The organism is Streptomyces sp. NPDC051243 (genome assembly GCF_044455405.1).
Taxonomy (GTDB): Bacteria; Actinomycetota; Actinomycetes; order Streptomycetales; family Streptomycetaceae; genus Streptomyces.
On record NZ_JBITES010000012.1, the window covers coordinates 1 to 55,567 of the forward strand.

Annotated in this window: 55 protein-coding genes and 1 riboswitch (1 of these 56 cut by a window edge); of the genes, 33 read left to right on the forward strand and 22 right to left on the reverse strand. The window is 70.2% G+C overall.

Features of this window, described 5'->3' with window-relative positions; all coding sequences use genetic code 11:
• From ACIBAG_RS29025 to ACIBAG_RS29070, 10 genes are all read right to left on the reverse strand, one after another.
• The coding region (locus tag ACIBAG_RS29025; RefSeq protein ID WP_399108956.1) for a condensation domain-containing protein at positions 1–1,631 on the reverse strand (1,631 nt) is incomplete at its 3' end.
• 96 nt (positions 1,632–1,727) lie between these two features.
• Positions 1,728–1,946, reverse strand: coding sequence for an MbtH family protein (locus tag ACIBAG_RS29030; RefSeq protein ID WP_399108958.1), 219 nt, complete (start codon positions 1,944–1,946; stop codon positions 1,728–1,730).
• A gap of 189 nt (positions 1,947–2,135) precedes the next feature.
• Positions 2,136–4,475 carry an MMPL family transporter gene (locus tag ACIBAG_RS29035; protein ID WP_399108960.1) on the reverse strand — a complete coding sequence of 780 codons (2,340 nt, stop codon included), beginning with the start codon at positions 4,473–4,475 and terminating at the stop codon, positions 2,136–2,138.
• Between the two features lie 117 nt (positions 4,476–4,592).
• Positions 4,593–4,862, reverse strand: a complete 270-nt coding sequence (locus ACIBAG_RS29040) for a hypothetical protein (protein WP_399108961.1) — start codon at positions 4,860–4,862, stop codon at positions 4,593–4,595.
• Entirely contained in the window at positions 4,859–5,182 is a 324-nt protein-coding gene (locus ACIBAG_RS29045) for an ArsR/SmtB family transcription factor (RefSeq protein ID WP_399108962.1), read from the reverse strand. The genes ACIBAG_RS29040 and ACIBAG_RS29045 overlap by 4 nt, the downstream gene beginning before the upstream one ends.
• 119 nt (positions 5,183–5,301) lie before the next feature.
• Entirely contained in the window at positions 5,302–5,868 is a 567-nt protein-coding gene (locus ACIBAG_RS29050) for a DedA family protein (protein WP_399108964.1), read from the reverse strand.
• Positions 5,869–6,067: 199 nt separating this feature from the next.
• Positions 6,068–6,811: a thioesterase II family protein gene (locus tag ACIBAG_RS29055; RefSeq protein WP_399108966.1), complete on the reverse strand. Its 744-nt coding sequence runs from the start codon at positions 6,809–6,811 to the stop codon at positions 6,068–6,070.
• Entirely contained in the window at positions 6,811–6,951 is a 141-nt protein-coding gene (locus tag ACIBAG_RS29060) for a hypothetical protein (protein WP_399108968.1), read from the reverse strand. Before ACIBAG_RS29060 ends, ACIBAG_RS29055 begins: the two co-directional genes overlap by 1 nt.
• 219 nt (positions 6,952–7,170) lie before the next feature.
• Positions 7,171–7,821, reverse strand: a complete 651-nt coding sequence (locus tag ACIBAG_RS29065) for a hypothetical protein (protein WP_399108969.1) — start codon at positions 7,819–7,821, stop codon at positions 7,171–7,173.
• Entirely contained in the window at positions 7,818–8,579 is a 762-nt protein-coding gene (locus tag ACIBAG_RS29070; RefSeq protein WP_399108971.1) for a 4'-phosphopantetheinyl transferase family protein, read from the reverse strand. Before ACIBAG_RS29070 ends, ACIBAG_RS29065 begins: the two co-directional genes overlap by 4 nt.
• A gap of 306 nt (positions 8,580–8,885) precedes the next feature.
• On the opposite strand from ACIBAG_RS29070, the gene ACIBAG_RS29075 reads away from it, so the two are divergent.
• Entirely contained in the window at positions 8,886–10,094 is a 1,209-nt protein-coding gene (locus ACIBAG_RS29075) for a GNAT family N-acetyltransferase (RefSeq protein WP_399108973.1), read from the forward strand.
• 160 nt (positions 10,095–10,254) lie between these two features.
• On the opposite strand, the gene ACIBAG_RS29080 is transcribed toward ACIBAG_RS29075, so the two are convergent.
• From ACIBAG_RS29080 to gcvT, 4 genes are all read right to left on the reverse strand, one after another.
• Positions 10,255–11,622, reverse strand: a complete 1,368-nt coding sequence (locus ACIBAG_RS29080; protein ID WP_399108974.1) for an L-serine ammonia-lyase — start codon at positions 11,620–11,622, stop codon at positions 10,255–10,257.
• A 91-nt stretch (positions 11,623–11,713) separates the two neighbouring features.
• Positions 11,714–12,994 (reverse strand): serine hydroxymethyltransferase, encoded by a 1,281-nt coding sequence (gene glyA / locus ACIBAG_RS29085; protein ID WP_399108976.1) that lies wholly within the window; start codon positions 12,992–12,994, stop codon positions 11,714–11,716.
• Between the two features lie 15 nt (positions 12,995–13,009).
• On the reverse strand, positions 13,010–13,387 hold the full coding sequence (gene gcvH / locus ACIBAG_RS29090) for a glycine cleavage system protein GcvH (protein ID WP_031485417.1): 378 nt from the start codon (positions 13,385–13,387) through the stop codon (positions 13,010–13,012).
• A gap of 142 nt (positions 13,388–13,529) precedes the next feature.
• Complete coding sequence (gene gcvT, locus ACIBAG_RS29095; RefSeq protein ID WP_399108978.1) at positions 13,530–14,651, reverse strand: glycine cleavage system aminomethyltransferase GcvT; 1,122 nt, start codon at positions 14,649–14,651, stop codon at positions 13,530–13,532.
• A 179-nt stretch (positions 14,652–14,830) separates the two neighbouring features.
• Positions 14,831–14,929: riboswitch (glycine riboswitch) on the reverse strand.
• Positions 14,930–15,098: 169 nt separating this feature from the next.
• Between gcvT and ACIBAG_RS29100 the strand changes: the two genes are divergently transcribed.
• The 9 genes from ACIBAG_RS29100 (at position 15,099) to ACIBAG_RS29140 (ending at position 25,033) form a co-directional block, all read left to right on the forward strand.
• On the forward strand, positions 15,099–15,773 hold the full coding sequence (locus ACIBAG_RS29100; RefSeq protein ID WP_399108979.1) for an AAA family ATPase: 675 nt from the start codon (positions 15,099–15,101) through the stop codon (positions 15,771–15,773).
• A 170-nt stretch (positions 15,774–15,943) separates the two neighbouring features.
• Positions 15,944–16,735 carry an enhanced serine sensitivity protein SseB gene (locus ACIBAG_RS29105; protein WP_399108981.1) on the forward strand — a complete coding sequence of 264 codons (792 nt, stop codon included), beginning with the start codon at positions 15,944–15,946 and terminating at the stop codon, positions 16,733–16,735.
• Positions 16,736–16,920: 185 nt separating this feature from the next.
• Positions 16,921–17,721 carry an enhanced serine sensitivity protein SseB C-terminal domain-containing protein gene (locus tag ACIBAG_RS29110; protein ID WP_399108983.1) on the forward strand — a complete coding sequence of 267 codons (801 nt, stop codon included), beginning with the start codon at positions 16,921–16,923 and terminating at the stop codon, positions 17,719–17,721.
• Positions 17,722–18,083: 362 nt separating this feature from the next.
• Positions 18,084–19,082 carry an ABC transporter permease gene (locus tag ACIBAG_RS29115; protein WP_399108985.1) on the forward strand — a complete coding sequence of 333 codons (999 nt, stop codon included), beginning with the start codon at positions 18,084–18,086 and terminating at the stop codon, positions 19,080–19,082.
• 76 nt (positions 19,083–19,158) lie between these two features.
• Positions 19,159–20,910 carry an ABC transporter substrate-binding protein gene (locus ACIBAG_RS29120; protein WP_399108986.1) on the forward strand — a complete coding sequence of 584 codons (1,752 nt, stop codon included), beginning with the start codon at positions 19,159–19,161 and terminating at the stop codon, positions 20,908–20,910.
• A 69-nt stretch (positions 20,911–20,979) separates the two neighbouring features.
• A complete protein-coding gene (locus ACIBAG_RS29125; RefSeq protein ID WP_399108987.1) occupies positions 20,980–21,987 on the forward strand; it encodes an ABC transporter permease in 1,008 nt (335 codons plus the stop codon).
• Complete coding sequence (locus tag ACIBAG_RS29130) at positions 21,984–23,078, forward strand: ABC transporter ATP-binding protein (protein ID WP_399108989.1); 1,095 nt, start codon at positions 21,984–21,986, stop codon at positions 23,076–23,078. Before ACIBAG_RS29125 ends, ACIBAG_RS29130 begins: the two co-directional genes overlap by 4 nt.
• Entirely contained in the window at positions 23,075–24,313 is a 1,239-nt protein-coding gene (locus ACIBAG_RS29135) for an ABC transporter ATP-binding protein (RefSeq protein ID WP_399108991.1), read from the forward strand. The genes ACIBAG_RS29130 and ACIBAG_RS29135 overlap by 4 nt, the downstream gene beginning before the upstream one ends.
• Positions 24,314–24,376: 63 nt before the next feature.
• The gene (locus ACIBAG_RS29140; RefSeq protein ID WP_399108993.1) at positions 24,377–25,033 is read left to right on the forward strand and encodes a trimeric intracellular cation channel family protein; all 657 of its coding nucleotides are present in this window, start codon (positions 24,377–24,379) and stop codon (positions 25,031–25,033) included.
• Here ACIBAG_RS29140 and ACIBAG_RS29145 read toward each other — a convergent pair.
• Entirely contained in the window at positions 24,942–26,201 is a 1,260-nt protein-coding gene (locus tag ACIBAG_RS29145; RefSeq protein WP_399108995.1) for an alpha/beta hydrolase, read from the reverse strand. The two genes, ACIBAG_RS29140 and ACIBAG_RS29145, sit on opposite strands and share 92 nt — an antisense overlap.
• A gap of 143 nt (positions 26,202–26,344) precedes the next feature.
• On the opposite strand from ACIBAG_RS29145, the gene ACIBAG_RS29150 reads away from it, so the two are divergent.
• Both ACIBAG_RS29150 and ACIBAG_RS29155 read left to right on the forward strand, forming a co-directional pair.
• Positions 26,345–27,208 (forward strand): thioesterase family protein, encoded by an 864-nt coding sequence (locus tag ACIBAG_RS29150; RefSeq protein WP_399108997.1) that lies wholly within the window; start codon positions 26,345–26,347, stop codon positions 27,206–27,208.
• A gap of 193 nt (positions 27,209–27,401) precedes the next feature.
• Positions 27,402–27,806: a hypothetical protein gene (locus tag ACIBAG_RS29155; protein WP_399108998.1), complete on the forward strand. Its 405-nt coding sequence runs from the start codon at positions 27,402–27,404 to the stop codon at positions 27,804–27,806.
• Positions 27,807–28,168: 362 nt separating this feature from the next.
• Here the strand turns inward: ACIBAG_RS29155 and ACIBAG_RS29160 are convergent, their stop codons facing one another.
• On the reverse strand, positions 28,169–28,795 hold the full coding sequence (locus ACIBAG_RS29160; RefSeq protein ID WP_399109000.1) for a TetR family transcriptional regulator: 627 nt from the start codon (positions 28,793–28,795) through the stop codon (positions 28,169–28,171).
• 147 nt (positions 28,796–28,942) lie between these two features.
• On the opposite strand from ACIBAG_RS29160, the gene ACIBAG_RS29165 reads away from it, so the two are divergent.
• From ACIBAG_RS29165 to ACIBAG_RS29175, 3 genes are all read left to right on the forward strand, one after another.
• Entirely contained in the window at positions 28,943–29,095 is a 153-nt protein-coding gene (locus ACIBAG_RS29165) for a hypothetical protein (protein WP_399109002.1), read from the forward strand.
• 38 nt (positions 29,096–29,133) lie between these two features.
• The gene (locus ACIBAG_RS29170; RefSeq protein WP_399109004.1) at positions 29,134–29,412 is read left to right on the forward strand and encodes a DUF4190 domain-containing protein; all 279 of its coding nucleotides are present in this window, start codon (positions 29,134–29,136) and stop codon (positions 29,410–29,412) included.
• A gap of 248 nt (positions 29,413–29,660) precedes the next feature.
• Positions 29,661–30,836, forward strand: a complete 1,176-nt coding sequence (locus ACIBAG_RS29175) for a cysteine desulfurase family protein (protein ID WP_399109006.1) — start codon at positions 29,661–29,663, stop codon at positions 30,834–30,836.
• A 53-nt stretch (positions 30,837–30,889) separates the two neighbouring features.
• Here ACIBAG_RS29175 and ACIBAG_RS29180 read toward each other — a convergent pair whose 3' ends face one another.
• Positions 30,890–31,555 carry an N-acetylmuramoyl-L-alanine amidase gene (locus ACIBAG_RS29180; protein WP_399109008.1) on the reverse strand — a complete coding sequence of 222 codons (666 nt, stop codon included), beginning with the start codon at positions 31,553–31,555 and terminating at the stop codon, positions 30,890–30,892.
• Positions 31,556–31,614: 59 nt separating this feature from the next.
• Here ACIBAG_RS29180 and mnmA point away from each other — a divergent pair, with 59 nt between their 5' ends.
• Complete coding sequence (mnmA, locus tag ACIBAG_RS29185) at positions 31,615–32,745, forward strand: tRNA 2-thiouridine(34) synthase MnmA (protein WP_399109010.1); 1,131 nt, start codon at positions 31,615–31,617, stop codon at positions 32,743–32,745.
• A 73-nt stretch (positions 32,746–32,818) separates the two neighbouring features.
• On the opposite strand, the gene ACIBAG_RS29190 is transcribed toward mnmA, so the two are convergent.
• Both ACIBAG_RS29190 and ACIBAG_RS29195 read right to left on the reverse strand, forming a co-directional pair.
• The gene (locus ACIBAG_RS29190; RefSeq protein WP_399109011.1) at positions 32,819–33,598 is read right to left on the reverse strand and encodes an alpha/beta fold hydrolase; all 780 of its coding nucleotides are present in this window, start codon (positions 33,596–33,598) and stop codon (positions 32,819–32,821) included.
• 38 nt (positions 33,599–33,636) lie between these two features.
• Entirely contained in the window at positions 33,637–33,960 is a 324-nt protein-coding gene (locus tag ACIBAG_RS29195) for a DUF427 domain-containing protein (protein ID WP_399109012.1), read from the reverse strand.
• Between the two features lie 51 nt (positions 33,961–34,011).
• Between ACIBAG_RS29195 and ACIBAG_RS29200 the strand changes: the two genes are divergently transcribed.
• The 5 genes from ACIBAG_RS29200 to ACIBAG_RS29220 all read left to right on the forward strand — a co-directional run bounded on the left by ACIBAG_RS29200 (position 34,012) and on the right by ACIBAG_RS29220 (position 41,041).
• Positions 34,012–34,551: a TIGR00730 family Rossman fold protein gene (locus tag ACIBAG_RS29200; RefSeq protein ID WP_399109013.1), complete on the forward strand. Its 540-nt coding sequence runs from the start codon at positions 34,012–34,014 to the stop codon at positions 34,549–34,551.
• An 18-nt stretch (positions 34,552–34,569) separates the two neighbouring features.
• The gene (locus tag ACIBAG_RS29205; RefSeq protein ID WP_399109015.1) at positions 34,570–35,268 is read left to right on the forward strand and encodes an SDR family oxidoreductase; all 699 of its coding nucleotides are present in this window, start codon (positions 34,570–34,572) and stop codon (positions 35,266–35,268) included.
• Between the two features lie 50 nt (positions 35,269–35,318).
• Positions 35,319–36,326 carry a methionine synthase gene (locus ACIBAG_RS29210; protein ID WP_399109016.1) on the forward strand — a complete coding sequence of 336 codons (1,008 nt, stop codon included), beginning with the start codon at positions 35,319–35,321 and terminating at the stop codon, positions 36,324–36,326.
• A gap of 15 nt (positions 36,327–36,341) precedes the next feature.
• Complete coding sequence (gene ligA / locus ACIBAG_RS29215; protein ID WP_399109018.1) at positions 36,342–38,534, forward strand: NAD-dependent DNA ligase LigA; 2,193 nt, start codon at positions 36,342–36,344, stop codon at positions 38,532–38,534.
• A 272-nt stretch (positions 38,535–38,806) separates the two neighbouring features.
• A complete protein-coding gene (locus ACIBAG_RS29220) occupies positions 38,807–41,041 on the forward strand; it encodes a putative bifunctional diguanylate cyclase/phosphodiesterase (RefSeq protein WP_399109019.1) in 2,235 nt (744 codons plus the stop codon).
• A gap of 126 nt (positions 41,042–41,167) precedes the next feature.
• Here ACIBAG_RS29220 and ACIBAG_RS29225 read toward each other — a convergent pair whose 3' ends face one another.
• Positions 41,168–41,752, reverse strand: coding sequence for a TetR/AcrR family transcriptional regulator (locus ACIBAG_RS29225; RefSeq protein WP_399109021.1), 585 nt, complete (start codon positions 41,750–41,752; stop codon positions 41,168–41,170).
• An 87-nt stretch (positions 41,753–41,839) separates the two neighbouring features.
• Between ACIBAG_RS29225 and ACIBAG_RS29230 the strand changes: the two genes are divergently transcribed.
• The 5 genes from ACIBAG_RS29230 (at position 41,840) to gatB (ending at position 46,041) form a co-directional block, all read left to right on the forward strand.
• Positions 41,840–42,211, forward strand: coding sequence for a DUF4267 domain-containing protein (locus ACIBAG_RS29230; RefSeq protein WP_399109023.1), 372 nt, complete (start codon positions 41,840–41,842; stop codon positions 42,209–42,211).
• Positions 42,212–42,479: 268 nt separating this feature from the next.
• Positions 42,480–42,776: an Asp-tRNA(Asn)/Glu-tRNA(Gln) amidotransferase subunit GatC gene (gene gatC / locus ACIBAG_RS29235; protein ID WP_031485327.1), complete on the forward strand. Its 297-nt coding sequence runs from the start codon at positions 42,480–42,482 to the stop codon at positions 42,774–42,776.
• 2 nt (positions 42,777–42,778) lie between these two features.
• Complete coding sequence (gene gatA, locus ACIBAG_RS29240) at positions 42,779–44,275, forward strand: Asp-tRNA(Asn)/Glu-tRNA(Gln) amidotransferase subunit GatA (protein ID WP_399109024.1); 1,497 nt, start codon at positions 42,779–42,781, stop codon at positions 44,273–44,275.
• Positions 44,272–44,511 carry a hypothetical protein gene (locus ACIBAG_RS29245; RefSeq protein WP_399109026.1) on the forward strand — a complete coding sequence of 80 codons (240 nt, stop codon included), beginning with the start codon at positions 44,272–44,274 and terminating at the stop codon, positions 44,509–44,511. The genes gatA and ACIBAG_RS29245 overlap by 4 nt, the downstream gene beginning before the upstream one ends.
• 15 nt (positions 44,512–44,526) lie before the next feature.
• A complete protein-coding gene (gene gatB, locus ACIBAG_RS29250; RefSeq protein ID WP_399109028.1) occupies positions 44,527–46,041 on the forward strand; it encodes an Asp-tRNA(Asn)/Glu-tRNA(Gln) amidotransferase subunit GatB in 1,515 nt (504 codons plus the stop codon).
• Positions 46,042–46,116: 75 nt separating this feature from the next.
• Here gatB and ACIBAG_RS29255 read toward each other — a convergent pair whose 3' ends face one another.
• Positions 46,117–46,926 (reverse strand): SAM-dependent methyltransferase, encoded by an 810-nt coding sequence (locus ACIBAG_RS29255; protein ID WP_399109030.1) that lies wholly within the window; start codon positions 46,924–46,926, stop codon positions 46,117–46,119.
• A 188-nt stretch (positions 46,927–47,114) separates the two neighbouring features.
• On the opposite strand from ACIBAG_RS29255, the gene ACIBAG_RS29260 reads away from it, so the two are divergent.
• The 7 genes from ACIBAG_RS29260 (at position 47,115) to ACIBAG_RS29290 (ending at position 54,993) form a co-directional block, all read left to right on the forward strand.
• On the forward strand, positions 47,115–47,558 hold the full coding sequence (locus tag ACIBAG_RS29260) for a hypothetical protein (RefSeq protein WP_399109032.1): 444 nt from the start codon (positions 47,115–47,117) through the stop codon (positions 47,556–47,558).
• Positions 47,559–47,768: 210 nt separating this feature from the next.
• Positions 47,769–49,997: an MMPL family transporter gene (locus ACIBAG_RS29265; protein ID WP_399109034.1), complete on the forward strand. Its 2,229-nt coding sequence runs from the start codon at positions 47,769–47,771 to the stop codon at positions 49,995–49,997.
• Complete coding sequence (locus ACIBAG_RS29270; protein WP_399109036.1) at positions 49,975–50,550, forward strand: GNAT family N-acetyltransferase; 576 nt, start codon at positions 49,975–49,977, stop codon at positions 50,548–50,550. Before ACIBAG_RS29265 ends, ACIBAG_RS29270 begins: the two co-directional genes overlap by 23 nt.
• A gap of 35 nt (positions 50,551–50,585) precedes the next feature.
• Positions 50,586–51,131, forward strand: a complete 546-nt coding sequence (locus ACIBAG_RS29275) for a hypothetical protein (protein WP_399109038.1) — start codon at positions 50,586–50,588, stop codon at positions 51,129–51,131.
• 207 nt (positions 51,132–51,338) lie between these two features.
• Positions 51,339–51,536, forward strand: coding sequence for a hypothetical protein (locus tag ACIBAG_RS29280; protein WP_399109040.1), 198 nt, complete (start codon positions 51,339–51,341; stop codon positions 51,534–51,536).
• An 89-nt stretch (positions 51,537–51,625) separates the two neighbouring features.
• Positions 51,626–54,706, forward strand: a complete 3,081-nt coding sequence (locus tag ACIBAG_RS29285; protein WP_399109041.1) for an AAA family ATPase — start codon at positions 51,626–51,628, stop codon at positions 54,704–54,706.
• A 38-nt stretch (positions 54,707–54,744) separates the two neighbouring features.
• Complete coding sequence (locus ACIBAG_RS29290) at positions 54,745–54,993, forward strand: DUF6191 domain-containing protein (RefSeq protein WP_399109042.1); 249 nt, start codon at positions 54,745–54,747, stop codon at positions 54,991–54,993.
• Between the two features lie 10 nt (positions 54,994–55,003).
• Here ACIBAG_RS29290 and ACIBAG_RS29295 read toward each other — a convergent pair whose 3' ends face one another.
• A protein-coding gene (locus ACIBAG_RS29295) for a PQQ-dependent sugar dehydrogenase (protein WP_399109043.1) crosses the window boundary here: on the reverse strand, positions 55,004–55,567 show its 3' end. 585 nt of this gene lie beyond the right edge of the window; the window shows 564 of its 1,149 coding nt (coding positions 586–1,149); its start codon lies off the right edge, out of view; its stop codon occupies positions 55,004–55,006.

Consider the following 55,567-nt stretch of genomic DNA (forward strand, 5'->3'; position numbering starts at 1 on the left):
AGTTCGCGCAGCCGGTGGGCGAGTTGGTTGGCGCGGGTGTCGAGCTGGGCGTAGGTCATGGACTGGCCGTCCGCGATGACCGCGACCGCGTCCGGAGTCCTTGCCGCCTGCTCCTCGAACAGCTCGTGCACCGTCCGCGTCACCGGTTCCACGACATGGGGTGCCCCGGCGGCCAGGGCGTACTCGGCCTCGTCGAGGATGTGGACCCGGGACAGCCGAAGGGTCTCGTCCTCGGCGACCTGCTTTAGGAAGCGGACGAAGTGGCCGATCATCCGCTGCACGGTGTCCCGCTCGAAGAGCGAGGTCGCGTACACCAGCTGGCCATGGAACGTGCCGTCGGCCGCGGCGTTGATCTGCAACTCCAGATCGCACTTGGCCACGCCGCCGGTCGCCGTGACCGGCTCGATGTCGAGCCCGGGCAGGTGCGCGCCCTCGCTGCCACGCTCATGGAGGGTGAACGCCACGTCGTACAGGGGGGTGCGGGACATGTCCCGTTCCGGCTGGAGCTCGTCGACCAGGCGGGCGAAGGGGACGGCCTGGTGCTCGTAGGCCTCGATCAGGGTCTCACGGGCCTGATCGACCAGTTCGGCGAAAGAGGGATCGCCCTCCCAACGGGCGCGCATGACCAGGTTGTTGATGCCGTAGCCGATGAGGCCCTGGAGCTCGGGACGAGTGCGGCCGGAGGCGACCGTGCCCACCGGGATGTCACGCCGGCCGGTGTAGCGGGCGAGGAGGGCCTGGAACGCGGGGAGCAGCACGGCGAACGGGGCCGCGTTGTGCTTCCGCGCCAGTTCGTGGACTCTCTCGGAGAGCCCGCCGGGCAGCGCGAAGGGCAGGTGCGCGCCCTCGTGGCGGCGGTGGCTGGGACGGGGCAGGTCGGTGGGCAGATCGAGCGGGGTGATCCCGGCCAGCCGCTCCCGCCAGTGGTCCAGGTGCCGGGCGTAGGCCCCGGAGCTCTCCTCCGCGCGCTGCCATGCGGCGTAGTCCGCGTACTGCACGGGAAGGGCCGGCAGGGACGGCTCCCGCCCGTCGATGAACGCCTCGTACAGAGCGCCCAGTTCGGTCATGAGGACGTGGGTGGACCACGCGTCGAACGCGATGTGGTGGATGACGACGCTCAGTACGTGGTCGTCGTCCGCGAACCGCAACAGGCGCGCCCGTACCGGCCACTCGTGTTCCAGATCGAAGGGGATCACCGACATCCGCGTGACGAACTCGGCGGCCTGCCGCTCCCGTTCGTCGGGGGATCCTTCGCGCGCCAGGTCCAGGGGCAGCTCCACGGGCGCGGGCGGGTCGATGATCTGGGCCGGCTCCCCGTCGGCCAACGCGTACCGGGTGCGCAGCACTTCGTGCCGTGCGATCAGCGCGCTCCACGCTTGCTCCAGCGCGGCGGTGTCGAGTCCGCCCCGCACCCGGAAGGCGAGCGGGACCAGATACTCGGCGCTGTCCGGCTCCAGCCGGTCGAGGAACCACATCTGCTGCTGTCCGAACGACAGCCGCAGTGTCCCGGCCCGGTCGACGGGGGTGATGGCCGAGCGGCGGCCGCGGGGACGTCCACCGCCGAGTCGCCTGCGGAGGAGCTTCTCCTGAAGGGCGTCGACGTCTGTCGGCTTCTTCTTCCCGACGCTCATCTGTTCCAGTCCTTCCGCTGCCGCCGCTATTGAGTGGCCGATGGGTTTTCCGATAGCCCGTCGGGCTTTTCTAGATGTTCCGGAACAGTGAGAGCGTCATTTCTGCGCTGCCTGCTCCATGCGACGACGCAGACTCAGCGGACGCATGTCCGTCCATACCTCGCCGATATGCGCGAGGCATTCCGAGCGCTTTCCCTCGGTTCCCTCCGCGCGCCAACCGGCGGGCAGGTCGCGGTCCGCCCACCAGATGGAATACTGCTCCTCATCGTTGATCACGACGCGGTAGATCTGGCCGTCATCCTGCTCGTCAGCCATGTCAGACCCTTTCAAGAAGCCGTCGATCCAACGGCATTCGGGCATTCCATATCTGATCGATCAGTTTTCTCGGCGACCCGATACTCCGTCTATATCGGAGCTATCCGGCCAAGAAGCCCTCCGGCCCGGGACCCGAGTGAAGTCGGGTGCCGGGCCGGAGGGCTTCGGGCGGGTGTGCGGAGCCGGGGTCTAGTCGGCGCGTGCGCCGGTGGCGGCGGCCACGGGTGCCGGCCGCGACTGCTCGCGCGTGCCGGGCAGCCGGTTCAGTCGGCCCGGCAAGGTCCAGGCCCGTTCGCCGAGCATGGCCACGGCGGCCGGGAGCAGGACACCGCGCACGATGGTCGCGTCGATCAGGATGGCCACGGCCATGCCCACACCCATCATCTTGTTCTCGATGGCGGACAGGGTGATGAAGACGGTGAACACCGCCGTCATGATGACGGCTGCGCTGGTGACGACGCCCGCACTGGCGGCGATACCGCCGACGACGGCCTCCCGTGTGGTGGCCCCGGCCAGCCGGCGCTCGCGGATCCGGCTGAGGATGAAGATGTGGTAGTCCATGCTCAGGCCGAACAGCACGACGAACATGAACAGCGGCAGCCAGCCGGCCACGCCCCCGTACGGGGTGAAGCCGAGTACCGAGCTGAAGGCGCCGTCCTGGAACACCCAGGTCAGCACGCCGTACGCGGCCCCCATGGACAGCAGGTTCAGCGCGATCGAGACCACCGGGATGGCCAGAGAGCGAAACACGATCAGCAGCAGCGCGAAGGCCAGGACGAGGACGAACCCGACGACGAGCGCCGCCCGCGAGGTGAGCTGGTCCTTGAAGTCCTCGGCGAACGCGGTCCGGCCGGCGACCGCGTAGTCGATGCCCTCGACCTTGCCGAGGGTCGCCGGGAGCGCGACGTCGCGCAGGGTCGCCAGCGCTTCGTTGGAGACCTCGTCGGTGCCGCTGCCCGCCAGCGGAACGCGCACCATGAGCACGTCGTCGACCCGCACCGTCGAGATCGGGCCCGCCAGCCGGCCGTCACTGTCGGCGATCTGCTGATGGAGTCGGTCGACGGCCGCCTTCACCTGGGGGGTGTCCGAACTCCCGCCGTCGACACCCCAGACCGCGACCTTCGCGGGCGTCGGGGAGCCGGGGAAGGCCTCCTGCATGCGGATCGCGGCGTCGACCGTGGGGGCGCTGCGCGGCAGGCTGTTGACGACGGCGGCGTCCTGGAGGCGCATGTCGAGCGCCGGTGCCGCCATCACGAGCAGCGCGAGCACGGCGGCGCCGCCCCACACCTTGGGGCGGTTGACGACGGCACGCGCCAGCTTCTGCCAGCCGCGGGACTCGGCCACGGTCGTCCGGCGCTTGCCGAGCCACGGGACACGGCCCTTGTCGACGCGGTGGCCGAGGGCGGCGAGCAGGGCCGGCAGCACGGTCACGGAGGCGATCATCGCCAGGCCCACCACGAGGGCGGTGCCGAGCGTCAGGCCGCGGAACACGTCGAGGCCGCTGAGAAGCAGTCCGCTCAGGCACAGGATCACTGTCACGCCGGAGACGATGACGACATGGCCCGAGGTGCGGGAGGCGATGTGCAAAGACTCGGCCACACTGCGTCCGGCGGCCCGTTCCTCGCGCTCGCGCCGCAGATAGAACAGGGAGTAGTCGACGCTGACCGCGATGCCGATGAGCAGGATCATCGAGGTGACGGCGCTGTTGACCGCGACCCACCGCTCCACCACGGCGATGAGGCTGAAGGTGGCCACGACGGTGGTCGCCGCCAGCAGCAGCGGGATCGCCGCCGCGACCAGGGCACCGAAGACGACGAGCAGGATCACCAGGGTGATCGGCAGCGAGGTGCGCTCCGCGCTGGCGAAGTCCTTCTTGACGGCGTCGTCGACGGCACGGGACAGACTCACGTCGCCCGCCTGGACGACCCGTACGTCCTTGTTCCGGTCGGCGACCTTGTCCACCGCTGCGACAACCGAGTCGAAGTGCGCGGTCATCTTGTCGTTCGGTCCCGCGACGAAGAAGGTGACCAGACCGGAGCGGCCGTCCTTGGAGATCTGCTGTTCCGAGCCCGGCTCGAGCGGGGTGCGCAGGTCGGCGACGGCTCCCGGCAGCTTGTCGAACTCGGCCACCAGGTCCTCGGTGGCCTTGACGAGCGCCGGGTTGTCCATGAACTTCCCGCCGCCGGCCTCGCGGGGCTGGATGAGGACGTTCTCCAGGATCGGCTCATAGTTCTTCTGCTCGCGCAGCACCCGCTTGACGGCACCGGACTCACCCGGATCGTCCGTGCTGGCACTGGACCCGGAGAGTACGGCGCTGGCGAGGAGCGCCACGACGACCAGGGCCAGCCAACCGCCGATCGCCAGCGCGCGATGCCGTATCGACCAGCCGGCGATCCGCTCGATGAACGCGCCCTGACCTGCATCGGCAGATAAGTCACCGCTTGCACGGATCTGCGATGCTTCGCGGTCCGGTGACCCGGTGACCGTCCGGTCACTCTGCGTACTCGATGGTTTGCGCGTGGGCGACATGAACTAAGGTCCTTCCCGAAAGGGGTGTTGCGCTGAAGACTCGCCATCGGCGAGGTGTCACTTCTTTCTCTGCCGGGTCGTCAAGTTGCCGCTTGACGACCCGGTTCCGTCATCCCGTCACTCGATCTCCTTGAGTACGCGTTCGACCGAATGCACACGGGCACGAAGATCGGCGAGATGCTCGTTGATGTCGGTCAGCTTCTGCTCGATGGCGTCCTGGTTCTGGTTCGCCTTCTCGGCGAGGGTCCGGTATTCGTAGTCCCGGGCCAGGATGGCTCTGGCGCGCCAGGTGGCGGCCATGTTCCAGACGACGATCGTGACGATCACGATGACCATGCCGAAAATGCCGACTGCTCCGATGACTTCCTGCCAGCCTCGGGAGTTCATGACGGGGATCCTTTCTCACTGTCCGGCTGGACGGCGTCTTGTGGGCTGAGCGTCAGCACTGCGGCCGCGATGGATTCCGGTGTGAGGTCGAAGGTGAAAGGAGTCACCTCGTAGAACTTCATGGCCTTTCCGTCGCTCGATATCTCAAGATGGGCCGAGACGAGGCCGGCGGCTTCGAGCTTCCTCAGGTGGGCCTGGAGCAGGGCGCGGCTGATCCCCAACTCGCGGGCCAGCTGGCTCACGTAGTTGCGTCGACGCGACAGGGCGGCCACGACCCGAAGGCGGTGCGGATTGGCCAGGGTGGCCAACACGTGCACCATGTCGTCTCCGTCGCGGAAGGAGGTTCTCACAGTGACACACCGAACATGCCAAGAGACGTTAGCAGGTGCATGAGGGGGTTTCCAGTCATGCCGATCAATCGGATCCACCGCCAACTCGCTCATGAGACAGGGCTGTTGGAGCGCATGCCGAACCCTCGCTGCGCGGCTACGACGCTGCCCGCGACGAGTAACGAGATCGCGGGTCCGATGAGAAACGGAGGGACGTCGTCCGGAAGTGCCCGGCCGCCCAGGTAGCCGAGCCCGATGGTGTAGGAGAGGAACACGGCCTCGGCGATGCCCGCACCGATCAGGTACTTGCGGACCGGGTAATCCACGATCCCGGCGGCCAGCCCGCCCATGCCCCGCCCGGTGGGCACGAAGCGCATCGCGATCACCGAGGGAACGCCGTATCGCTGGATCCGGCGCGACGCCCAGTCCAGGGTCGAGCGACGCCGGGCGTCCCGCGTCAGCCAGGACAGTGTGCGACCGCGTGACCTGCGGCCCAGCCAGAAGACCCCGAGGTCCCCGAGGACCGCGCTGGTCAGCAGGATGATCGCCAGGGGTGCGAGGCTGAGGTCGCCCGTCGCGGCCAGGGCGCCCGCACCCGTCAGTAACGCGGAGTTCGGCACCATGGGCGGCATGGTGACGAGGACGAGGAGCGCATACATCCAATGCGCGCCGGCCATGGCCACCAACTCCCTTCGTCTGTCGGGTGCCTGCTGGCACCTGCAGAGAAACTTTGGCAGGTGCCAAGCCGCGTATCAACCGCCGTCGGGTGGGACCAGGGGAATCTGAGAGTCAACCCTTAGGGGTTGCGGGCGGATGGCCTCAGGGCTGTCCAGGGGGAGCCGTCCGGAACCCGCCATCCCTGCCCAACTCGACGGATCACACGGGAAGTTGGCCCATCCTCGCGGCAAGGATCTCAGCGAGCCGGGGCAGCGAATCATCGAAGTAGAAGTGCCCGCCGTCGACCACGTGCAGCTCGGCGCCGCCGATGGCGTAGTCCCGCCACAGCTCAAGGTCGGCGGGCGTGACCGACGGGTCCTTGTCACCTCCCAGGGCGATCAGCGGGCAGGTCAGCGGAGCGCCGGCGGCGTACTCGTACTTGTCGATCATGCGTAGATCTCCGGAGAGCACCGGATAGGCGAGCTGCCACAGCTCTTTGTCCGCCTCCAGCGCACGCGCGCCCTCTCCGCCGAGCTCGTGGAGGTAGGCCCGCAGCTCGTCCTCCTCGAACGACAGCCCCCTGGGCTCGCGTTCGGCAGGCGCCTTGCACGCGGAGACGAACAACGCGGCCAGCGGGGAGGGGAAGCGAGGCTGGAGCCGGCGGGCCGTCTCGAAGGCCACCATGGCCCCCATGCTGTGCCCGAAGAACGCCGTGGGACGGTCGAAGGGCGTCTCGAGGTTCCGGACGATCTCCTCAGCCAACTCCGGTATGGAGTCGGGCAGAGCGTCCTGGTAGCGGTCCTGCCGCCCCGGGTACTGGACGGCGATCACTTCGACCGTCTCCGGGAGCACCCGCGGCCAGCCGTGAAAGGTACTCGCCGCTCCCCCCGCGTGCGGGAAGCAGTACAGCCGCGTCCGCGCCCGGGGACGCGGCTGGAATCGCCGGAATGGGAACCGCGTCATCATCGTGCGCTCCTGCACCACTCGGGTACGGCCGTCGCGCCGTACGACCTGTTCTTCGCCTGCGCGAAAGCGATGCTCACGGGACCGTCGAGCACGTCCGCGCGCACCGCGGCGCCGCTGAGGGCCGGCAGGTGTTGCATGAAGACCTCCTTCGGGCTCGCTTTCGCAGCGGCGCGGTCACCCGGAACGGACGGAAGACCGCTCGCCGGCCGGCGAACGGTCTGGCGGAGCCTGGGTCGGCCCTTCGCGTGTCGGAGCTGACGTGGGCCTCGCCCGGCGGCTCCGTCATGCCGTGCCGCTCGACGAGCACCCCGCCGCGCGCCGGGCGTGGCTCCTCGCCCTGGGTCCTGTCGTTCGGATCATGCCGACGTCGCGGGGCCGGCACGGCATCCCCTGCCTCGCAGCTGCGCGCTTCCCCATGCTCCAACCGGCCTCACCCGACCGGCGCGCGGGCAGCCCCATCGCCCCCGGCTCGGAGGGGCTGAACGGCACCGCACCTCACATCCGGCCAGGAACGCTGCGGTGTTGCCGCCCTCTCCGACGCAGAATGTCCGCAGGCCGTCGAGCCGGCCGAATCCGCTCCGCGGCGCGCCCAGGTCGGCGGGCGCCCGGGTGGGACGCTCCTCGGCGTTCACGGCGTTCACGGCGTTCACCACGGCCGACTGCCCGCCGGCGGCCCATTCGGCGAGCTTCCGCCGTGGGCCGCCGATGCGGGCGACGGCGAAGTCCAGCAAGCCCCCGAGCACTTGACCGGTGTCCTGGGAACTCTCGGCGGTGTCGGTCTGCAGGTCCTCGGGACAGCAGGGGATGATTCCCGCGTCCAGTCGCAGTGCCGCCGCCGAGAAGGCCGTACGGCTCCTTGAACCACCGCATTCCCTGGGCGCTGCCCCGCACGCCGACAGCAGTGCGTCCCGACCCGGGAGAAGCGCGCGCAACTCGGCGCGGTGCTCCTCGAGATGGCCGACGAGACCGGTGCGGCCCCCTGCTTCGACGGGTGCGCTGAGGGTCATGCGGTGAGCGTCCCCTTCCGCACTTCGCCGATGGCGCGCAGGACGACGGGGCCGGCGTCGCGCCCCGCCCCTCGGGCCAGCGCGGCGACCAGGTCCGGACCCAGGTCCACCTCCTCGACCAGCCAGCTGTCGCGAGGCCCGGGCCCGGCATGCCCGACGACCGCCGAATCCGCGTCGTCGGCCAGTACGTCCAGACCGCGCAGGTCGGTGACGATGCCGATGCCGACGGCCTTGAGTACGGCTTCCTTCCGCGTCCAGGACCGCAGGAAGAACTCCCGTCGGTCCTCCTCGCGCTCCAACGCCCGCATCCGGGCCAGTTCGGGGTGGGACAACGCCAGCTCGGACACACCTTCCGCGGCGAAGTCCCGCCTGCTCTCGACGTCGATGCCCACGCTTCCCGCGGCGGTGACGGCCAGCGCCCAGTGCGGGCCCGACCGCGAGAGGCTGAACTCCAGACCAGTGGCGGGCCGGGTGATCCGGGGCCGGCCGTGGCTCCGGTCCCCGCAGCCCGGGCAGCTGTGCCGACCGAACCGGATCGCGCCGGGCGGCCCGCCGAGGTAGTGGTCCGCGAGCAGGCGCCGCACCAAGGCGTGCACGCCCGCGTAGTGGGCCTGGTAGGGAGGGCGTCTACCGCGCGCGAGGCGGAGTTCCTCGTCGTCGAGCAGGGCCAGGTCGCCCGGGTCGAGTTCGTCCGGAACACGGCCGTGCCAGATGTGGACCGCGCCGGTCACGGCGAGACGGCCGCGGATGTGATTCATAGTCCGGTCACTTCGATAGACGGAGGGCGCACGGCCGACTCCATGGGAGAGAGGGAGTGGAAGCCAGTGCCCGCGACGACTGTCCCGTCCATGCCGCGACGGCCCGCGGTAACGGCGTCCCTCACTCTGAACCGCACGGCTATATCCGGGCTATACGGCCCGTCGACCCGTCACCAGGGCCGGGGCGACGGAAGGGCTGCGCGTATAGAGGCCGTATAGCGGGCGACCGGAGAGTTCCGCAGCGTGCCGTCTCAAGCGGAGCAGCGACACATACGGAGCAGGGTCGACATACAAGGGAGGCGGCTCATGGCCGACGTCGATGTCCGAGTCCTCACCAAGTCAGAGCACCGCGCCGCGCAGGACCTGGCGAGAGCGGCGCACCACACCTCCCCGATCTCCGACCGCGAATGGGCGTACGCGCAGGATCTCCACGAGCCCGGGCTGGCATTGGGCGCGTTCCTCGGCGGAGATCTGGTCGGCACGACATTCCTCCTGCGCTCACGACTCGCGCTGCCCGGCGGATCGACCGTGCCCATGGCCGCCGCGACCGGAATCGCCGTACGCGGCGACCGCACCCGGCGTGGAATCTTCACCCGGCTGCAGCGCGAAAGCCTGGACCTGGCCGCGGAACAGGGCTTCGCCGTGGTCGGCAGCCGGGTGAGCGAGGCGACGATCTACGGCCGCTTCGGCCACGGCGTCGGCAGCACGACCCGCGCGGTACGTCTGTACCCGCACGAAGCCCGGCTGCGGCCCGAGGTGCCCGCCGGAGGCGAGGTGCGGCTGATCGACGGCGAGGCGTCCATCGGCCTGCTGCCCCGGCTGTACGAGCGGCTCGGCCCCTACCGGCCCGGCGTGATCCAGCGTTCCGCGAGCTGGTGGAAGGCCAAGTGGGAGCCGCTGGTGCACTCGGGCAAGGGCGCCGTGGTCGCGGTCCACTCGGGGCCGGACGGTGACGACGGCTTCGCCGTGTACCAGGCGATGCGCAGCGGGGACTCCGGTGCCCGGGTCACCCTGATGGTCACGGACTTTCACGCGGCGAACCCGGAGGCCGTCGCCGGCCTGTGGCGCTTCCTGCTGGGCGTAGACCTGGTCGAGGAGGTGTGCGCACGCCGCCGACCGACCGACGAGCTGGTGGAGGGAATGCTGGTGGACTGGAGGGCCTGCCGCACCCACTCCCTCAACGACGACCTGTGGCTGCGACTGGTCGACGTACCCAAGGCACTCGACGCGCGCTCCTACCGCGACGGCGACCCATTCGTCCTGCAGATCACCGACGACTTCCTGCCCGCCAACTCCGGAAGCTTCCGTATCGCGCCCGACGGCGTGGAACCGACGTCGGATCAGCCTCAACTCACCCTGAGCGTCGATGCGTTGGCCATGGTCTACCTCGGCGGCATGAGCTTCACGACTCTGGCGGCAATCGGACTGCTGAGGGTGACCGACACCAAGGCCCTACCGAATGCGGACCGCCTGTTCGGCACGGACAAGGCAGCGTTCTGCGGAACGACGTTCTGACGCACCGCACCTTCGCCGCGCAGCTCGGACTGGCGCCCAGGCAGGGTGTCTTCCGGGTGGGGGCAGCACCTTGCCGAGCCGTTTCGGCAGCCACCAGGCGCGGACGGCGCGGGGCGCGCCCCGCCCGCAAGACACGAACCCCCTGGACAGGGCCCGTCCCTCAGCACTCGATGATGTTGACCGCCAGCCCGCCCCGAGCCGTCTCCTTGTACTTCACGCTCATGTCCGCACCCGTGTCCTTCATGGTCTTGATGACCTTGTCCAGGGACACCTTGTGCGAGCCGTCCCCCCGCATCGCCATCCGCGCCGCCGTGACCGCCTTCACCGCGGCCATGCCGTTGCGCTCGATGCAGGGGATCTGGACGAGGCCGCCGACCGGGTCGCAGGTGAGGCCGAGGTTGTGCTCCATGCCGATCTCGGCCGCGTTCTCGACCTGTTCGGGGCTGCCGCCGAGCACCTCCGCCAGCGCGCCCGCCGCCATCGAGCAGGCCGAGCCCACCTCGCCCTGGCAGCCGACCTCGGCGCCGGAGATGGAGGCGTTCTCCTTGAAGAGCATGCCGATGGCGCCGGCGGCCAGCAGGAAGCGGACCACGCCGTCCTCGTCCGCGCCCGGCACGAAGTTGATGTAGTAGTGCAGGACGGCGGGGATGATGCCGGCCGCGCCGTTGGTCGGGGCGGTGACGACCCGGCCGCCCGCGGCGTTCTCCTCGTTCACGGCCATCGCGTAGAGCGTGATCCACTCCATGGCGAGAGCCTTCGCGTCACCCTCGGAGCGCAGCTTGCGGGCCGTGTTCGCCGCCCGGCGGCGGACCTTCAGGCCGCCCGGCAGGATGCCCTCGCGCGACATCCCCCGTGCCACGCACTCCCGCATCACCTGCCAGATCTCCAGCAGGCCCGCGCGGATCTCGTCCTCCGTGCGCCAGGCCCGCTCGTTCTCCAGCATCAGCGACGAGATCGACAGGCCCGTCTCCCGCGTCAGGCGCAGCAGCTCGTCGCCCGTGCGGAACGGGTACTTCAGCACCGTGTCGTCCAGCTTGATGCGGTCCGCGCCGACCGCCTCCTCGTCGACGACGAAGCCGCCGCCCACCGAGTAGTACGTCTTGGACAGCAGCTCCGTCCCGGAGGCGTCGTACGCCCACAGCGTCATGCCGTTGGCGTGGTACGGCAGGGCCTTACGACGGTGCAGCACCATGTCGTCGTCGAAGGAGAACGCGATCTCCTGCTCGCCGAGCAGCCGGAGCCGGCCCGACGACTTGATCGCCTCGACCCGCTCGTCCGCCGTCTCCACGTCCACCGTCCGCGGCGATGAGCCCTCCAGGCCCAGCAGCACCGCCTTCGGGGTGCCGTGGCCATGGCCGGTCGCGCCGAGCGAGCCGTACAGCTCGGACCGTACCGACGCGACGGAGGACAGCAGGTCCTCGTTGCGCAGCCGACGGGCGAACATACGAGCCGCTCGCATCGGGCCGACCGTGTGGGAGCTCGACGGGCCGATGCCGATCGAGAACAGGTCGAAGACCGAGATGGCCACGGGGACTCCTCAATACGGGGTGGTGCAGAAGGTTCTGCGGGGTGCCCCGCTCGCTCACTGACCAGTGTGCGGGACACCCCACAAAAAGGAACTACTTGTTCAGACCGGGGTACAGCGGGTGCTTGTCGGCGAGGGCCTTGACCCGGGCCTTCAGTGCCTGCGCGTCGTACGACGGCTTGAGCGTCTCGGCGATGACGTCCGCGACCTCGGTGAAGTCCTCGGCGGTGAAGCCGCGCGTGGCCAGCGCCGGGGTGCCGATGCGCAGACCGGACGTCACCATCGGCGGACGCGGGTCGTTGGGGACGGCGTTGCGGTTCACCGTGATGCCGACCTCGTGGAGACGGTCCTCGGCCTGCTGCCCGTCCAGCTCGGACTCGCGCAGGTCGACCAGGATCAGGTGCACGTCCGTACCGCCGGACAGTACGTTCACCCCCGCCTCACGGGCGTCGGCCGCGGTCAGCCGCTCGGCGAGGATCTTCGCGCCCTCCACCGTACGGCGCTGGCGCTCCTTGAACTCCTCCGACGCGGCGACCTTGAAGGAGACCGCCTTGGCCGCGATCACATGCTCCAGCGGGCCGCCCTGGAAACCGGGGAAGACCGAGGAGTTCAGCTTCTTCGCGAAGTCCTTCTTCGCGAGGATGATGCCGCCGCGCGGGCCGCCGAGGGTCTTGTGCGTGGTGGAGGTGACGACATCGGCGTACTGGACCGGGTTGGGGTGCAGCCCGGCCGCGACCAGCCCGGCGAAGTGCGCCATGTCCACCCACAGGTACGCCTCGACCTCGTCGGCGATCCGCCGGAACTCCGCGAAGTCCAGCTGCCGCGGGTACGCCGACCACCCCGCGATGATCACCTTCGGCCGGTGCTCCTTGGCCAGGCGCTCGACCTCGGCCATGTCGACCAGACCGGAGTCGTCCACGTGGTACGGGACCACGTTGAACTGCTTGCCCGAGAAGTTCAGCCGCATCCCGTGGGTGAGATGGCCGCCGTGCGCGAGGTCCAGGCCGAGGATGGTGTCCCCGGGCTGGGCGAGGGCGAACAGGGCGGCCTGGTTGGCGGAGGCGCCGGAGTGCGGCTGGACGTTGGCGTACTCGGCGCCGAACAGCTCCTTGACCCGGTCGATGGCGATCTGCTCGGCGACGTCGACGTGCTCACAGCCGCCGTAGTAGCGGCGGCCCGGGTAGCCCTCGGCGTACTTGTTGGTCAGGACCGAGCCCTGCGCCTCCATGACCGCGACCGGCGCGAAGTTCTCGGAGGCGATCATCTCCAGGGTGGACTGCTGACGCTCCAGCTCGGCGTCGACCGCGGCGGCGACGGCCGGGTCGAGCTCGTGCAGGGACGTGTTCAGAAGCGACTTGTCGGATGTGGCAGACATATGGGGTACGACTCCTCAGCCGGCGGTGTGGGCGGCGTACTCGTCCGCGGAGAGCAGGTCGGCCGGCTCCTCCGTGACGCGTACCTTGAACAGCCAGCCGCCCTCGAAGGGGGCGGAGTTCACCAGCGCCGGGTCGTTCACCACGTCCTCGTTGATCTCGGTGACCTCGCCGGTGACCGGGGAGTACAGGTCGGAGACGGACTTGGTCGACTCCAGCTCGCCGCAGGTGTCACCCGCGGTCACGGTCGAGCCGACCTCGGGGAGCTGGGCGTAGACGACATCGCCGAGCGCGTTGGCCGCGAACTCGGTGATGCCGACCGTCGCGACGCCGTCCTCGGCGGTCGACAGCCACTCGTGCTCCTTGCTGTAGCGCAGCTGCTGGGGGTTGCTCATGGCCTGAATTCTCCTGTACGCGCGGGAGTGGTGATGAGTGGGGGACTGCTGAGAACGTGTGTGAGCAGCGGAAATGTGCGCAGGGTCACGCACGCGCCGCTGTCAGTCTGTCTTTCCGGCGCTGGATCCGCCGCTTCGAGTGTTACTTCTGCCGCTTGTAGAACGGCAGCGCCACGACCTCGTACGGCTCGTGGCTGCCGCGGATGTCCACGCCGACCCCGGCCGTGCCCGGCGCCGAGTGCGCCGCGTCGACGTACGCCATCGCGATCGGCTTGCCCAGCGTGGGCGAGGGCGCGCCGGAGGTGACCTCGCCGATCACCTCGCCGCCGGCGACGACCGCCATCCCGGCACGCGGGACACGGCGGCCCTCGGCGACCAGGCCGACGAGGACGCGGGGCGGGTTCTCGGTGGCCCGGGTGGCGGCCTCCTGCAGCGCCGTACGCCCGACGAAGTCGCCCTCCTTCTCGAACTTCACCACCCGGCCGAGCCCGGCGTCGAAGGGAGTGAGGGAGGTGGAGAGCTCATGGCCGTACAGCGGCATGCCCGCCTCCAGGCGCAGCGTGTCCCGGCAGGACAGACCGCACGGCACCAGACCGACGCCCTCGCCCGCCTTGGTCAGCGCCTGCCACAGCTCGACGGCGTGCTCCGGCTTCACGAACAGCTCGAAGCCGTCCTCGCCGGTGTAGCCGGTGCGGGCGATGAGGGCGGGGACGCCGGCGACGGTGCCGGGCAGACCGGCGTAGTACTTCAGCCCGTCCAGGTCGGCGTCGGTGAGGGACTTCAGGATGCCGGGGGACTCGGGGCCCTGGACGGCGATCAGCGCGTAGGCGTCCCGGTCGTCGCGGACCTCGGCGTCGAAGCCGGCGGAACGCTCCACCAGCGCGTCCAGCACGATCTGGGCGTTGGAGGCGTTGGCGACGACCATGTACTCGGTCTCGGCGAGCCGGTAGACGATCAGGTCGTCGAGGATGCCGCCGTCGGCCTGGCAGATCATGGTGTAGCGGGCGCGGCCGACACCGACGGAGGCGATGTTGCCGACGAGGGCGTAGTTCAGCAGCCGGGCCGCGTCCGGGCCCGTCACCGTGATCTCGCCCATGTGCGAGAGGTCGAACAGTCCGGCCTTGGTGCGCACGGCGTTGTGCTCGTCGCGCTCGGAGCCGTAGCGAAGCGGCATGTCCCAGCCGGCGAAGTCGGTCATCGTCGCGCCGAGCGAGCGATGCAGGGCATCGAGCGCGGTGTGACGGAGTTCTCCTGTACTGCTCATCGGTCGGTCGTCTCCAAGGGCAAGACATCTCGGGCGAGGTCGTTCCTCCCCATCTGTCATCGGAACCTGAGAGGTTCGCCAGGACCGCCACAGGGACGATCACGGCTTGCACCTTGGGTGGGGTCGCACCGCTTCTCGAAGAGCTCGCAGAGAGGGGGCGGCCCGCTTTTCAGATGTGCCTCGCCCGCGCGGTAACGGGGCCTGAGAGATTCAAGGGAGGGACTTGCTCCTTCGGCGCCCCAGCGATGGACTGCTGAGGACTCTCCCGCGCGGATTCAAACGGCCGGTATGCAGTTGGCGCGCACATCATTGCACGCCGGGCTCGTCTTCGGCAGGGCTGTGTCTGTAACCGGCTTGTGGCAGTAAGCGAACGAAAATGCGAGAGATCATCCATTACCTTCTCTTTACGCTCAGTGGGGAAGGGACTCCTGACCCCGGAGGAGGACGATGACGGTGAACCGCACCACGGCGTACGCCACGACCTCGGGCATCGCGCTGCCCAAGCAGCCCGCGGCCCCCTGTGTCGAAGTCCGCGGCAAGCGCATCCCAGCCGTGGTCCGCGACCTGCGCGAGCGCTCCGGCCGCAGCCCGCACGCCCTGCTCTTCGGCCCCAGGGACCTCGTCGTGATCACCGGCCTGCCCGGCAGCGGCAAGTCCACCCTGATGAAGCGCGCGGTGAAGGGCATCCGCATCGACTCCCAGGACGCCCGGGACCGCTGGGACGCCCGCATGCCCGGCTTCTTCCCCTACGCCCTCTACCGCCCCCTGGTGCGCCTCGCGCACTACGCCGGACTGCGCCGCGCCCTGCGCTCCGGCGAGGGTGTCGTCGTGCACGACTGCGGCACGCAGGCCTGGGTGCGCGGCTGGCTGGCCCGCGAGGCCCGCCGCCGCGGCGGCACCCTGCACCTGCTGCTGCTCGACGTCACCCCGGACACGGCCCTGGAAGGCCAGCGCGAGCGCGGCCGAGGCGTCTCGCGGTACGCCTTCCTGCGCCACCGCAGAGCGGCCGCCCGACTGCTGCGCTCGGTGGAGAAGGGGCACCTGCCCCGGGGCTGCGGCTCGGCGGTGCTGGTCGACCGCTCGGCGGCGGACGTACTGCGCCGGATCGGGTTCACCGGCTGACCGGCCGTATACGTTCGGCGTTCGCGGACCGGCCGGACACGTACTGGACGCCTGCATGTCCGGACACGTACCGGACGCGTGTATGAGTCGCCCTGCCGTGGACCTGCGCGGGCCGGACACCGGATAGCCTTCTGAGCCACAGACGTGGTTCACAGCAGGCGGTCATTGAGATGGACTTCCCAGCGGATCTCCCCGCGGACTTCCCGGCACAGGCGCAGCTCCACCCGCACGGCGGCTGGCCCGGCAACGAGTTGGAGGAGGTGCTCTCGGCCTCCCTCGGCCTGCCGTCGGCGGGCGGCCGGATCATCGAGGTGCTGGGCCGCAGCTTCGTCTGGGTGCCCCTGCCCAACGGCGGCGGCCCGCACAGCGGCCCGCTGGACCTGCCCACGGTGGAGATGGGCGGCCAGGCATACGTCCCCGTCTTCAGCTCCGAGGAACAGTTCCGCCAGGTCGTCGGCTCCCACATGTCGTACACCATCGCCCCCGCCGTCGAGTTCGCCCGCGGCCTGCCCCCGCAGGTGGGCATCGCCGTGAACCCCGACGGCGTGGTCGGCGTCCCCCTGCCCCCCGCCGCGGTGGCCGAGCTCTGCCGGGTGGGCCGCACCCCACTGGACGGCCTCACCTCCGGCGGCCGCGTCAAGCTCTACGAGCCCGACTGGCAGGAGGACCCGGTCGACTTCCTCGCGACGGCCTCGGCCGAGTTCGCGGAGACCGGCGTGATCACGACGGCCCGCCGCTGCCTGGCCGCCATCGAGATGTCCACCCCGGTGATGTTCATAGGCGTGGAACTCTCGGTATGGGACGGCGACTTGCGAGCGGCCCCCATGAACGCCCTGGCCCGAGCCCTGGGCCGCACGCCGGTGCAGTGGCCGGTCAACCTGGTCCTGATGGACGTGGCCCAGGACCCGGTGATCGACTGGCTGCGCCAGAAGGTACGCCCCTTTTATCAGCGGGATTTCTAGACGCCCGTGAGGGCAACGCCGCCAGGGGCGCGGGGCTGTATCGATATGCGGCTCCGCCGCGGGGGCGCGATCACCCCCCACGGCCCGCAGACGGCAGACCGCATCAAGTCCCGAGCTCTCCCCGGCTCTCCCAGCGGAGCGCCTAAGCTGGGCACACAGCCATTTTCCCGAAGGGGCGGTAAATCGTGAGCGCGAGCGGCACTACCTCGACCGGACAGGTCGAGAACATGCTGCGCCAGGTGACCCCCGGGCGCTACGACGCCTACGAGGCCCTCCTGCGCGCGCTCGCGACCCCCTCCACCGGCCAGGTCTGGATGCTGCTGTGGCACGGCCAGGCCGGCTCCCCGGACGCCCAGTACGGAAACATGGAGGTCGACGGCTACGGCTACGCCCCCTGCGTCACCTCCGCCCAGGAGCTGTCGGCCAGCGGCTGGAACCGCAGTTACGAGGTCGTCGACGGAGTCGACGTGGCCCGCACCCTCTACCCGGACCACTACGGCCTGTGGCTGAACCCGCACGCCCCGGGCGGCGGCGTCGGCATCCCCTGGCTCGACCTGCGGCGCATCGCCACGGGCCTGGACCGCCAGCCCGCCGGTCCCCTTCGCCTGTCGGAACCCGGCATCGAGATCCCGCAGTTCTACGCCCTGCTCGCGCAGAACGCCCACCGCACCCCGGCCGTCCGCTCCCTGCGCCGCGCCTGGGTGCAGCCGGCGCTCGGCGCGCCGTATCTCGCCATCGGGCTCGACGTGTACGACACCAGTCCGCCCGCCGTGGACTCGGTGCGCTCGATGATGTCGCAGTCGATCGGCGCCGTACCGGACGGCCTCCCCGTCTCGACCGTGGCGATGTCCGACGAGTACGACCCGGTCGCGATGTGGATGCGCGCCAACGGCCGCCCCTTCTACGACCGCGAGGCGCACGCGGCGGCCCCCGCGCAGGCTCCGGCGGCCGGCTACGGCTACCCACCGGCACAGGGCCGTTACTGATCATCGACCGGCTAACCTACTGTTCAGTCCGCAGCCCGGATGTCGTAGGCGCCCATGGCCCCTCGCTTCGGTTTCACAGGTAGTTCTTCGCGCGTAGATGTGATCGGAAGGTCCCGGTCCGCCCTCATACGCCCCAACTGATGCGCGTCCGGCGGTCGTTACCCGTTGTTCGGATAACGGAACCCCCCAGACAGCATCACGGTTGCGCATCCTTTCCCCGCCAACTCTGGCAACAGATCGCCAAAGCGTTGAAGACTCCCCGCAAGACACGGGCCGGTCGGTCCTGTGTACGAGTTGAAGCAACCGCTACAGCGGCAGCCAGGGGGGTCGGCAACCGCCGGCCGAGAGGGGTCAATCTCACTGTGACGGCACCGATCGAGACCACCGGATCGCAGGCCGAGGCCCAGCCCGAGGCCGTGCTGCAGGGGGTCGAGTCCAAGAAGATCGAGGGTCGCTCTCTCGGGCAGATCGCCTGGACCCGCTTCAAGCGCGACAAGGTGGCGGTCGCGGGCGGCGTCGTGGTCGTGCTGCTCATCCTCGTCGCGGCTCTGTCCCGCCCGCTCCAGGCGCTGCTGGGCCTCGACCCCAACGCCTTCCACCAGGACCTGATCGACCCCAACACCTCGCTGCCCAAGGGCGACTTCGGCGGGATGAGCTGGGACCACCCGCTCGGCGTCGAGCCGAAGTTCGGCCGGGACATCCTCGCGCGCATCCTCGAGGGCTCCTGGGTCTCCCTGGTCGTGGCCTTCGGCGCGACGATCCTGTCCAACGTGATCGGGACGGTGCTCGGCCTCATCGCCGGCTACTACGGCGGACGGGTCGACACCATCGTCAGCCGGCTCATGGACACCTTCCTCGCGTTCCCGCTGCTCCTGTTCGCCATCGCCATCTCCGCGACGCTCCAGGGCGGTGCCTTCGGCCTCGAAGGGCTGCCGCTGCACATCTCCGTCCTGATCTTCGTCATCGGCTTCTTCAACTGGCCGTACATGGGGCGGATCGTGCGCGGCCAGACCCTGGCACTGCGCGAGCGGGAGTTCGTCGACGCCTCCCGGGGGATGGGGGCCGGCGGGCCGTACATCCTCTTCAAGGAACTGCTGCCCAACCTCGTCGCGCCGATCATCGTCTACTCGACGCTGCTCATTCCGACGAACATCCTCTTCGAAGCCTCGCTGAGTTTCCTCGGCGTGGGCATCCAGCCGCCCCAGTCGTCCTGGGGTGGAATGCTCAACCAGGCCGTCGACTTCTTCGAGGTCGACCCGCAGTACATGATCGTTCCCGGCCTCGCGATCTTCATCACGGTGCTGGCCTTCAACCTCCTCGGTGACGGCCTCCGGGACGCACTCGACCCCCGCAGCCGCTGACGTCCGCGGTCGCCACACCCGGCTGCGACCCGACGTCCCACCCAAGTGTCCACCTACGAAGGGGAATCCGACCATCATGCGAAGGTCAGCATTGGCCGCAGTCGCGGTCGCCAGTAGCGCCGGCCTGCTTCTCGCGGGCTGCAGCAAGGCCGACGAAGGCAAGAACACGCCCAAGGGCGCCGGCGTCAACGCCGCGACCAAGGGAGTGGTGAACGAGTCCACCCACAAGGGCGGCACGGTCACCTACGCGAGCTCCGACGCTCCCGAGTCCCTGGACCCGGGCAACATGTACTACGCCTACGGCTACAACTTCAGCCGCCTCTACGCGCGTCCTCTGATGACCTTCAAGCCCGCCCCCGGTGAGGCCGGCAACGAGCTCGTCCCGGACCTCGCCGAGGGCAAGGGCACGCCCAGCGACGGCGGCAAGACCTGGACGTACAAGATCCGACAGGGCGTCAAGTACGAGGACGGGACCGCGGTCACCTCAAAGGACGTCAAGTACGCCGTGGAGCGCTCGAACTTCGCGCGTGACGTGCTCTCCCTCGGCCCCAACTACTTCCAGCAGCTGCTGGACGACCCGGACAAGTACAAGGGCCCCTACAAGGACAAGAGCGAAAAGGGCATCTCGTCCATCGAGACCCCGGACGACCACACGATCGTCTTCCACCTGAACAAGGCGTTCTCCGAGTTCGACTACCTGGTCAGTGCCCCGCAGACGGCCCCCGTGCCGCGGGCCAAGGACACGGGTGTGGACTACACCAAGAAGGTCGTCTCCTCCGGCTCGTACAAGTTCGAGAAGTACGAGGAGGGCAAGCAGATCGTCCTGGTCCGCAACCCCGAGTGGGACGCCAAGACGGACCCGCTGCGCAAGCAGTACCCGGACAAGATCGTGGTGAACCTCAAGGTCAACAAGGCCACGATCGACAAGGACGTGATGTCCGGGGCCACCATGATCGACATCCAGGGAACCGGTGTCGACGCGCAGACCCAGGCGCAGATCCTGAACGACAAGGATCAGATGGCCAACACGGACAACGCGCTGGGCGGTCGCCTCATCTACACGGCGATCAACACCAAGCTGGCGCCGTTCGACAACATCGAGTGCCGCAAGGCCGTCGAGTACGCGATCGACAAGACCGCCGTCCAGACCGCGATGGGCGGCCCGATCCGCGGTGACATCGCCACCACCGTCCTGCCGACCGACGTCTCCGGCTACGAGAAGGCCGACCTGTACGCCACCAAGGACAGCAAGGGCGACGTGGCCAAGGCCAAGGAGCACCTGAAGGCCTGTGGCAAGGAGGGCGGCTTCAAGACCTCCATCTCGGCCCGCAGCGACCGGCAGGGCGAGGTCGACGCGGCCACCGCGATCGTCGGCGCGCTGAAGAAGGTCGGCATCGACGCGGACATCAAGCAGTACCCGTCCGGCAAGTACTTCTCCGACTACGCGGGCGTGCCCAAGTTCCTCGAGAAGAACAACATCGGCCTGATGATGATGCAGTGGGGCGCCGACTGGCCGACCGGCTACGGCTTCCTGCAGCAGATCGTGCACGGCAAGGCCATCAGCCAGTCCGGTAACACCAACCTGTCCCAGCTGGACAACCCGGAGATCAACAAGCTGCTGGACGAGGCGATCGGCAACACCGACGAGGCCGCCCGCACCAAGGCGTACACCGAGGTCGACCAGAAGGTCATGGAGCAGGCCGCCATCGTTCCGCTGACCTACTTCAAGGTCCTGCTGTACCGCACGCCGCACGCCACCAACCTGGTGTCGACGTCCGCGTTCAGCGGTCAGTACGACTACCTCAACGTCGGCACCGCCGAGAAGTAGCCCCGGAAGGCAGGTGAAGGCATTGGCGCCCGCGGACTTCGTCATCCGCGGGCGCCGGCGCCGGTCCTCGTGATCTCGTACATCATCCGCCGGACGATCGCGGCACTGATCCTGCTGCTCGTCGTCACCGCGGTCACCTTCGGCATCTTCTTCATCCTGCCGAAGCTCGCAGGGCAGACCGCCGACCAGCTGGCACAGCAGTACATCGGCAAGAACCCGACACCCGAGGACATCGCGGCGGTCAAGCGGAACCTCGGTCTCGACCAGCCGATCTATGTCCAGTACTGGGAGTTCATCAAGGGGATCGTCTCCGGCGCCACGTACGACCTCGGCCCCACGACGGTCCGCTGTGATGCCCCCTGCTTCGGCTACTCCTTCAAGGACCACATCGAGGTCTGGCCCCAGCTGACCCAACGGCTGCCGGTCACCCTCTCGCTGGCTCTCGGCGCCGCCGTGCTGTGGCTGGTCGGCGGTATCGCGGCCGGTGTCATCTCCGCGCTCAGGCCGGGCTCGTTCTTCGACCGGTCCGCCATGGGCGTGGCCCTTGCGGGCGTCTCCCTGCCCATGTTCTTCACCGGGCAGCTGGCGCTGCTGTTGTTCAGCTACAAGCTGGAGATCTTCGGCAGAACGTACGTCCCCTTCACCGAGAACCCCTCCCAGTGGGCCAACACCCTGTTCCTGCCGTGGTGTTCGCTGGCACTGCTCTACTCGGCCATCTACGCCCGGCTGACCCGCTCGGGCATGCTGGAGACAATGAACGAGGACTACATCCGAACCGCTCGGGCCAAGGGCCTGCGCGAGCGCAAGGTCGTCGTCCGACACGGTCTGCGGGCCGCGCTGACCCCGCTGGTGACGGTCTTCGGCATGGACATCGGCCTGCTGCTCGGCGGTGCCGTCATCACCGAGACGGTGTTCTCCCTGCACGGCATCGGTGAGTACGCGGTACAGGCCATCACCGCCAACGACCTGCCCCCGATCCTCGGGGTGACCCTGCTCGCGGCGTTCTTCGTCGTCTTCATGAACCTTGTGGTGGACCTGCTGTACGCCACGATCGATCCGCGGGTGAGGCTCTCGTGACCGACCTGACAAAGACCGGGGCCGCCGTGGGCGAGCCCGTACGTACCGGCGAGCCACCCCAGGCGTTCCTCGAAGTGCGCGACCTCAAGGTGCACTTCCCGACCGACGACGGCCTGGTCAAGTCCGTGGACGGGCTCTCCTTCCAGTTGGAGAAGGGCCGCACCCTCGGCATAGTTGGCGAGTCCGGATCCGGCAAGTCCGTGACCTCGCTGGCCATCATGGGCCTGCACCGCCTGGGCAGCCGCGGCAAGAACGTGCAGATGTCCGGCGAGATCTGGCTCGACGGCAAGGAACTGGTCTCCGCCGACCCGGACGAGGTGCGCCGGCTGCGCGGCCGCGAGATGGCGATGATCTTCCAGGACCCGCTGTCCGCGATGCACCCGTACTACACGGTCGGCAACCAGATCGTGGAGGCCTACCGGGTCCACAACAAGGTCGACAAGAAGACCGCCCGCCGCCGCGCCGTCGAACTCCTCGACCGCGTCGGCATCCCGGAGCCGAACAAGCGCGTGGACATGTACCCGCACGAGTTCTCCGGCGGCATGCGCCAGCGCGCCATGATCGCCATGGCCCTGGTCAACAACCCCGAACTGCTCATCGCGGACGAGCCGACCACCGCGCTCGACGTGACCGTGCAGGCGCAGATCCTCGACCTCATCCGGGACCTGCAGAAGGAGTTCGGCTCCGCGGTCGTCATCATCACGCACGACCTCGGCGTGGTCGCCGAGATCGCCGACGACATCCTCGTGATGTACGGCGGACGCTGCGTGGAGCGCGGACCCGTCGACAAGATCTTCTACGAGCCGTCGCATCCCTACACCTGGGGCCTGCTCGGCTCGATGCCGCGCATCGACCGCGAGCAGACCGACCGGCTCATCCCGGTCAAGGGGCAGCCGCCGAGCCTCATCAACGTCCCCACGGGCTGCGCGTTCAACCCGCGCTGTCCCTACGCGGATGTCCCCAAGGGCGGGATCACCCGCACCGAGCGCCCCGAACTGCGCGAGGTCGGCAGCAGGCACTTCACCGCCTGCCACCTGTCGCAGGAGGACCGTACCCGGATCTGGACCGAAGAGATTGCGCCGAAGCTGTGAGCGAGACTGAGACCGGGGCCCGCGCAGCGGCCGTGAAAGCCGGGCCGGCCGACGACGAGAAACCGCTGCTCAAGGTCGAGGGCCTGGTCAAGCACTTCCCGATCAAGAAGGGCCTGCTGCAGCGGCAGGTCGGCGCGGTCAAGGCCGTGGACGGCATCGACTTCGAGGTGCGCCGGGGGGAGACCCTCGGCGTCGTGGGCGAGTCCGGCTGTGGCAAGTCGACCATGGGCCGGCTCATCACCCGGCTGCTGGAGCCCAGCGGCGGAAAGATCGAGTTCGACGGTACGGACATCACGCACCTCGGCACGAGCGGCATGCGCCCGCTGCGCCGCGACGTGCAGATGATCTTCCAGGACCCGTACGGCTCGCTGAACCCCCGGCACACCATCGGCAGCATCGTCTCGGCACCGTTCCGGCTGCAGGGCGTGGAACCCGAGGGCGGCGTCAAGAAGGAGGTCCAGCGCCTCCTCGAGCTGGTCGGCCTGAGCCCCGAGCACTACAACCGCTACCCGCACGAGTTCTCCGGCGGTCAGCGCCAGCGCATCGGCATCGCCCGCGCGCTGGCGCTGAAGCCCCGGATGGTCGTGGCCGACGAGCCGGTCTCCGCGCTCGACGTGTCGATCCAGGCGCAGGTCGTGAACCTGATGGACGACCTCCAGGACGAGCTCGGCCTGACGTACGTGATCATCGCGCACGACCTGTCCGTCGTACGCCATGTCTCGGACCGTATCGCGGTGATGTACCTCGGCAAGATCGTGGAGCTCGCCGACCGGGACGCGCTCTACGCGACGCCGATGCACCCGTACACCAAGGCCCTGCTGTCGGCGGTGCCGATCCCCGACCCGAAGCGCCGCACGGCCAAGAGCGAGCGCATCCTGCTCCGCGGCGACGTGCCCTCGCCGATCGCCCCGCCGAGCGGCTGCCGCTTCCACACCCGGTGCTGGAAGGCGACGGAGATCTGCCGGACGACGGAACCGCCGCTGGCGGAGCTGAGGCAGGGGCAGCGGGTGGCCTGCCACCACCCCGAGAACTTCGAGGACCAGCAGCCGCAGGACACGGTGCTGTTGTCCGTGGCCAAGGAAGCGGCGGAGCTGGTGCCGACGGGGGAGGCACCTGAGGCTGGAGGTTCGCACGAGACTGCCGAGGCTCCAGCTTCGGAAGAGACTCCCGAGGTCGCGGCCTCCGAAGAGACCTCCGCGGAAACGTCTGAAGAAAACAAGGACGACAATAAGTAACCCAGCCCAGGCCCCCGCCTTCCTTTGCAAGGCGGGGGCCTTGCGCTGCGCAAGAATGTACGGGTGCTCCAGCAATTGTTCAGCCCGTCCGTCCAGCACACGCTCGACCTGATCGGCATCTTCGTCTTCGCGATCTCCGGCGCCCTGCTGGCCGTCCGCAAGAACTTCGACGTCTTCGGCATCGCCGTCCTCGCCGAGGTCACCGCCCTGGGCGGCGGGCTGTTCCGGGACCTGGTCATCGGCGCCGTGCCGCCGGCCGCCTTCACCGACCTCGGATACTTCCTCACCCCGCTGCTCGCCGCGCTCCTCGTCGTCTTCCTCCACCCGCACGTGGAGCGCATCCAGACCGGCGTGAACGTCTTCGACGCGGCGGGCCTCGGCCTGTTCTGCGTCGCCGGGACGACGAAGGCGTACGACTACGGCCTCGGCCTCACCGCCTCCGCCTGCCTCGGCCTCGCGACCGCGGTGGGCGGCGGTGTGCTGCGCGACGTCCTGGCCAACGAGGTGCCGTCACTGCTGCGCTGGGACCGCGATCTGTACGCGGTCCCGGCGATGGTCGGCGCCGCCATGGTCGTCCTGTGCATCCGCTACGACGCCCTGACCCCGGTGACCAGCGCCCTCGCGGCCGTCACGGCCTTCGTGCTGCGTCTTCTCGCGATGCGGTTCCACTGGCGAGCTCCGCGTGCTTGGAATCGGCGGTCGACGGTGCGAGAGGAGTAGTCCCCGGTGCGAGAGGGGTGGTCCCCGGTGCCGTACGGGCCGGCTGCGGGCCTCCCATCACCTCGGTCAGCCAGCGGAACGCCGGGACGACCTGCGGCTTCCACAGCGCCATGGTGTGGCCGCCGGCGCTCTTCGGGATGAACACCACGTCCACGGTGGTGGGCGCCTTCGCGACCCGCTGGAGGGCAAGGGCGGCCTCGTAGCCGTCCTTCGGCTGACCGGACAGGTAGAGGGCGACGCGCGGCGGGACGCGGGACTCCTTCAGGAGCACGTACGGATTGTTCGCCGCGCGCAGCGCCCGGGACTTTCCGGCGAGCGACTGCGGTACGGCGGCGGGGTCGTTGTAGCCCGACATGCTGACCGCGGCCCGGTAGCGGTCGGGGTGGGCGACGGCCAGCTTCGCCGCGCAGTGCGCACCCGCCGAGTACCCGGCGACCGCCCAGCCGTCCGGCGCGGCCTGGGCCCGGAAGTTGTCCATGACCATCTTCGGCACGTCGATGCTGATCCAGCTGTCGGCGTTCACCTTGCCGGCGATGTTGGCGCAGCCGGTGTCCTTGCCGGGCAGCAGTGTGGTGCGCGGCGAGACGATGATGAACGGCTCGATCTGCCCGCTGCGCATCAGCGGCGCCAGCTGCTCGGGCGCGTCCATCGTCCCGTACCAGGCCTTCGACGAGCCCGGATAGCCAGGCAGCACCTCCACCACCGGGAACCGGTGATTGCGGTAGGCGGGCTCGTGGTACTGCGGCGGCAGCCAGACGTTGACCTCGGCGTGCACTCCGGACACCCGGCCCTTGAGGTGGGTGACGAGCACCCCGCCCTCCGCGCGCATGCCCGGGCCCTTGCCCTGCTTGAAGGTCTGTTTGACCTTGGGCAGCTTCTCCAGCGCGATCCCGCCGGTGCCGCTCGCCCCGAGGTCGGCCGCCTCCCGCACATGATCGCTGGTGCCGAGCAGGTCGCCCCAGCTGTCGTACAGCTGGTTGGAGTTGTTGACCATCGTGAAGACCAGGGCCACCGCCGTGCCCTGGGCGAACAGCACCATCAGCAGCCTGGCGGTGGCCCGCACGGCCCTGGGTCCGCGCACCCGCGACCAGAGGACCAGCGGCAGCGCGACGGCGGCGACGCACAGCGCGATCAGCGTGTAGAGGAACGGGGTCCCGGTGAGACTCATGTCCTCATAGAGGGCGAGAACGGGCTCCGGGTTTCGGGCGAGCAGGGACACTTACCGAAAAGTTGCCCGCATCTCACTGCGCGTCAGCTCCTCGAAAGGATGGAAAGCTACCGCTTAGTAGTTTGCTGTTGTACCGTTCATCCATGCCAGAAGCAGCCTCCGCACCGACGGCCCCGAAGGCCACGATCGGCGACAGCGAGTTCGACCGCGACACCGCGCTCACCCCGCGCGAACCCGGCGTCTACGACATCGACCTCTCGGCCGGCTGGACCATCATCAGCGCCGTCAACGGCGGCTATCTGCTCGCCGTCCTCGGCCGCGCCCTCGCCGACGCCCTGCCGCACAGCGACCCGTTCACCATCTCCGCGCACTACCTGACCGCCTCCCAGCCGGGCCCGGCGGTCGTCCGCACGGACGTGGTGCGCACGGGCCGCACCCTGTCGACCGGCCAGGCCTCGCTGTTCCAGTACGACGAGCAGGGCCGGGAGGTGGAGCGCATCCGCGTCCTCGCCTCCTACGGCGACCTCGACGCCCTCCCCGACGACGTCCGTACGACGGCCAAGCCGCCGGCGTTCCCGCCCATGGAGCACTGCTTCGGCCCCGAAGGCGGCCCCGCCCCCGTCTCCGGCAGCTCGGCCATCGCCGACCGCCTGATGCTCAAGCTCGACCCCTCCACCCTGGGCTGGGCCCTCGGCCGGCCCTCGGGCAAGGGCGAGATGCGCGCCTGGTTCGGCCTGGCCGACGGCCGGGACGCCGACCCGCTGTCCCTGCTGCTCGCGGTGGACGCCCTCCCGCCGACCGCCTTCGAGATCGGCATCTCCGGCTGGGTCCCCACGGTCGAACTCACGGTCCACATACGCTGCCGCCCGGCCCCGGGCCCGCTGCGGGTGTCGATCACCACGCGCAACCTCGCGGGCGGGTTCCTGGAGGAGGACGCGGAGGTCTGGGACAGCGCGGACCGACTGGTGGCGCAGTCACGGCAGTTGGCGCGGGTGAGGCTGGGTTGAGGCCCGTTCTGTCACGGGCCTGTACCAGCGAGCAGCGTGAGGTTCCGAGGGAACGCGCAGGTCAGCGGAGTGTTTTTAGGGGTGCTTTGCCGGGGGTACAGGTGATCAACAGCAGGGCCTCAAGGAAGGCCTAAACGGCGTTGGTTGAGTTCCAGCTCCCAGGACTTCCTCATCTTCCATGGAGCTGTTTCTCATGAAGCGTGCGCGTCTCCTTCCCGCCGTGGCCCTGCTGGCGCTCTCGCCCCTGGCCCTGGTGGCCTGCGGCTCCGGCGACTCGTCGTCGACCTCGACCAGCGGCAACTCCGGTCAGCAGTCGTCGTCGTGCGGGCAGCCGTCCGGTGCGCCCAGTGGTGCGCCCTCGGGCATGCCCAGCGGAGCGCCTTCCGGCGCGCCGTCGGCTGGAGCGTCCGGTGCGCCCAGTGGCGGTCCCGGTGGCCAGGGTGGCGGTCAGGGTGGTGCGCAGGGCGGCGGCCAGGGCGGCCCCGGCGGTGGGCAGGGCGGCGGCTGCGGCGGTCCCGGTGGTGGCCAGGGCGGTGGGGCGGCTCCCAGTGGTGCGCCGAGCGGGGCGTCGAGCGCGGCGGCGGCGACCGGGAGGTGACGCGAGACGCCGTACGGCAGCCCTGTATGGCAGGGCGGCGGTCCCGGGGCTGCGGCGGTCCCGGTGGTGGCCAGGGCGGTGGGGCGGCTCCCAGTGGTGTGCCGAGCGGGGCGCCGAGCGCGGCGGCGACCAGGAGGTGACGCGAGACGCCGTACGGCAGCCCTGTATGGCGGGGCGGCGGTCCGGGGCTGCGGCGGTCCCGGTGGTGGCCAGGGCGGTGGGGCGGCTCCCAGTGGTGCGCCGAACGGGGCGTCGAGCGCGGCGGCGGCGACCAGGAGTTGACGCGAGACGTCGTACGACAGTCCCGTATGGCAGGGCGGCGCTCCCGTGGCGGGGGTGCCGCCCTGTCGCGTCGCCGCCGCTCAGTCCAGCCAGTGGTCGCGGCCGATGCTGATCAGCCGCATCTGGCGGGTCGCGACCTGGGCGACGCGCCGCCGCTCCTCCTCCGGCGCCTCCAGGGCGTCGAGGAACAGGGAGGCCGTCATCAGCATCTGGTCGACATAGAGGTTGGCGAGCATGAGGAGGTCGTCCTCGTTCCAGCCCGCGGAGACCGGGTCCTTGGTGAGCGCGACCTTCACCTCCTCCGCGAATCGGGCCAGTTGGTCCTGGATCGCCTCCCGCACCGACTGCACCCCGCCGTGCCGCTCACGGGCGATGAAGCGGACGTGGGCCGGATGAGTCGCGACATGCTGGGCGATCAGCCCGACGGCGCGCTCTATGCGTTGGTCGCTGTCGCCGGACGAGGAGACGATCGTGCGGATCATCGGGTGCAGGCTGCCGAGCGCCTCCTCGACGAGGGCGACGCCGAGATCGGCGGTGGAGCGGAAGTGCCGGTAGAAGGCCGTCGGGGCGACGCCGACCTCGCGGGTGACCTCACGCAGGCCCAGACTGCTCAGGCTCTGCTCCTCCAGCAGTCCCAGCGCCGCGTCCAGGAGCGCCTGCCGGGTCTTCTGTTTCTGGGCCTGCCGAATGCCGAGGGTGTGACTCATGCCATGCAGTTAACAACTGTTCTCCGGAATTGAAAAGCCGTGGGGCGCGCTAGACTTGGAGTCAGTGAACAACTGTTACTACAACTGTTCACCGAACCGTAACGAGAGGGATCTCGTAGGGCGAGATCTCGGAGGGGGATCCGACCCATGCTGTTCCTCGTCGCCGCGCTCCTGCTGCTGGGCGTCCTGCTGGGCGCCGTGGCCCACGCACCGCTCGCCTTCACCGCCGTCGCCGCCGCCGTGATCGCCGTCTGGCTGGGCATCTTCGCGGCCCGCGAGCGTCACGCCCGCCGCAACTGACTTCGTCGACCGAACCGAACTCTGGGGAGCTGACCCTCATGCAACTGACCGCACCGGCCACCACCAGCCCCGGCCCGCGCACCCGCCGCCGCGACGCCGACGGCATGGCCGTGGCGTCCTTCATCCTCGGCCTCATCGGCCTCCTGGTCTTCAACATCTTCCTCGGCCCGACCGCCATCGTCCTTGCGGCAGTGTCCCTGTGGCGCGGCACGAAGCGCAGGGGCCGGGCGTTCCTGGGCATGGGCCTGGGCGTCGCCGACCTGCTGGTCCTGCTGACGTTCATCCAGCTGGACAACACCCTGTCGTGGAGCTTCTAGGGGCGGCCACGGGGGGCGTTCCGTACTGACCGGGGGCGGCCGGGGGCGGGCCGAACCGTCAGAGCGACCGCACTGGGCCGACAGCGCGAGGACACGGCCTGCGGCGCAGGGTGGCGTCACCACCAACTCCACGCCGGGTGCGTCACCACCAACTCCAGCGGCAACCCGGGAAAGGCGCACGCCCTGACGGCAGCCGGGCAGCCTTGACACAAGGCCTGTTACCGGCGCCCTTTAGAATCATGGCCACCATGGCTTACCTCGACCACGCCGCGACGACCCCCATGCTCCCGGAGGCGGCAGAGGCGCTGACCGCCCAGCTGAGCGTCACCGGCAACGCCTCCTCCCTCCACGCATCCGGCCGTCGCGCACGGCGCACCGTCGAGGAGGCCCGCGAAACCCTTGCGGAAGCGCTCGGCGCCCGCCCCAGCGAGGTCGTCTTCACCTCCGGCGGCACCGAGGCCGACAACCTCGCGGTCAAGGGGCTGTACTGGTCCCGCCGCGACGCCGACCCGGCGGGCACCCGCACCCGTGTCCTGGCCAGCCCCGTCGAACACCACGCCGTCCTCGACGCCGTCCACTGGCTCGCCGAGCACGAGGGCGCGAACGTCGACTACCTCCCGGTCGACTCCTGCGGCCGGGTCCACCCGGACGCCCTGCGCGAGGCCATCGCCCGCAACCCCCGCGACGTCGCCCTGGCCACCGTGATGTGGGCCAACAACGAGATCGGCACCGTCATGCCGATCCGCGAACTGGCCCACGTGGCAAAGGAGTTCGACGTCCCCCTGCACGCCGACGCCGTCCAGGCCTTCGGCCAGGTCCCCGTCGACTTCGCCGCCTCGGGACTCGCCGCGATGACGGTGTCGGGCCACAAGATCGGCGGCCCGTACGGCATCGGCGCGCTGATCCTCGGCCGCGAGTACACCCCCGTACCCGTCCTGCACGGCGGCGGCCAGGAGCGCCATGTCCGCTCCGGCACCCTCGACGTTCCCGCCGTCGCGTCCTTCGCGGTCGCCGGCCGCCTCGCCGCCGAGCAGCGCGAATGGTTCGCGAACGAGATCGGCGCCCTGCGCGACGCCCTGGTCGAGGCGGTCCGTACGGCGGTCCCCGACGCGATTCTCGGCGGCGACCCGGCACCCGGCGGCCGCCTCCCGGCCAACGCGCACTTCACCTTCCCCGGCTGCGAGGGCGACTCCCTGCTGCTCCTCCTGGACGCCCAGGGCATCGAGTGCTCCACCGGTTCCGCCTGCACGGCGGGCGTCGCCCAGCCCAGCCACGTCCTCCTGGCCACCGGAACCGACCCCGACCTGGCCCGCGGCACCCTCCGCTTCTCCCTCGGCCACACCTCCACGGAGGCCGACGTCGAGGCGGTCGCGAAGGCGATCGGGCCGGCGGTGGAAAGGGCTCGGGCGGCGGGGCTGACGTAGGGCGTTCCGGTATCCCGGCGCTGTTCCGGCACTATTCCGGCGCTGTTCCGGCCTCAGGCCTGAGCCGTGCGAGCCTCCCGCACGAGCTTCATGTACCGGTCCCAGTCCCAGTGCTCCCCGGGATCCGTGTGATCGGTTCCCGGCACCTCCACATGCCCGATGATGTGCTCGCGGTCGACGGGGATGTCGTAGCGCGCGCATATCCGCGCGGTCAGCCGCGCCGAGGCCTCGTACATCTCGTCCGTGAGGTCCTGCGGCCGGTCCACGAAGCCCTCGTGCTCGATGCCGATGCTGCGCTCGTTGTAGTCGCGGTTGCCCGCGTGGTAGGCCACGTCCAGCTCGCGGATCATCTGCGTGATGTGGCCGTCCTTACGGACGATGTAGTGCGCGGCGGCGCCGTGATCCGGGTCCTGGAAGACCTTCACCGCACTGTCGAAGCTGCCCTGGGTGACATGGACGATCACCATGTCTACGCCGTAGTCGTCGGGCCGGTCCGCCCGCCGCCAGTTCGCGTCCGACGCCGCCACCCACCGCGCGCCGGCGAAGTCGACCTCGCCCTCCTTGCGCGGCTTCTCCACGCCGGGCACCCGCCACCACAGCCGCGCCAGCTCGTCGCGGGCCAGCACGGCCGAGCCCACGGCGGCCGCCGTTCCGCCGATGAGCAAAGCGCGACGCCCGACCTTCCGGTCGCCGTCCTTCGAAGCCTTCCGCTGTCCCATGTGATCGTCAACGGATACTCGCGGGCCCTGGTTCCCGCGCCCCGTACCCTGGAAGGGTTATGACTGACACCGCGCAGCCCTCCCGCCCCCTCCGCGTCCTCGCCGCCATGTCCGGCGGGGTCGACTCCGCCGTCGCCGCCGCCCGCGCGGCCGAGGCGGGCCACGACGTGACCGGCGTCCACCTCGCGCTCTCCGCGAACCCTCAGTCCTTCCGCACGGGCGCGCGGGGCTGTTGCACCATCGAGGACTCGCGCGACGCCCGCCGCGCCGCCGACGTGATCGGCATCCCGTTCTATGTGTGGGACCTCGCCGACCGCTTCCGCGAGGACGTGGTCGAGGACTTCATCGCCGAGTACGAGGCCGGCCGCACGCCGAACCCCTGCCTGCGCTGCAACGAGAAGATCAAGTTCGCGGCGCTGCTCGACAAGGCGCTGGCGCTGGGCTTCGACGCGGTCTGCACGGGCCACTACGCGCAGGTCGTGCTGAACGAGGACGGCACGCGCGAGCTGCACCGCGCCTCCGACATGGCCAAGGACCAGTCGTACGTCCTCGGCGTCCTCGACGAGAAGCAGCTGGCGCACGCGATGTTCCCGCTCGGCGACACGGTGACGACCAAGGACGAGATCCGAGCCGAGGCCGAGCGCAGGGGCCTCGCGGTCGCCAAGAAGCCCGACTCGCACGACATCTGCTTCATCGCCGACGGCGACACCCAGGGCTTCCTCGCGAACCGCCTGGGCAAGGCGGAGGGCGACATCGTCGACGAGTCGGGCGCCAAGCTCGGCACGCACGAGGGCGCGTACGGCTTCACCATCGGCCAGCGCAAGGGCCTGCGCATCGGCACCCCGGCCGCCGACGGCAAGCCGCGCTACGTCCTCGACATCTCGCCGGTGAACAACACGGTGACGGTCGGCCCGGCGTCCTCCCTGGACGTCAGCGCCCTCACCGCCGTCAAGCCCCGCTGGTGCGGCGCCGCCCCGACCGGCCCCGGCGCCTACACCGCGCAGCTGCGTGCCCACGGCGGCGAGACGGAGGTCACCGCCGAGCTGGTCGACGGCCGTCTGGAGGTGTCCTTCACGAAGCCGGTTCGCGGCGTGGCCCCCGGCCAGGCGATCGTGCTGTACGACGGCACGCGCGTGGTGGGCTCGGCGACGATCGCGTCAACGGTGCGGGCGACGCCTTCGGCCGTCTGAGGCGGCCCGGAAGTTCACGTGTGAGGGCGCGCGTGTGTGCTCCCCCGTGGCACACGCGCGTGCCCGGTCCGGGTCATCCCCCGAAGAACTCCACCAGCACCGGCCCGAGGACGTCGGGCTCCACCATGTGGGTCTGCCCCTCCAGACTCCGATACGTCCCGTCCGGCACGGTCTGCGCGATCGCCCGCGCCGCCTCCCGCATCCATGAGGGGCTCGCACCGCCCGCGACGGCCAGTACCGGCACAGTGACCGAGGACAGTCGCGCCCGTGGCACCAGGCCGTCGCCCATCACGGCGTCGTCGTAGGCGAGGCTCGGCGCGATCGTCTCCATGCCGGACCACATGGGGGACTGGCGGGCGCGCTGGATCATCTCCTCCGCCATCCCGGTCAGCCGCAGAAAAAGCTCGACGGCGTCCCCGCGACGGCCCTGCTCGAGCATCTCGGTCAGCCGCTCGGTGTACTCCGCGCGCTCCTTCGCGCCGCCCTCGTAGACGGCGAACGGCACCTCGTAGACCGCGACCTGACGCACCGGCAGCCCGCTCGACGCCGCCTCCAGCGCCAGTGCACCACCCGACGAGACGCCGCACAGCGCCGCCTCCCCGCCCACCGCCTCGATCAGCGCGGCGAGATCCTCGACCTCGCGCTCCACCGTGTACGGCTTCGTGTCACCGCTCTCGCCACGTCCTCGGCGGTCGTACACGACGACTCTGAAGCGGTCCGACAGGGGCACGGCCAGCGGCGCCAACGTGCCCCCGGTGGACATCGCGCCGCTGACGAGGATCACCGCCGGACCCTGACCGGTGCTCTCGTACGCGATGGAGGTGCTGTCGCGCGAAATGGTCTTCTTGTCCATGCCTGTGGAGACTGCCTTACGACACGGAGCTAATCGGTCTACGACACTTCGACGTCGTAGAAGCAGAGGTGGTCCTTGATCTCGGCCACGTCCGGCTTCGGGTCCGGGTACGCCCACACGAGGTCCGCCGCGTCCGGCAGGGACCAGTAGGAGGCCGTTCCCTTGAAGGGGCAGTACGTGTGCGTGTCGGAGGGCGTCAGAAGGTCCAGCCGTACGTCCTCGGCCGGGATGTAGTACCGCACGGGACAGCCCGTCTCCCGCAGGACGAGCGGCCGGTCGGTCTCCGCGAGGACCTGGTCGCCGTGGACCGCCCGTACGCGCCGCGTGCCCTGCTCGATCGTGATCATGTGTCCGTCAGCCATACCCGGAAAGCGCTCGCGGGCACCCGGTTCTTCCCGCGTACGGTGGTCTGCATGCGAATCTGCGTCTTCCTCTCCGCCGCCGACCTCGACGACCGTTACACGCGCCCCGCGCGCGAGTTCGCGAAACTGCTGGGCAAGGGCGGGCACACGCTCGTCTGGGGCGGCTCGGACGTCGGGCTGATGAAGGTGGTCGCCGACGGGGTGCAGGAGGCGGGCGGCCGGCTGGCGGGAGTCTCCGTCGAGTTCCTGTCCGCCAAGGTCCGCCCGGGCGTCGACGAGATGGTGATCGCGAAGGACCTAGCCGAGCGCAAGAAGCTGCTCCTGGAGAAGGCCGACGCGGTGGTGATCATGGTCGGTGGTACGGGGACCCTGGACGAGGCCACCGAGATCCTGGAGCTGAAGAAGCACGGCCACACGGACAAGCCGGTGGTCCTGCTCAACACCGCGGGCTTCTACGACGGCCTGAAGGAGCAGTTCCGCCGCATGGAGGACGAGGGCTTCCTGCCCTGCCCGCTGAGCGACCTGGTGTTCTTCGCGGAGGAGCCGGTGGGGGCGCTGGCATACCTGGAGGAGAGCCGGGGAGTCGAGTGACCTGTCACTGATGCGAGCATGGCGGGCATGGCTACACATGTGATCACCGGAGCAGGCTCCGGCATCGGCGCGGCCGTCGCCCGCCGCCTGCACGCGCGCGGGGACGAACTCGTCCTCCACGCGCGCGACGCGGGCCGCGCGAAGGAGCTGGCAGCGCAGTTCCCCGGCGCCCGGACGCTGGTCGGCGACCTGGCGGACCCCGACAAGCTCTCCTGGGCCTTCTCCCACCAGTCGCTGCCCGACCGGGTCGACTCCCTGCTGCACATCGCCGGTGTCGTGGACCTGGGCGCGGTCGGCGACCTGACCCCGAAGTCCTGGCGCCTCCAGCTCAACGTCAACCTGATCTCCCCGGCCGAACTGACCCGCCACTTCCTGCCCCAGCTGCGCGCGGCACGCGGGCACGTGGTGTTCGTCAACTCGGGCGCGGGGCTGAACGCGCACGCCGACTGGTCCGCGTACGCCGCGTCGAAGCACGGCCTCAAGGCCCTCGCGGATTCCCTCCGCCACGAGGAACACGGCAACGGTGTCCGCGTCACCTCGGTCTACCCCGGCCGTACCGCCAGCCCGATGCAGGCCAAGGTCCACCAGCAGGAGGGCAAGGAGTACGACGCCTCGAAGTGGATCGACCCCGAGTCGGTGGCGACGACCATCCTGATGGCCCTGGACCTGCCCAGGGACGCGGAGGTCAACGACCTGACGGTGCGGCCGGGGCGCTGAAGCGGACCGGCTGTTTAAGCGTCTCGCCGACGGTTACATACGCTGTCCAGGTGAGTGCCAACAGCCAGTTCACCTTCGCCCCCGCCACCGGCGTCGGCTCCATGCCCGGCGGCGACGCCCGTGAGGCCGCCAAGACCGTCACCGGGTCCTTCGAGGACTTCCCGTACCTCGCCGAGCTCCCCGCCCGCGGCCCCGGCGCGGACATGATCGGCCGGACCGCCGGGATGCTCGCCGAGCTGTACGCGCGCGTGGAGCCCAGCGGGTGGCGGATCGGGGACCGGCCGGGCCGGGACACCAGGCGGGCGCGGTCGTGGCTGGGGGAGGACCTCGACGCGCTGGAGGAATTCACGCAGGGATACGAGGGGCAGCTGAAGGTCCAGGCCGTGGGGCCCTGGACCCTGGCCGCCGCGCTGGAGCTGAAGAACGGCGAGGCCGCCCTCTCCGACGCCGGTGCCTGCCGCGACCTCGCCGCCTCCCTCGCCGAAGGGCTGCGGCAGCATCTCGCGGAGGTCCGGCGCCGCGTCCCCGGCGCCCAACTCGTCCTTCAACTCGACGAGCCCTCCCTCATCGCCGTACTGCGCGGACAGGTGAAGACCGCCAGCGGCTACCGGACCCACCGAGCCGTGGACCGGCAGCTCGTCGAGGCGAGCCTGCGCGATGTCGTCGGGGTTCACGGCGGCGGCCCCGTCGTGGTCCACTCGTGCGCACCGGACGTCCCGTTCGCCCTGCTGCGCCGGGCGGGCGCGGCGGCGATCTCCTTCGACTTCTCCCTCCTCACCGAGCGTGACGACGAGGCGATCGGCGAGGCGGTGGAAGGCGGTACCCGGCTCTTCGCCGGTGTCGTCCCGGGCACGGACGGCCCATTGTCAGACCCTGCCGGTAGCGTCATGGGTGTCAGGACGTTGTGGCGCAGGCTGGGGCTGTCACCGGGGCTTCTCGCGGAGGCGGTCACGGTCACGCCGTCGTGCGGACTCGCGGGGGCCTCCCCGCAGTACGCGCGGGGGGCTCTGGCCCACTGCGTCCGGGCGGCGAGATCCCTCGCGGACAACCCAGAGTAACGGGAGGACAACACGGTGGCCGGCGACAAGCAAGCGGAGACGACGGTGCCCGCCGAGGCGCGGGAGAAGCACGCGAAGCTCGCTGAGCAGATCGAGGAGCACCGCTTCCGGTACTACGTGAAGGACGCTCCCGTCATCAGCGACGCGGAGTTCGACAAGCTCCTGCGCTCGCTCGAAGCGCTGGAGGACGAGTATCCGGAGCTGCGCACCCCGGACTCGCCGACCCAGAAGGTCGCGGGCGCGTACGAGACGGAGTTCACGGCGGTCCAGCACCGCGAGCGCATGCTGTCGTTGGACAACGCCTTCGACGACCTGGAGCTGGCCGCGTGGGCCGAGCGCGTCCACAAGGACGTGGGCACCTCCAAGTACCACTTCCTGTGCGAGCTCAAGGTCGACGGCCTCGCCGTCAACCTCACCTACGAACACGGCCGCCTCACCCGCGCGGCGACGCGCGGCGACGGCCGCACCGGCGAGGACATCACGCCCAATGTCCGTACGATCGCGGACATTCCGGACCGGCTGAAGGGTGACCGCATCCCCGACCTCGTGGAGATCCGCGGCGAGGTCTACTTCCCGATGGAGAAGTTCGAGGAGCTCAACGCCCGCCTGGTCGAGGCCGGCGACAAGCCCTTCGCCAACCCGCGCAACGCGGCCGCCGGTTCGCTCCGTCAGAAGGACCCGCGCGTCACCGCCACCCGCCCGCTGCACATGGTCGTGCACGGCATCGGCGCCCTGGAGGGCTCCGACGGCCTCACCCGCCTCTCCCAGGCCTATGACCTCCTCAAGACCTGGGGCCTGCCCACCGCCCGGCACAACAAGGTGGTCGAGGATCTCGACGGCGTGCGGGAGTTCATCGCGTACTTCGGCGAGAACCGCCACTCCGTGGAGCACGAGATCGACGGAGTCGTCGTCAAGCTCGACGAGATCCCCCTCCAGGGCCGACTGGGCTCCACCTCGCGGGCCCCGCGCTGGGCGATCGCGTACAAGTACGCGCCGGAGGAGGTCAACACCAAGCTCATCAACATCCGGGTGGGCGTGGGCCGTACGGGCCGGGTCACGCCGTACGCCCAGGTCGAACCGGTCACGGTCGCGGGCTCGGAGGTCGAGTTCGCCACCCTGCACAACCAGGACGTCGTCAAGGCCAAGGGTGTCCTCATCGGCGACACCGTGGTGCTGCGCAAGGCCGGTGACGTCATCCCGGAGATCCTCGGGCCGGTCGTCGACCTGCGCGACGGCAGCGAGCGCGAGTTCGTGATGCCGGCCGAGTGCCCTGAGTGCGGTACGGCGCTTCGGCCCATGAAGGAGGGCGACGTCGACCTGCGCTGCCCGAACGCCCGCACTTGCCCGGCCCAGTTGCGCGAGCGCCTGTTCTACCTCGCGGGCCGAAAGGCGCTGGACATCGAGCACTTCGGCTATGTCGCCGCCGCCGCGCTCACCAAGCCGCTGGAGCCGGCCGAGCCGCCGCTCGTGGACGAGGGCGACCTGTTCGACCTGACCGTCGAGCAGTTGCTGCCCATCAAGGCGTACGTCCTCGACCAGGACAGCGGTCTGCCCAAGCGCGACCCGAAGTCCGGCGAGGAGAAGATCGCCACGGTCTTCGCCAACCAGCAGGGCGAGCCGAAGAAGAACGCGGTCGCGATGCTGGAGAACATCGCCGCGGCCAAGGAGCGCCCGCTCGCCCGCATCCTCACCGGCCTGTCGATCCGTCACGTCGGCCCGGTCGCCGCGGAGGCGCTGGCCCGTGAGTTCCGCTCCATCGACCGTATCGAACAGGCCAGTGAGGAGGAGCTGGCGAACACCGACGGCGTCGGCCCGATCATCGCCGCCTCGCTCAAGGAGTGGTTCGCCGAGGAGTGGCACCAGGAGATCCTTCGCAAGTGGAAGGCCGCCGGCGTCCGCATGGAGGAGGAGGGCTCCGGCGAGGACGAGGGACCCCGCCCGCTGGAAGGGCTCACCGTCGTCGTCACCGGCACGCTGGAGAACTTCACCCGTGACGGAGCCAAGGAGGCGCTGCAAAGCCGCGGAGCGAAGGTAACCGGTTCCGTTTCGAAGAAGACTTCCTTTGTTGTCGTGGGTGACAGCCCGGGTTCCAAATATGACAAGGCCATGCAGCTCAAGGTGCCTGTTCTGAACGAGGACGGATTCAACGTCCTGCTGGAACAGGGGCCCGACGCGGCGGCCGAAGTTGCGCTCCCGACAGAGGAGTAACGGTTGAAGACCACCCGATAGGCGCATACCAGATGCATACGGGTGGCTGGGGCGCATTCGGGCAACCGTCGACGACCGCTGCCCGTGAAAGCCTTCTGCGGCCTACTGTTGAGGGGTGCGCCTGCCGTGCCCAGCTGCGGTCGGGGCATTCCCTTGCTCTCGAAGTGCTTTGCAGGGCGGGGGGAAGGGCTTTCCAACGCGGTGCCGTAGAAGGTTGTTGTCGGGCATCGGGCCGCGTGGCGTGGGCACCGCCGGCTGTGAGAGGGACGGGAATGGAACCGACCGAGAGTGCCGCCCCGGACTCACGGCTGCGCCGGATCGCCGGCGCATGGCGGGGGTGGGCGGCGCGGAGCGCGGAACGTTCGCGCGCGGAAAGAGGCGCGGGGAGCGCCGCCGGGCCGCACACCGTGACGGACGGCCATGCCGCCGTGCGGCTCGGCGCCGAGCGCACCGCCGGGCTGCCGGGCTCCGACCACGAACGGCACCTGTCCTGGCCCGCGCTGCCCGCGGCGATCGTCGCGGCGGCCGGGTTCGTCCTCGGCGCCGGGTTCTACCGGGCGTTCACCGGCAGCCATGCCCTCTTCCCGTCCGGCACCGTCGGCTGGTCCCTGGCGGTGCTGACCGGCATCATCGTCGGCCACCTCGTCGCCCTCGGCCGCGCCCGCTGGTGGGGCGGCACCGGCTCCGGCGCCGCCCTCACCCTCGCCGTGCTGATGCTGTACGGCTGGGTGCCGGCCGGCATGGTCAGTCTCACCGTCGTCGTCCTGGTCGGCATCGCCCGCCGGGGCCGCTGGCGCCAGGGCGTGCTGCACGGCGCCGTGGACATCCTCGGCATCGCCGCGGGCGCCCTCGTGCTGGCCGCCTTCGGCCGCGTGCCGACCGTCGAGAACCCCTGGAACCCCGACACCTGGACGCTGTACACCGCCCCCGGCGTCGTGCTCGTCGCCGCCGCCTATCTGGCGGTCACCCGCGTCCTGCTCTGGTATCTGCACGCCCCGCGCGGCGGTCTGCCCACCGTGGCCCGCACCGCCCTGGTCCGGCAGGGCCTGGTCGCCGTGGCGCTGCTCGGCATCGCGCCGCTGGTGTGCGTCGTCGCCATCGCCAAGCCCCTGCTGCTGCCGCTGTTCTCCATCCCCCTCATCGCCCTCGACTCCACGCTGTGGATCGCCCGGGCCAGGGCGGAGGAGCAACTGCGTGACCCGCTGACCGGGTTGCCCAACCGGCAGTGGCTGCTGGAGCGGATCTGGACCGCGCTCGACGACGCCGAGCGCATCGGCGCCCGGTCCGCCCTGATGCTGATCGACCTCGACCGCTTCCGATCGGTCAACGACACGCTCGGTCATCTGGCCGGAGACCGGTTGCTGTTGCAGATAGCCGACCGGCTGCGCCTCGCCCTGCCGCGCGGAGCGGAGGCCGCGCGGCTCGGCGGCGACGAGTTCGCCGTCTTACTGCCGGTCGCCGACTCCACGACGTCCGCGACCCGGGTCGCCCGCGGCCTCGTCACGGCCCTCAGCTCCCCGCTCGACCTCGACGGGCTCACCCTGGTCCTGGAGGCCAGCGCGGGCGTCGCCGTATTCCCGGACCACGCGCTCGACGCCGAGGGGATGCTGCGGCGCGCGGACGTGGCGATGTACCAGGCGAAGCGGGACCGCACGGGCGTCGAGGTCTACGAGTCCAAGCGGGACTCCAACACCCCGGACCGGCTCGGCCTGCTGGGGGATCTGCGCCGAGCGCTCGACGCGCACGAGGTCGAACTGCACTACCAGCCGAAGGTCCGCTTCGACGGACAGGTCGCCGGTCTCGAGGCGCTGGTCCGCTGGGTGCATCCGGAGCGCGGGAAGGTGCCGCCGGACGAGTTCATAGCGATCGCCGAGTCGTCGGGGCTGATGCCGCATCTGACGGAGTACGTGCTGGAGACGGCGCTCGGTCAGGTGGCGCGGTGGCGTTCGCAGGGGCTGTACGTGCCGGTCGCGGTCAACGTCTCGCCCCGTGACGTCCACACCCCCGGCTTCGCGGGCTCGGTCGCCGCGCGGCTGGCCCGGCACGGTGTTCCGGCGGGAGCGCTCCAGCTGGAGATAACGGAACACGTCCTCCTGGAGGACCCGCAGCGTGCCGCCGACACGCTCGCCGGGCTGACCGGGCACGGCGTGAAGATGTCCCTGGACGACTTCGGCACCGGGTACTCGTCCCTCGTGCACCTCAGACGGCTGCCCGTGAGCGAGCTGAAGATCGACCGCTCCTTCGTGGCGCGGCTCGCGGTGGACACCGAGGACGCGGAGATCGTGCGCTGCACGGTGGATCTGGCGCATTCGCTCGGCCTGCTCGTCGTCGCCGAGGGCGTGGAGGACGATGAGACCTGGGAACGGCTGCGGGACCTGGGCTGCGACGCGGTTCAGGGTTGGCTGGTCGCCGCGGCGATGCCTCCGGAAGAGACGACGGCCTGGCTGCGGGCGCGAGGATCGCGTGGTTGGCAGCGCCCAAGGGCGGCCCTTCCTGCCGCCGAGTAACGGCAAACGCGCCCCTTCAGGGACGCGGGGCTGCGCAGCTGGGCGGCTCCGCCGCGTGGGCGCGACAAGCCACGACGGGCCCGCGGACGAAAGACCGCGTATGACGGCACCCCCCTCGCGGCCTCGTCAGCGAAGCGCGCCGCTGAAGTGCCCGGTGAGCAGTTCCAGCCTCTGCTCATGTGCCCCTTCCGGCAGCCGCCCGCTCCGCATCAGCGTCACCAGGCCATGCAGGCCGGCCCAGTAAGTCTCCGTCAGCAGGCCGATGTCGTCGCCCTCGGCCGCGATCGGCTCGACGGCCTGCCTCAGCTCACCGAAGGCCTCCTGCAAGGGGGCCGGTGCTTCGGGCGTGGCGAACGGCAGGTCCACGCGGTGGGTGAATATCGCGTCGTACAGAGCCGGTCGGCGCCGCGCGAAGGCCGTGTACGCCTCACCCACCGCGGCCAGCGCCCCGCGCCTGCCCTTCGCCGCCTCACGCGCCGTACGCAACTCGACGGCCAGCTCCGCGCAGCCCTGCACCGCCACCGCCGCCATGATCGCCTCCTTGCCCTTGAAGTGGCTGTAGAGGACGGGCTGGCTGTACTCGATCTCGGCCGCCAGGCGGCGCGTGGTGACCGCCTCCCAGCCCTCGGCCTCGGCCAGCTCCCGCGCGGCCGTGACGATCAGCCGCTCGCGTTCCGCTCGTTCGCGCTCGCGGCGCGTCTGGATGGACATGGCCTGAATTCTAGCAGCGCTAGCCAATCTGTCGACGCTCTGCTAGCTTCGCTCCTGTACCTAGCGCTGCTAGCGAGGAGAGAAGACATGACCGTGACCGCGTACACCCTGGCCGTCGTCCTGAATCTGTTCTGCCTGTTCCTCGGCTACCGGTTCCTGTTCCAGCCCGCCTCCGCCGCCACCGGCTACGGCGTCCCCGCCCGGCCGGACGGCGACGCGGGTGCCTATCTCTCGATCAAGGGGCTGCGCGACGGCACCTTCGGCCTGGTGGGCCTGGCCCTGCTCTTCTTCGTCGGCGCCCGCGCCGAGGCGTGGTTCATGCTCGCCGTGGCGATCGTGCCGCTCTGCGACACGCTGATAGTGCTGCGGCACGGCGGTCCGAAGGCCACCGCGTTCGGGATCCACTTCGCCACCGCGGTGGTCGTACTGATCAGCGCCGCCCTGCTGTTCCTGGTCTAGCGGAGCCGCACCCCGGAAACCGTTTCACGGGCATGCGGCCCGGCCCCATAGGATTGGGGCTAGTCGTCCCATTCCCGTCTGTCGCGCGACGCCCGGCACGCACGCTCGCCGCGTTGCCGAATCGTCCACGTGGCTCCGCCACGAGGACGCTCCGGCACCTTGCGATCGCACGCACCAGACGCCGCACGACCCGCCCTTCGGGCGGACGACGGGAACGGGACGACCAGCCCCAGCCCCAAACCACACACTCACCCCAGAGGATCGCTGCATGCCTGGCATCACGCGCGAGGAGGTCGCCCACCTCGCCCGGCTGGCGCGTCTGGAGCTGAAGCCCGAAGAGCTCGAGCACTTCGCGGGACAGCTGGACGACATCATCGGCGCGGTCGCCCGCGTCAGTGAGGTCGCCGACCAAGACGTACCGCCGACCTCGCACCCGCTCCCGCTGACGAACGTCATGCGCGTGGACGAGGTCCGTCCGTCGCTCACCCCCGAGCAGGCGCTCTCCGGCGCCCCGGCCCAGGAGCAGCAGCGTTTCAAGGTGCCGCAGATCCTGGGGGAGGACTGACCATGACGGACAGCATCATCAAGCTCACCGCCGCCGAGACCGCCGCGAAGATCGCCTCCGGTGAGCTCACGGCCGTGCAGGTCACCGAGGCCCACCTCGCCCGCATCGAGGCCGTCGACGAGAAGGTGCACGCCTACCTGCACGTCGACCGCGAGGGCGCCCTCGCCCAGGCCCGTGCCGTCGACGAGAAGCGGGCCAAGGGCGAGAAGCTCGGGCCGCTGGCCGGCGTCCCCCTCGCACTGAAGGACATCTTCACCACCGAGGGCGTCCCGACCACCGTCGGTTCGAAGATCCTCGAGGGCTGGATCCCGCCGTACGACGCCACCGTCACCAAGAAGCTCAAGGCCGCCGACGTCGTCATCCTCGGCAAGACCAACATGGACGAGTTCGCCATGGGGTCCTCCACCGAGAACAGCGCCTACGGGCCGACCGGCAACCCCTGGGACCTCACGAAGATCCCCGGCGGCTCCGGCGGTGGCTCCTCCGCCGCGCTCGCCTCCTTCCAGGCGCCCCTCGCCATCGGCACCGACACCGGCGGTTCCATCCGCCAGCCGGCCGCCGTCACCGGCACCGTCGGCGTGAAGCCGACGTACGGCGCCGTCTCGCGGTACGGCATGGTCGCCTTCTCGTCCTCCCTCGACCAGGGCGGGCCGTGCGCCCGTACGGTCCTGGACGCGGCGCTCCTGCACGAGGTCATCGCCGGTCACGACCCGCTGGACTCGACGTCGATCGACGCGCCCGTCCCGCCGGTCGTCGAGGCCGCCCGCAACGGCAGCGTCCAGGGCATGCGCGTCGGCGTCGTCAAGCAGTTCCGCGGCGAGGGCTACCAGGCCGGCGTCATCCAGCGGTTCGACGAGTCCGTCGAGCTGCTGAAGGAACTGGGCGCCGAGATCGTCGAGCTGGACTGTCCGTCCTTCGACCTCGCACTGTCGGCGTACTACCTCATCGCGCCCTCCGAGTGCTCCTCCAACCTCGCCCGCTTCGACGGCCTGCGCTACGGCCTGCGGACCGGCGACGACGGCACGCGCTCCGCCGAGGAGGTCACCTCCCTCACCCGTGAGGCGGGCTTCGGCCCCGAGGTGAAGCGCCGCATCATGCTCGGCACGTACGCGCTCAGCTCCGGCTACTACGACGCGTACTACGGCAGCGCCCAGAAGGTCCGCACGCTCATCACGCGCGACTTCGAAAAGGCCTTCGAGCAGGTGGACGTGATCGTCTCGCCGACGACGCCGACCACCGCCTTCCCGATCGGCGAGCGCGCCGACGACCCGATGGCGATGTACCTCGCCGACCTGTGCACCATCCCGACGAACCTCGCGGGCAACGCGGCCATGTCCCTGCCCTGCGGTCTGGCCCCGGAGGACAACCTCCCGGTCGGCCTGCAGATCATCGCCCCGGCGACGAAGGACGAACGCCTGTACAAGGTCGGCGCCGCCGTCGAGGCCGCCTTCGTGGAAAGGTGGGGGCACCCGCTTCTGGAGGAGGCTCCGTCGCTGTGAGCAAGCTGTCCAAGGCCAAGGACTTCAAGAAGTCCAAGTCCGGTCTGTACCTGTCCATGGCCACCACCGCGTTCGGTGCGGTCAGTGTCGTCAAGCAGGCCAAGAAGGCCCGCGTGGAGAGCGACACGCTGCGGCTCATCGACGCAGGCGTGTCCGCCGTTGCCATCGTCACCGGCCTCGCCATCCTCTACCGCGAGCTGAAGCGGCTGGGCGACGACGACGTCCTGCTGGGCTGAGAGGGAAGTTTCACCGTGACCACCACGACCGACCTGGTGTCGTACGAGGACGCGCTGGCGTCGTACGACCCCGTCATGGGCCTCGAGGTCCATGTCGAACTCGGCACCAAGACCAAGATGTTCTGCGGCTGTTCGACCGCGCTCGGTCAGGACGCCAACACGCAGACCTGCCCCACCTGCCTCGGCCTGCCCGGCTCGCTCCCGGTCGTCAATGCGACCGGCGTCGAGTCCGCGATCAAGATCGGTCTCGCGCTGAACTGCGAGATCGCCGAGTGGTGCCGCTTCGCCCGGAAGAACTACTTCTATCCGGACATGCCGAAGAACTTCCAGACCTCCCAGTACGACGAGCCGATCGCCTTCAACGGCTACCTCGACGTGCAGTTGGAGGACGGCGACACCTTCCGCGTGGAGATCGAGCGCGCCCACATGGAGGAGGACACCGGCAAGTCGACGCACGTCGGTGGCGCGACGGGCCGTATCCACGGCGCCTCGCACTCGCTGCTCGACTACAACCGCGCCGGCATCCCGCTCATCGAGATCGTCACCAAGCCGATCGTCGGCGCGGGCGAGCGTGCTCCCGAGGTGGCGAAGGCGTACGTCCGTGAGCTGCGCGAGCTCATCAAGGCGCTCGGCGTGTCGGAAGCCCGCATGGAGATGGGCCAGATGCGCTGCGACGTGAACCTCTCGCTGATGCCCAAGGGCAGCGAGAAGTTCGGCACGCGCTCGGAGACGAAGAACGTCAACTCGCTGCGGTCCGTGGAGCGTGCGGCCCGTTACGAGATCCAGCGCCACGCGGCCGTCCTCAGCGGCGGCGGGACGATCGTCCAGGAGACCCGCCACTTCCACGAGGACACCGGGTCCACGACCTCGGGCCGCGTGAAGGAAGAGGCCGAGGACTACCGGTACTTCCCCGAGCCGGACCTGGTGCCGGTGGCCCCCTCCCGCGAGTGGGTCGAGGAGATCCGGGCGGCGCTCCCCGAGCTGCCGCTGGCCCGCCGTACTCGGCTCCTCGCGGAGTGGGGCATCTCGGCCGTCGACATGCAGGCGATCCTCAACGCCGGGGCCCTGGACCCGATCGTCGCGACCATCGACGCCGGTGCCGACGCCGGCTCCGCCCGCAAGTGGTGGATGGGCGAACTGGCGCGCAGCGCCAACGAGTCGGGCAAGACGCTGGACGAGCTGGCCATCACCCCGGCGCAGGTCGCCCGGGTCTCCGAGCTCGTCTCGAAGGGCGACCTGAACGACAAGCTGGCCCGCCAGGTCATCGAGGGCGTCCTCGCGGGCGAGGGCACGCCGGACGAGGTCGTCGACAAGCGCGGTCTGAAGGTCGTCTCCGACGAGGGTGCCCTGGGCACCGCCGTCGACGAGGCCATCGCCGGCAACCCGGCCATCGCCGACAAGATCCGCGGCGGCAAGGTGGCCGCGGCCGGCGCCCTGGTCGGCGCGGTCATGAAGGCGACCCGGGGTCAGGCCGACGCGGCCCGCGTCAAGGAGCTGATCCTGGAGAAGCTGGGCGTCAGCGAGGGCTGAGCGTCAACACGTGTACGGCCCCGGAGAACCCAAGGGTCCTCCGGGGCCGTTGCCGTGCCTGGGGCTGCTCGCGGTTTATGCCTTACGGCGTCCTACGAGGCGTACGAAGCCCAGCGCGCGCCCCTCGTCCGCCCGCACCATCTCGGCGTTCCGGCGGGCCATCGTGCGGTGGAACTCCTCGGGGCTCTCCTCGGCGACCACGTCGCACCACAGCAGCCAGTCCCGCCAGCCGTCGTCCAGCCAGTCGGCCGCCTCGACCTCGACGGCGCCACTGCGCGTCCAGTGCCGTCGCCACCAGTCGGCGGTGTGGAAGGACCAGAAGTCGGGCTCCCACCACGGCTTGAGATGGTCCGGTGGCTCGACGCCGTCCGGTTCCTCCCGTAGCGCCGGTACGACGACGCCGATCCGCCCGCCGGGCTTCAACAGGCGGGTGAGCGTGGGCAGATACAGGTCGTCGGTGCCGAAGTAGTGGTACGCGTCGATGCTCACGATCGCGTCGAAGCCGCCCTCGGCGAACGGCAGGTCGTGTGCCTCGGTGTGCACGGGCAGCACACGGTCGGCGAAACCGGCCTCGGCGATGCGCTTGGCGTTGTCGTCGGGCTTGATCCACAGGTCGGCGGCGGTGACCTGGGCGTCGTACTCCCTGGCCAGGAAGACGGAGGTCATCGCCCGGCCGCAGCCCAGGTCGAGGACGCGTGCGCACGGGCGCAGGGCGTCCAGGCCGAGGGCGGGGGCCAGCCACTCCAGCAGCCAGAGTGCGTTCGGGCCCATCTGGTTCTCGATGACCCAGCGGACGTCGTAGCTGTTGCTGCGGGGGTAGCGGGCGTGGGTCAGCCGCTTGGCGAGGTCCTCACTCGTCGAGGTCCTCGGGGTGATGTCCGGCATCGGTGAACGGGCTCCTTGAGTCCTGGAAGGCGGAAGGGGATACGGAGGAGCTCGGCCGGACGCTCAAACAATGCACCTGCCCAGGTCGGCGGCGGTGTGCCGCATCAGTGGCTGACCTTCGGAAGCTAGCAGTCCGCCATACGGCCCCGCATCCGGTTTTCCGGCGCGACGCGCTACGCTCGCCCGCCATGAGTGGACGTGGTGATTCCGAGATATCCGAGACACGGGAGGACGAGCCCACCGAAGTTCTGGAACACGACGAGCACACCGAGGTTCTGGAAGCCGACGAGCACACCGAGGTTCTGGAAGCCGACGAGCAGACCTGCGTTCCGGAAGACGACGAGCACACCGAAGATCCGGAGGACACCGAGGACCCGGCGCAGGTGGCGCGGCGGGCCCGCTGGACGGCTGCCGTGACCGGGGCGCTGCTCGCCCTCGCCGGGCTGTCCGCGTCGGTGCTGCGGGCCACCGGATCCGCCCCCGCCCCCGCCCTCGTCCCGGCCGCCTATGCCTTCGGCGCCGCCGTCTGCGCGCTCGCCGCGTTCCTCGGATCGCGGGGTCGGACCCGGCGGGCGCTGTGGCTGCTGGTCGCCGGCGTGATGGTGATGGCGCTCGGAGACCAGTTCGACTGATGTGAAAGGCGTCACTCAGCAATGACAGAGTGACCGTTACTGTCCTGTGATCTGCCTCCCATTCTTGTGAATAAACCCACCAACGCGGCAAACGATCTTTTCCGCCTGCGAGAGTTTGCTTCACATCGCTCATGCGTTCTTTGCGGGCTGTTCACTTCATGAACGACGGTTCCCGGCCAAAGATCCACAAATCGTCCCGGGAGCACGTTCGTGGCAGCTCTTGCACGCTGGTGTGTCCAACGCCGCCTCGTCGCCGTACTGCTCTGGCTGCTCGCCTTCGGCGCAGTGGCCGCGGCCGCCACCGTCACGGGCACCGCGTACTCGAACGACTACCACGTCCCGGGCACCGAGTCCGGCCGCGCCACCCAGCTCCTCGAGGACGGCTTCCCCGGTCTCGGCGGCGACAGTGACACCGTTGTCTGGCACACCACGTCCGGCACCGTCCGCGCCGCCGACGTCGAGCAGACCATGACCCGCGCCCTGGACGAGATCGCGGAGCTGCCGGGCGTCGCGGCCGTCGGCAGCCCGTACGGCAAGCAGGGCGGCGCCCAGATCAGCGAGGACGGGCACACGGCGTACGCCACCGTGACCTTCCACGACAGCGCCGAGAACCTCGACGAGGGCGAGGCGCGGGCCGTCGTGAACGCCGCCAGGGACGCCGAGGCCGACGGGCTCCAGGTGGAGCTGGGCGGCAGTGCCGTGGGGCTCACCGAGTCGACCGGCGGGCATCTCGCCGAGGTCGTCGGGGTGGCCGTCGCCGCGGTGGTGCTCTTCCTCGCCTTCGGCTCGCTCGCCGCCTCGCTGCTGCCCATCGCCACCGCGCTGGTCGGCGTCGGCACCGCGTACGCCGGGATCGCGCTCCTCGGGCACGCCATGACGGTGGCCGACTTCGCGCCCATGCTCGGCATGCTGATCGGGCTCGGGGTCGGCATCGACTACGCGCTGTTCATCGTCACCCGGCACCGGCGTGGGCTGAAACGCGGGCTGCCCGTCACCGAGTCGATCACCAACGCCGTGGCCACCACCGGGCGGGCCGTGGTCTTCGCGGGCGCGACCGTGTGCATAGCCCTGCTCGGGATGCTGATCCTCCGGCTCAGCTTCCTCAACGGCGTCGCGATCGCCGCCTCGCTGACCGTGGTTCTCACGGTCGCCGCCTCCGTGACCCTGCTGCCCGCCCTGCTGTCCTTCATCGGCATGCGCGCCCTCAGCCGCCGCGAACGGCGCCGGCTCGCCGAGCACGGCCCCGAGCCGGAGTTGCCCACCGGGTTCGCCGCCCGCTGGTCGGCGTTCGTGGAGCGCCACCCCAAGGCGCTCGGCGCGATCGCCCTGGCCGTCATCACGGTCCTCGCACTTCCCACCCTGGGCCTGCGCCTGGGCACCTCGGACCAGGGCAACGACCCGGAGTCCTCCACCACCCGCCAGGCCTACGACCTCCTCGCCGACGGCTTCGGCCCCGGCGTGAACGGCCCCCTCACCCTGGTCACCGAGGTCGACGGCGGTGACGACAAGCTCGCCCTCGACAACCTCGACGCCACCCTGCGCGGCACCGAGGGCGTCGCGTCGGTGACCCCGGTGACGTACAACTCCGGCGGCGACACCGCGTACCTCACCGTCGTACCGGAGTCCTCCCCGCAGTCGCGGCAGACCAGCGACCTCGTCGACCGGCTCCGCGACGAGATCCTGCCGCGCGCCGAGACCGGCACCTCGCTCGATGTGCACGTCGGCGGCATGACGGCGGGCTACGACGACTTCGCCGACGTCATCGTCGGCAAGCTGCCGCTGTTCGTCGGCGTCGTGATCGGCCTGGGCTGTCTGCTGCTCCTGCTCGCCTTCCGGTCCGTCGGCATCCCGCTGAAGGCCGCCGCGATGAACGTGGCCGCGGTCGCCGCCGCCTTCGGAGTCGTCGTCGCGATCTTCCAGTGGGGCTGGGGGAGCGAGTGGCTGGGCCTGGGCCGCGCGGGCCCGATCGAACCGTTCCTCCCGGTCATCATGGTCTCGGTCCTCTTCGGCCTCTCCATGGACTACCAGGTCTTCCTGGTCAGCCGGATGTACGAGGAGTGGCTGGAGACCGGCGACAACCGGCGGGCCGTCCGGGTCGGCCTCGCCGAGACCAGCCGGGTGATCAACTCCGCCGCCGTCATCATGATCTCGGTCTTCCTCGCCTTCGTCCTCAGCGGCGACCGCGTGATCGCCATGTTCGGCATCGCCCTCGCCGCCGCCGTCGCCCTTGACGCCTTCGTCCTGCGCACGCTCCTCGTCCCCGCCCTGATGCACCTGCTCGGCGGCGCCAACTGGTGGCTGCCCCGCTGGCTCGACAAGAGCATGCCCCGCATCAGCATCGAGCCGCCCGAGTCCCGCGCCGCCCATGAGAGGCTCACCGACGTCGTGGCCGAACTGGAGAAGGGGCAACGGGGAGATGTACGCGATATCGCTGGGTGACGACGGAGCGGAGCTGCGTCCGCTGGAACCCTGGCACGCCGAGGAGCTCGTGGCTCACCTGGAACGGGGGAGGGAGTTCATCAACCAGTTCATCGCCTTCGGCGCCAAGGCGACGGACGAGGCCTCCGCACGGGCGATGCTCCAGCGGTACGCAGACATGCGCGCCGCCGACACCGGCTCGCTGCACGGCCTGTGGCTGGAGGGCAAACTCGTGGGGGGCGTGCTCTTCCTCAACTTCGACGCGGAGAACGGCAACTGCGAGGTCGGCTGCTGGCTGGAGCCCGCTGCCGCCGGACGCGGACTGGTCACGCGCGCGATGCGTGTGCTCATCGACTTCGCCGTCGAGCAGCGCGGCATCCACCGCGTCGAATGGGTCGCCGCCTCCGGCAACACGCCCAGCCTGAACGTCGCCCGGCGCCTCGGAATGACCCGCGACGGAGTACACCGGCAGGCGCACCCCTATCGTGGGGTGCGGCACGACATGGAGGTGTGGTCGATCCTCGCCCCGGAGTGGCGTGAAGCACGCGCGCGTGCCGCACACAACGATCATTAAGACACCTCTCAGAGAGCGTCCGTACGGTGCGAGACATGGGAACGAGGACAGTGGACGAGACCGTGGCCGAGGCCAAGACCGACGACGAGAACGTGGACGTCACCAAGGCGACCGAGGCCGAGGCCGACGTCGTCGACGGGGACGGACACGAGGAGGAGGTGGCCGCCGAGGCGACGGAAGCGGCCACCTCCGGCGTCGGGCAGGGCGCGGGCGCGGTCGTCTCCGCGGCGCTCGGGCTCGTCTCCCTGACCGGAGGCTGGATCGGTACGGTCGCCGCCGCGCGCGAGACCCTCGTCGGCCAGCTGGAGACCGCCTCGAACGCGAGCGTCGCCAAGCAGATCAAGGAGGTCTACGGCGATGCCTGGCAGACCTCCGCCCTGTGGGCCGGCCTGTTCGCGCTGGCCGCGCTGATCGTCGGCGTCGTGGTGCTCGCCCGTCCCGCGTTCGGCACGCCCGGCAGGCCGCAGGCCCCCTGGATCAAGTCGGTCGCCTGGGGCGGCGTCACGCTCGGCGTCATCGGCCTGCTGCTGGCCGTGCTCAAGTACACCGACGCCCTGCTCGGTCTGCCGTCAGCTGGCTGAGCCACCGCAGCTCCCGAGGGGTCTCAGAGCCGCCGTAAGCACCTCGTACGGCGCACTGAGGCCCCTCACGCCTGCCTAAGGCCCCACCCGCCGGCGAAGATGCGGAACTCTCCCGATGCGGCGGACCCGCCTGGCAGACGAAGGTCGAAGCGTCGCGGCAGGCGACGCCCAGACCCGACTCCCACCAGGACGTACGAGGTATCCGCCATGTACGAGTACGAGCTCCACCGCATCCGTTCCGCCGAACTGATCCGCCAGGCCGAGCACGAGCGCCTGGCCCGCGCGGCCGTCCGCGCCCGTCGTGAGGCCCGCCGCGAGGCCGTGGAACACTCCGCTGAAGGTGCGGCGGAGACGGAAGCGCATACATCCCGCCGCCGCAGGCACCGGTACCCGCGTGCCGCGTGATGGTCGGTTCCGGTCATTCGGGGCCGAAGCGGGGGTCTGGGGGCGGCGGTCCCCGGAAAACCGGTGCCGGTCTGTCAGCACGGCATGTGATGCTCAAGCCCATGGAGAGCCGCTCCGTAAGCCCCGTGTTCGTCGGCCGCGCAGCCGAGTTGGAGACACTGAACGACGCCCTCGCCCGAGCCGCCGCGGGCGACCCCCAGGCGCTGCTGATCGGGGGAGAAGCCGGGGTCGGCAAGACCCGCCTCGTCGAGGAGTTCGCCGGTGCCGCCACCCGCGAGGGCGCCGTCGTCGTGTTCGGCGGCTGCGTCGAGATCGGCGCCGACGGCCTGCCGTTCGCCCCGTTCTCCACCGCGCTGCGCGCCCTGCGCCGCGAACTGCCCGAGGAACTGACGGCAGCCGCGGCCGGTCAGGAGGAGGAACTGGCCAGGTTGCTCCCCGAGTTGGGTGAATCTGCTCAACCCCGCGGAGCGGACCGCTCCGACGAGGAGGGCATGGCCCGCCTCTTCGAACTCACCGCCCGCCTCCTGGAGCGCGTCGCCGCCGGCCGCACCGTCGTGGTCGCACTGGAGGACCTGCACTGGGCCGACGCCTCCACCCGCCACCTCCTCTCCTACCTCTTCCGCACCCTGCGCACCGGCCGCCTGGTCGTCCTGGCCACCTACCGCTCCGACGACATCCACCGCCGCCACCCGCTGCGCCCGCTCCTCGCCGAACTCGACCGGCTGCGCACGGTCCGCCGTATCGAACTCGGCCGCTTCAACCGCGTCGAGGTCGGCCGGCAGATCGCCGGCATCCTCGCCCACGAACCCGACCCGGCCCAGGTCGACGAGATCTTCGAACGCTCCGACGGCAACGCCTTCTTCGTCGAGGAACTCGCCGTCGCCGCCCACGAGGGCTGCCGCACCGGCCTCACCGACTCCCTGCGCGACCTGCTCCTGGTCCGCGTCGAGAGACTGCCCGAGAGCGCCCAGCGGGTCGCCCGGATCGTCGCCGAGGGCGGCTCCACCGTCGAGTACCGGTTGCTCGCCGCGGTCGCGGGGCTCGCCGAGGACGACCTCATCGAGGCGCTGCGGGCCGCCGTGAACGTCAACATCCTCATCGCCGCGCCCGGCGGCGACGGCTACCGCTTCCGGCACTCCCTGGTCCGCGAGGCCGTCGGCGACGACCTGCTGCCCGGCGAGCGCTCCCGCCTCAACCGCCGCTACGCCGAAGCCCTGGAAGCCGACCCGACACTCGTCCCCGCCGCCGAGCGCGTCATGCGGCTGGCCAGCTACTGGTACCACGCCCACGACCCGGCCAAGGCCCTGCCCGCCGTTCTGGACGCCTCCGTCACCGCCCGCCGCCGGCACGCCCACTCCGAACAACTGCGGCTGCTGGAACGCGCGATGGAGCTGTGGGACGCCGCCCCCGAGGACGTACGGGCCACGCTGCGCCCCGTCGACTACACCGAGGTCTACCCTCCCCAACTGTCCGAAGGACATGGGGAAACCGCCAGCGGCCGCGACCCCGCCACCGCCCCCCTGCACTACCTCGACCTGATGGCCGAGGCCGCCGTCGCCGGCAGGCTCTGCGGGGAGCGCGAACGCGCCCTGAAGATCACCAAGCGGGCCCTGCACCTGCTGGAGGACGACGAAGACCCCTTGCGCGCCGCCTGGTTCTGGGTTCAGCGCTCCCGGCTGGTCCAGGCGCTGGCACGCGGCGACGGCTGGAAGGAACTGGGCACCGCGCAGGAACTCGTGCGCGGCCTGCCACCGTCCGAGGTGCACGCCGAGGTACTCGCCGCCGCGGCCAACTGGTCGATGCTGCGCGCCCCCGGCCCCGACGCCATGTCGGCCGCCGAGCGCGCCGTCGAGTACGCGCGCATGGTGGGCGCCGAGGGCATCGAGCTGAACGCACGCCTCACACTCGGCGGACTCATGGTCGACGCCGGGCAGATCGAGACCGGACTGGCCCAGATGTACGAGGTCAGGGCCGAGGTACTGGCGCGCGGCCTCGCCGCTGTCGTCGGGCGCAGCCATGTGAACCTGCCGTCCGTCCTGGAAGGCATCGGCCGCTCCGAGGAGGCCGCGGGGCTTTTGCGCGAAGGCCTGCGGCTGACCCAGAAGTGGGGCCTGCGCGACTCCGAGGCCTGGATCTGGGCGAACCTCGCCGAGTCACTGCTCTCCCTGGGCCGTTGGGAGGAGGCCGCCGAGGCCGCGGTCAACGCCCAGCGCACCGGTCAGTCCGCCAAGCCGCGCGGCGGGGCCTCCAACCACCTCGCCCAACTCGCCCTCGCCCGCGGCGACCTCGCCGAGGCCACCCGCCAACTCGCGGGCGCCCGCGCCTCCTACGGCACACACGACCCCATGCCGCAGAACAACCTGCCGATGTCCTGCCTCACCATCGGCACAGCCGCCGCCGAGGGCCGTTTCCTCGACGCCCGCGCCGAGGCCGACCGGGCCCTGAGCGCCGGTTTCCCGCCGGGCACCCAGCGCTACGCCTGGCCGCTGCTGCTGGCCGCCGCCGTAGCCGAGTCCGACGCCCGCGACCTGCCCGCCGCGCAGGAGGGCCGCGCCGCCTTCCTGGAACGGCTCTTCGAGGCCGTCCGCAAGCTCACCACGGGCGCTCCCCTGTGGCTGGCCTATGAGAAGTGGACCCGAGCCGAGCTCGACCGCGCCGAGAGCCGGGCCGCTCCCGACACCTGGTCGGACGTGGTGACCGCCTTCGAAGCCCTGGAACGCCCCTACGACCTCGCCCGGGTCCGTCACCGCCTCGCCGAGGCCCTGCTCGTGCCCGGCGGCGACGACGAGCGCGCCCGCGCCACGGAACTGCTCCGCCTGGCCCGGGCCACCGCCACCCACCTGGGAGCCCGACCCCTCGCCGACGCCGCGGCCCACCTGGCCCGGCGAGCCCGCATCTCCCTCACGGCTGCCCCGCCCCCACCCCCGACCGACCCGGCCGACTCCCTCGGTCTCACCACCCGCGAACGGGATGTCCTGCGCCTGGTCTCCGAAGGCCGCACCAACCGCCAGATCGCCGAGGCGCTCTTCATCTCCCCGAAGACCGCCAGCGTTCATGTGTCGAACATCCTCGGAAAGCTCGGCGTCTCGGGCAGGGGGGAAGCGGCCGCGGTGGCTCATCGGATGGGGTTGTTCTCGGCTGAAACTGTCACATCCGGAACGAGAAGCTGACGTTTACGCTGTAAGGGACGCCGGTCAAGGGAGGTCGCGTGTTCAACGCCTTCGAGGAGCTCTTCGCCCCCGGCCGCAAGCACACCCGCGACGAGCAGAACCGTCTGGAACTGACCCGCGAGGACGTCGGGGACAACGACCCGGGGCGTGGGCCGATAGATCTCGCGTCCGGGAAGGTGGTCGTACGGCGGGCCGAGCCGTCCGCGGAGGAGACCGGCGGGGAAGAGGCCGACGGGGAAGAGGTCAGCGGGGAGGAGACCGACGGGGAGGAGACCGACGGAGAGTAGTGAGCGGCGCTCAGCTCACCTGCACCTCCAGAATCCGGTCGTCCCCGTCCTTGGGGTCGCCCCGTCCGTCCGTGTTGCTCGTCGTCACCCACAGCTTGTCGCCGCCCGCCGCGACGACCGTGCGCAGGCGGCCGTACTCGCCCCGCAGGAACGCCTGCGGGTCCGCCGAGGCCTCCGTGCCGTTCAGCGGAACGCGCCACAGGCGCTCGCCCTTCAGGCCGGCCATCCAGACGGAGCCCTCGGCGTAGGCGATGCCGCTGGGGGAGGCTTCGTCGGTGCCCCACTGGGCCAGCGGGTTGTGGTACTCGCTGCCTTCGGACCTGCCCTCGACCTCCGGCCAGCCGTAGTTGTCGCCCGGCTTGATCGCGTTCAGCTCGTCCCAGGTGTCCTGGCCGAACTCCGAGGCGAACAGGCGCTGTTTCGCGTCCCACGCCAGGCCCTGCACATTCCGGTGGCCGTACGAGTACACGGGGGAGTCGGGGAAGGGGTTGCCGGGGGCCGGTTCGCCTTCCGGCGTCAGGCGCAGGATCTTGCCGCCGGTGGACTGCTTGTTCTGGGACAGCCCGGTGTCACC

What these genes read in the sequence shown, in the direction of transcription:
- ACIBAG_RS29030 (WP_399108958.1), bottom strand. Translation starts at nt 1,946, where the DNA reads ATGGCTGACGAGCAGGATGACGGCCAGATCTACCGCGTCGTGATCAAC.
- ACIBAG_RS29035 (WP_399108960.1), bottom strand. Translation starts at nt 4,475, where the DNA reads ATGTCGCCCACGCGCAAACCATCGAGTACGCAGAGTGACCGGACGGTC.
- ACIBAG_RS29040 (WP_399108961.1), bottom strand. Translation starts at nt 4,862, where the DNA reads ATGAACTCCCGAGGCTGGCAGGAAGTCATCGGAGCAGTCGGCATTTTC.
- ACIBAG_RS29045 (WP_399108962.1), bottom strand. Translation starts at nt 5,182, where the DNA reads ATGGTGCACGTGTTGGCCACCCTGGCCAATCCGCACCGCCTTCGGGTC.
- ACIBAG_RS29050 (WP_399108964.1), bottom strand. Translation starts at nt 5,868, where the DNA reads ATGGCCGGCGCGCATTGGATGTATGCGCTCCTCGTCCTCGTCACCATG.
- ACIBAG_RS29055 (WP_399108966.1), bottom strand. Translation starts at nt 6,811, where the DNA reads ATGACGCGGTTCCCATTCCGGCGATTCCAGCCGCGTCCCCGGGCGCGG.
- ACIBAG_RS29060 (WP_399108968.1), bottom strand. Translation starts at nt 6,951, where the DNA reads ATGCAACACCTGCCGGCCCTCAGCGGCGCCGCGGTGCGCGCGGACGTG.
- ACIBAG_RS29065 (WP_399108969.1), bottom strand. Translation starts at nt 7,821, where the DNA reads ATGACCCTCAGCGCACCCGTCGAAGCAGGGGGCCGCACCGGTCTCGTC.
- ACIBAG_RS29070 (WP_399108971.1), bottom strand. Translation starts at nt 8,579, where the DNA reads ATGAATCACATCCGCGGCCGTCTCGCCGTGACCGGCGCGGTCCACATC.
- ACIBAG_RS29075 (WP_399108973.1), top strand. Translation starts at nt 8,886, where the DNA reads ATGGCCGACGTCGATGTCCGAGTCCTCACCAAGTCAGAGCACCGCGCC.
- glyA (WP_399108976.1), bottom strand. Translation starts at nt 12,994, where the DNA reads ATGTCTGCCACATCCGACAAGTCGCTTCTGAACACGTCCCTGCACGAG.
- gcvH (WP_031485417.1), bottom strand. Translation starts at nt 13,387, where the DNA reads ATGAGCAACCCCCAGCAGCTGCGCTACAGCAAGGAGCACGAGTGGCTG.
- gcvT (WP_399108978.1), bottom strand. Translation starts at nt 14,651, where the DNA reads ATGAGCAGTACAGGAGAACTCCGTCACACCGCGCTCGATGCCCTGCAT.
- ACIBAG_RS29100 (WP_399108979.1), top strand. Translation starts at nt 15,099, where the DNA reads ATGACGGTGAACCGCACCACGGCGTACGCCACGACCTCGGGCATCGCG.
- ACIBAG_RS29105 (WP_399108981.1), top strand. Translation starts at nt 15,944, where the DNA reads ATGGACTTCCCAGCGGATCTCCCCGCGGACTTCCCGGCACAGGCGCAG.
- ACIBAG_RS29120 (WP_399108986.1), top strand. Translation starts at nt 19,159, where the DNA reads ATGCGAAGGTCAGCATTGGCCGCAGTCGCGGTCGCCAGTAGCGCCGGC.
- ACIBAG_RS29145 (WP_399108995.1), bottom strand. Translation starts at nt 26,201, where the DNA reads ATGAGTCTCACCGGGACCCCGTTCCTCTACACGCTGATCGCGCTGTGC.
- ACIBAG_RS29150 (WP_399108997.1), top strand. Translation starts at nt 26,345, where the DNA reads ATGCCAGAAGCAGCCTCCGCACCGACGGCCCCGAAGGCCACGATCGGC.
- ACIBAG_RS29155 (WP_399108998.1), top strand. Translation starts at nt 27,402, where the DNA reads ATGAAGCGTGCGCGTCTCCTTCCCGCCGTGGCCCTGCTGGCGCTCTCG.
- ACIBAG_RS29160 (WP_399109000.1), bottom strand. Translation starts at nt 28,795, where the DNA reads ATGAGTCACACCCTCGGCATTCGGCAGGCCCAGAAACAGAAGACCCGG.
- ACIBAG_RS29165 (WP_399109002.1), top strand. Translation starts at nt 28,943, where the DNA reads ATGCTGTTCCTCGTCGCCGCGCTCCTGCTGCTGGGCGTCCTGCTGGGC.
- ACIBAG_RS29170 (WP_399109004.1), top strand. Translation starts at nt 29,134, where the DNA reads ATGCAACTGACCGCACCGGCCACCACCAGCCCCGGCCCGCGCACCCGC.
- ACIBAG_RS29175 (WP_399109006.1), top strand. Translation starts at nt 29,661, where the DNA reads ATGGCTTACCTCGACCACGCCGCGACGACCCCCATGCTCCCGGAGGCG.
- ACIBAG_RS29180 (WP_399109008.1), bottom strand. Translation starts at nt 31,555, where the DNA reads ATGGGACAGCGGAAGGCTTCGAAGGACGGCGACCGGAAGGTCGGGCGT.
- mnmA (WP_399109010.1), top strand. Translation starts at nt 31,615, where the DNA reads ATGACTGACACCGCGCAGCCCTCCCGCCCCCTCCGCGTCCTCGCCGCC.
- ACIBAG_RS29190 (WP_399109011.1), bottom strand. Translation starts at nt 33,598, where the DNA reads ATGGACAAGAAGACCATTTCGCGCGACAGCACCTCCATCGCGTACGAG.
- ACIBAG_RS29195 (WP_399109012.1), bottom strand. Translation starts at nt 33,960, where the DNA reads ATGGCTGACGGACACATGATCACGATCGAGCAGGGCACGCGGCGCGTA.
- ACIBAG_RS29200 (WP_399109013.1), top strand. Translation starts at nt 34,012, where the DNA reads ATGCGAATCTGCGTCTTCCTCTCCGCCGCCGACCTCGACGACCGTTAC.
- ACIBAG_RS29205 (WP_399109015.1), top strand. Translation starts at nt 34,570, where the DNA reads ATGGCGGGCATGGCTACACATGTGATCACCGGAGCAGGCTCCGGCATC.
- ACIBAG_RS29220 (WP_399109019.1), top strand. Translation starts at nt 38,807, where the DNA reads ATGGAACCGACCGAGAGTGCCGCCCCGGACTCACGGCTGCGCCGGATC.
- ACIBAG_RS29225 (WP_399109021.1), bottom strand. Translation starts at nt 41,752, where the DNA reads ATGTCCATCCAGACGCGCCGCGAGCGCGAACGAGCGGAACGCGAGCGG.
- ACIBAG_RS29230 (WP_399109023.1), top strand. Translation starts at nt 41,840, where the DNA reads ATGACCGTGACCGCGTACACCCTGGCCGTCGTCCTGAATCTGTTCTGC.
- gatC (WP_031485327.1), top strand. Translation starts at nt 42,480, where the DNA reads ATGCCTGGCATCACGCGCGAGGAGGTCGCCCACCTCGCCCGGCTGGCG.
- gatA (WP_399109024.1), top strand. Translation starts at nt 42,779, where the DNA reads ATGACGGACAGCATCATCAAGCTCACCGCCGCCGAGACCGCCGCGAAG.
- ACIBAG_RS29255 (WP_399109030.1), bottom strand. Translation starts at nt 46,926, where the DNA reads ATGCCGGACATCACCCCGAGGACCTCGACGAGTGAGGACCTCGCCAAG.
- ACIBAG_RS29260 (WP_399109032.1), top strand. Translation starts at nt 47,115, where the DNA reads ATGAGTGGACGTGGTGATTCCGAGATATCCGAGACACGGGAGGACGAG.
- ACIBAG_RS29270 (WP_399109036.1), top strand. Translation starts at nt 49,975, where the DNA reads ATGTACGCGATATCGCTGGGTGACGACGGAGCGGAGCTGCGTCCGCTG.
- ACIBAG_RS29275 (WP_399109038.1), top strand. Translation starts at nt 50,586, where the DNA reads ATGGGAACGAGGACAGTGGACGAGACCGTGGCCGAGGCCAAGACCGAC.
- ACIBAG_RS29280 (WP_399109040.1), top strand. Translation starts at nt 51,339, where the DNA reads ATGTACGAGTACGAGCTCCACCGCATCCGTTCCGCCGAACTGATCCGC.
- ACIBAG_RS29285 (WP_399109041.1), top strand. Translation starts at nt 51,626, where the DNA reads ATGCTCAAGCCCATGGAGAGCCGCTCCGTAAGCCCCGTGTTCGTCGGC.